The 57,671-nt window shown below is 49.2% G+C and carries 47 protein-coding genes (1 of these 47 running past the window's edge); 29 read left to right on the top strand and 18 right to left on the bottom strand.

The window, feature by feature from the left end; genetic code table 11:
- Window positions 1–101 precede the first annotated feature (101 nt).
- Entirely contained in the window at window positions 102–650 is a 549-nt protein-coding gene (locus NKT06_RS28960) for a GNAT family N-acetyltransferase (protein WP_253441402.1), read from the bottom strand.
- Between the two features lie 47 nt (window positions 651–697).
- A complete protein-coding gene (locus NKT06_RS28955; protein ID WP_133386130.1) occupies window positions 698–955 on the bottom strand; it encodes a DUF2164 domain-containing protein in 258 nt (85 codons plus the stop codon).
- A 371-nt stretch (window positions 956–1,326) separates the two neighbouring features.
- Here NKT06_RS28955 and NKT06_RS28950 point away from each other — a divergent pair, with 371 nt between their 5' ends.
- Window positions 1,327–3,060 carry a glutamine--tRNA ligase/YqeY domain fusion protein gene (locus NKT06_RS28950; protein WP_253442872.1) on the top strand — a complete coding sequence of 578 codons (1,734 nt, stop codon included), beginning with the start codon at window positions 1,327–1,329 and terminating at the stop codon, window positions 3,058–3,060.
- Window positions 3,061–3,589: 529 nt separating this feature from the next.
- Here NKT06_RS28950 and NKT06_RS28945 read toward each other — a convergent pair.
- The 3 genes from NKT06_RS28945 to NKT06_RS28935 all read right to left on the bottom strand — a co-directional run bounded on the left by NKT06_RS28945 (window position 3,590) and on the right by NKT06_RS28935 (window position 6,260).
- Window positions 3,590–4,453 (bottom strand): IS3 family transposase, encoded by an 864-nt coding sequence (locus NKT06_RS28945; RefSeq protein ID WP_253441400.1) that lies wholly within the window; start codon window positions 4,451–4,453, stop codon window positions 3,590–3,592.
- Between the two features lie 11 nt (window positions 4,454–4,464).
- On the bottom strand, window positions 4,465–4,782 hold the full coding sequence (locus tag NKT06_RS28940) for a transposase (protein ID WP_036673079.1): 318 nt from the start codon (window positions 4,780–4,782) through the stop codon (window positions 4,465–4,467).
- 284 nt (window positions 4,783–5,066) lie between these two features.
- Window positions 5,067–6,260, bottom strand: coding sequence for an MFS transporter (locus NKT06_RS28935; RefSeq protein ID WP_253441398.1), 1,194 nt, complete (start codon window positions 6,258–6,260; stop codon window positions 5,067–5,069).
- Between the two features lie 162 nt (window positions 6,261–6,422).
- On the opposite strand from NKT06_RS28935, the gene mobA reads away from it, so the two are divergent.
- Window positions 6,423–7,052 carry a molybdenum cofactor guanylyltransferase gene (mobA, locus tag NKT06_RS28930; RefSeq protein ID WP_253441396.1) on the top strand — a complete coding sequence of 210 codons (630 nt, stop codon included), beginning with the start codon at window positions 6,423–6,425 and terminating at the stop codon, window positions 7,050–7,052.
- On the opposite strand, the gene NKT06_RS28925 is transcribed toward mobA, so the two are convergent.
- Complete coding sequence (locus NKT06_RS28925) at window positions 7,022–7,993, bottom strand: helix-turn-helix domain-containing protein (protein ID WP_253441394.1); 972 nt, start codon at window positions 7,991–7,993, stop codon at window positions 7,022–7,024. The two genes, mobA and NKT06_RS28925, sit on opposite strands and share 31 nt — an antisense overlap.
- Before the next feature lie 249 nt (window positions 7,994–8,242).
- Here NKT06_RS28925 and NKT06_RS28920 point away from each other — a divergent pair, with 249 nt between their 5' ends.
- The 6 genes from NKT06_RS28920 (at window position 8,243) to NKT06_RS28895 (ending at window position 16,726) form a co-directional block, all read left to right on the top strand.
- On the top strand, window positions 8,243–10,246 hold the full coding sequence (locus NKT06_RS28920) for a beta-galactosidase (RefSeq protein WP_253441392.1): 2,004 nt from the start codon (window positions 8,243–8,245) through the stop codon (window positions 10,244–10,246).
- Between the two features lie 347 nt (window positions 10,247–10,593).
- Entirely contained in the window at window positions 10,594–12,384 is a 1,791-nt protein-coding gene (locus NKT06_RS28915) for a sensor histidine kinase (RefSeq protein ID WP_253441386.1), read from the top strand.
- Window positions 12,381–13,490, top strand: coding sequence for a response regulator (locus NKT06_RS28910; protein WP_253441384.1), 1,110 nt, complete (start codon window positions 12,381–12,383; stop codon window positions 13,488–13,490). The genes NKT06_RS28915 and NKT06_RS28910 overlap by 4 nt, the downstream gene beginning before the upstream one ends.
- A gap of 147 nt (window positions 13,491–13,637) precedes the next feature.
- Window positions 13,638–14,918 (top strand): ABC transporter substrate-binding protein, encoded by a 1,281-nt coding sequence (locus NKT06_RS28905; RefSeq protein WP_124116574.1) that lies wholly within the window; start codon window positions 13,638–13,640, stop codon window positions 14,916–14,918.
- A gap of 99 nt (window positions 14,919–15,017) precedes the next feature.
- Window positions 15,018–15,902 (top strand): carbohydrate ABC transporter permease, encoded by an 885-nt coding sequence (locus tag NKT06_RS28900; RefSeq protein ID WP_124116573.1) that lies wholly within the window; start codon window positions 15,018–15,020, stop codon window positions 15,900–15,902.
- Window positions 15,899–16,726 carry a carbohydrate ABC transporter permease gene (locus NKT06_RS28895; RefSeq protein WP_062836914.1) on the top strand — a complete coding sequence of 276 codons (828 nt, stop codon included), beginning with the start codon at window positions 15,899–15,901 and terminating at the stop codon, window positions 16,724–16,726. Before NKT06_RS28900 ends, NKT06_RS28895 begins: the two co-directional genes overlap by 4 nt.
- A 168-nt stretch (window positions 16,727–16,894) precedes the next feature.
- Here the strand turns inward: NKT06_RS28895 and NKT06_RS28890 are convergent, their stop codons facing one another.
- Window positions 16,895–18,388 carry an aminotransferase-like domain-containing protein gene (locus NKT06_RS28890; RefSeq protein WP_253441382.1) on the bottom strand — a complete coding sequence of 498 codons (1,494 nt, stop codon included), beginning with the start codon at window positions 18,386–18,388 and terminating at the stop codon, window positions 16,895–16,897.
- A 135-nt stretch (window positions 18,389–18,523) separates the two neighbouring features.
- Here NKT06_RS28890 and NKT06_RS28885 point away from each other — a divergent pair, with 135 nt between their 5' ends.
- Complete coding sequence (locus tag NKT06_RS28885; RefSeq protein WP_253441381.1) at window positions 18,524–19,132, top strand: LysE/ArgO family amino acid transporter; 609 nt, start codon at window positions 18,524–18,526, stop codon at window positions 19,130–19,132.
- A 209-nt stretch (window positions 19,133–19,341) separates the two neighbouring features.
- Here NKT06_RS28885 and NKT06_RS31795 read toward each other — a convergent pair whose 3' ends face one another.
- The 3 genes from NKT06_RS31795 to NKT06_RS28870 form a co-directional block, all read right to left on the bottom strand.
- On the bottom strand, window positions 19,342–20,178 hold the full coding sequence (locus NKT06_RS31795; protein ID WP_301290204.1) for a methyl-accepting chemotaxis protein: 837 nt from the start codon (window positions 20,176–20,178) through the stop codon (window positions 19,342–19,344).
- A gap of 212 nt (window positions 20,179–20,390) precedes the next feature.
- Window positions 20,391–21,392, bottom strand: a complete 1,002-nt coding sequence (gene moaA, locus NKT06_RS28875; RefSeq protein ID WP_192134940.1) for a GTP 3',8-cyclase MoaA — start codon at window positions 21,390–21,392, stop codon at window positions 20,391–20,393.
- 119 nt (window positions 21,393–21,511) lie between these two features.
- Complete coding sequence (locus NKT06_RS28870) at window positions 21,512–23,737, bottom strand: methyl-accepting chemotaxis protein (protein ID WP_367399881.1); 2,226 nt, start codon at window positions 23,735–23,737, stop codon at window positions 21,512–21,514.
- A gap of 522 nt (window positions 23,738–24,259) precedes the next feature.
- On the opposite strand from NKT06_RS28870, the gene NKT06_RS28865 reads away from it, so the two are divergent.
- The 11 genes from NKT06_RS28865 to NKT06_RS28815 all read left to right on the top strand — a co-directional run bounded on the left by NKT06_RS28865 (window position 24,260) and on the right by NKT06_RS28815 (window position 36,958).
- Entirely contained in the window at window positions 24,260–25,084 is an 825-nt protein-coding gene (locus NKT06_RS28865; RefSeq protein WP_253441380.1) for an ABC transporter ATP-binding protein, read from the top strand.
- On the top strand, window positions 25,065–25,877 hold the full coding sequence (locus NKT06_RS28860) for an ABC transporter permease (protein WP_253441379.1): 813 nt from the start codon (window positions 25,065–25,067) through the stop codon (window positions 25,875–25,877). The genes NKT06_RS28865 and NKT06_RS28860 overlap by 20 nt, the downstream gene beginning before the upstream one ends.
- Window positions 25,874–26,812 carry an ABC transporter permease gene (locus NKT06_RS28855; RefSeq protein ID WP_253441378.1) on the top strand — a complete coding sequence of 313 codons (939 nt, stop codon included), beginning with the start codon at window positions 25,874–25,876 and terminating at the stop codon, window positions 26,810–26,812. Before NKT06_RS28860 ends, NKT06_RS28855 begins: the two co-directional genes overlap by 4 nt.
- 100 nt (window positions 26,813–26,912) lie before the next feature.
- Entirely contained in the window at window positions 26,913–27,989 is a 1,077-nt protein-coding gene (locus tag NKT06_RS28850) for an ABC transporter substrate-binding protein (RefSeq protein ID WP_253441377.1), read from the top strand.
- Window positions 27,990–28,195: 206 nt separating this feature from the next.
- On the top strand, window positions 28,196–29,569 hold the full coding sequence (locus NKT06_RS28845) for an aspartate aminotransferase family protein (RefSeq protein WP_253441376.1): 1,374 nt from the start codon (window positions 28,196–28,198) through the stop codon (window positions 29,567–29,569).
- A 123-nt stretch (window positions 29,570–29,692) separates the two neighbouring features.
- Complete coding sequence (locus tag NKT06_RS28840) at window positions 29,693–30,982, top strand: M20 family metallo-hydrolase (protein WP_253441374.1); 1,290 nt, start codon at window positions 29,693–29,695, stop codon at window positions 30,980–30,982.
- A 4-nt stretch (window positions 30,983–30,986) separates the two neighbouring features.
- Entirely contained in the window at window positions 30,987–31,868 is an 882-nt protein-coding gene (locus tag NKT06_RS28835; protein WP_253441372.1) for a nitrilase-related carbon-nitrogen hydrolase, read from the top strand.
- A 117-nt stretch (window positions 31,869–31,985) separates the two neighbouring features.
- Window positions 31,986–33,353: an NAD(P)-dependent oxidoreductase gene (locus NKT06_RS28830; protein WP_253442867.1), complete on the top strand. Its 1,368-nt coding sequence runs from the start codon at window positions 31,986–31,988 to the stop codon at window positions 33,351–33,353.
- Between the two features lie 640 nt (window positions 33,354–33,993).
- The gene (gene preA / locus NKT06_RS28825) at window positions 33,994–35,289 is read left to right on the top strand and encodes an NAD-dependent dihydropyrimidine dehydrogenase subunit PreA (protein ID WP_253441370.1); all 1,296 of its coding nucleotides are present in this window, start codon (window positions 33,994–33,996) and stop codon (window positions 35,287–35,289) included.
- Complete coding sequence (gene hydA, locus NKT06_RS28820; protein ID WP_253441368.1) at window positions 35,286–36,731, top strand: dihydropyrimidinase; 1,446 nt, start codon at window positions 35,286–35,288, stop codon at window positions 36,729–36,731. The genes preA and hydA overlap by 4 nt, the downstream gene beginning before the upstream one ends.
- Entirely contained in the window at window positions 36,731–36,958 is a 228-nt protein-coding gene (locus NKT06_RS28815; RefSeq protein WP_253441366.1) for a hypothetical protein, read from the top strand. The genes hydA and NKT06_RS28815 overlap by 1 nt, the downstream gene beginning before the upstream one ends.
- Before the next feature lie 29 nt (window positions 36,959–36,987).
- Here NKT06_RS28815 and NKT06_RS28810 read toward each other — a convergent pair whose 3' ends face one another.
- The 8 genes from NKT06_RS28810 to NKT06_RS28780 form a co-directional block, all read right to left on the bottom strand.
- The gene (locus NKT06_RS28810; RefSeq protein WP_253441364.1) at window positions 36,988–38,664 is read right to left on the bottom strand and encodes a PucR family transcriptional regulator; all 1,677 of its coding nucleotides are present in this window, start codon (window positions 38,662–38,664) and stop codon (window positions 36,988–36,990) included.
- 442 nt (window positions 38,665–39,106) lie between these two features.
- Complete coding sequence (locus tag NKT06_RS28805; protein WP_253441362.1) at window positions 39,107–42,361, bottom strand: efflux RND transporter permease subunit; 3,255 nt, start codon at window positions 42,359–42,361, stop codon at window positions 39,107–39,109.
- Window positions 42,362–42,394: 33 nt separating this feature from the next.
- Window positions 42,395–43,342 carry a TetR/AcrR family transcriptional regulator gene (locus NKT06_RS28800; RefSeq protein WP_253441360.1) on the bottom strand — a complete coding sequence of 316 codons (948 nt, stop codon included), beginning with the start codon at window positions 43,340–43,342 and terminating at the stop codon, window positions 42,395–42,397.
- A gap of 212 nt (window positions 43,343–43,554) precedes the next feature.
- Window positions 43,555–43,689 (bottom strand): hypothetical protein, encoded by a 135-nt coding sequence (locus tag NKT06_RS31790; protein WP_301290201.1) that lies wholly within the window; start codon window positions 43,687–43,689, stop codon window positions 43,555–43,557.
- A 336-nt stretch (window positions 43,690–44,025) separates the two neighbouring features.
- Window positions 44,026–44,340: a DMT family transporter gene (locus tag NKT06_RS28795; RefSeq protein WP_062836933.1), complete on the bottom strand. Its 315-nt coding sequence runs from the start codon at window positions 44,338–44,340 to the stop codon at window positions 44,026–44,028.
- Window positions 44,340–44,681: a DMT family transporter gene (locus tag NKT06_RS28790; RefSeq protein ID WP_253441358.1), complete on the bottom strand. Its 342-nt coding sequence runs from the start codon at window positions 44,679–44,681 to the stop codon at window positions 44,340–44,342. The genes NKT06_RS28795 and NKT06_RS28790 overlap by 1 nt, the downstream gene beginning before the upstream one ends.
- Window positions 44,678–45,301 (bottom strand): TetR/AcrR family transcriptional regulator, encoded by a 624-nt coding sequence (locus NKT06_RS28785; RefSeq protein WP_253441356.1) that lies wholly within the window; start codon window positions 45,299–45,301, stop codon window positions 44,678–44,680. Before NKT06_RS28785 ends, NKT06_RS28790 begins: the two co-directional genes overlap by 4 nt.
- 126 nt (window positions 45,302–45,427) lie before the next feature.
- Window positions 45,428–46,903 (bottom strand): phospholipase D family protein, encoded by a 1,476-nt coding sequence (locus NKT06_RS28780; protein ID WP_483311601.1) that lies wholly within the window; start codon window positions 46,901–46,903, stop codon window positions 45,428–45,430.
- A 267-nt stretch (window positions 46,904–47,170) separates the two neighbouring features.
- Here NKT06_RS28780 and NKT06_RS28775 point away from each other — a divergent pair, with 267 nt between their 5' ends.
- The 9 genes from NKT06_RS28775 to fni all read left to right on the top strand — a co-directional run.
- Window positions 47,171–48,118 (top strand): MerR family transcriptional regulator, encoded by a 948-nt coding sequence (locus NKT06_RS28775; protein WP_253441350.1) that lies wholly within the window; start codon window positions 47,171–47,173, stop codon window positions 48,116–48,118.
- 266 nt (window positions 48,119–48,384) lie between these two features.
- Entirely contained in the window at window positions 48,385–49,935 is a 1,551-nt protein-coding gene (locus NKT06_RS28770; RefSeq protein ID WP_253441348.1) for a phytoene desaturase family protein, read from the top strand.
- Window positions 49,932–51,395: a phytoene desaturase family protein gene (locus NKT06_RS28765; protein ID WP_253441346.1), complete on the top strand. Its 1,464-nt coding sequence runs from the start codon at window positions 49,932–49,934 to the stop codon at window positions 51,393–51,395. The genes NKT06_RS28770 and NKT06_RS28765 overlap by 4 nt, the downstream gene beginning before the upstream one ends.
- Window positions 51,392–52,264 (top strand): phytoene/squalene synthase family protein, encoded by an 873-nt coding sequence (locus tag NKT06_RS28760; protein WP_253441344.1) that lies wholly within the window; start codon window positions 51,392–51,394, stop codon window positions 52,262–52,264. Before NKT06_RS28765 ends, NKT06_RS28760 begins: the two co-directional genes overlap by 4 nt.
- The gene (locus tag NKT06_RS28755; RefSeq protein ID WP_253441343.1) at window positions 52,264–53,031 is read left to right on the top strand and encodes a carotenoid biosynthesis protein; all 768 of its coding nucleotides are present in this window, start codon (window positions 52,264–52,266) and stop codon (window positions 53,029–53,031) included. The genes NKT06_RS28760 and NKT06_RS28755 overlap by 1 nt, the downstream gene beginning before the upstream one ends.
- Complete coding sequence (locus tag NKT06_RS28750) at window positions 53,000–53,761, top strand: lysophospholipid acyltransferase family protein (RefSeq protein WP_253441342.1); 762 nt, start codon at window positions 53,000–53,002, stop codon at window positions 53,759–53,761. The genes NKT06_RS28755 and NKT06_RS28750 overlap by 32 nt, the downstream gene beginning before the upstream one ends.
- Before the next feature lies 1 nt (window position 53,762).
- Window positions 53,763–54,911 (top strand): glycosyltransferase family 2 protein, encoded by a 1,149-nt coding sequence (locus NKT06_RS28745; protein WP_253441341.1) that lies wholly within the window; start codon window positions 53,763–53,765, stop codon window positions 54,909–54,911.
- Window positions 54,908–56,389, top strand: a complete 1,482-nt coding sequence (locus NKT06_RS28740) for a phytoene desaturase family protein (protein WP_253441340.1) — start codon at window positions 54,908–54,910, stop codon at window positions 56,387–56,389. The genes NKT06_RS28745 and NKT06_RS28740 overlap by 4 nt, the downstream gene beginning before the upstream one ends.
- Window positions 56,390–56,609: 220 nt before the next feature.
- A protein-coding gene (fni, locus tag NKT06_RS28735) for a type 2 isopentenyl-diphosphate Delta-isomerase (RefSeq protein WP_253441339.1) crosses the window boundary here: on the top strand, window positions 56,610–57,671 show its 5' portion. It continues 6 nt past the right edge of the window; 1,062 of the gene's 1,068 nt are visible here — the first part of the coding sequence; the start codon lies at window positions 56,610–56,612; its stop codon lies beyond the right edge, outside the window.

Genomic DNA, 57,671 nt, shown 5'->3' with positions numbered 1-57,671 from the left:
TAAATAAAAACCCTCTGTCACCACATTCCGTGGAGATAGAGGGTATTCCTGTTGATCCGATATGTTGGGAGAGATCACTCCCGAATCATTATGTAGGCGATTTAACGCAAAAGTTCCCATTCATGCTGAAGCATGCCGTACACCGCATGGTTCACGTAACCTTTAGGCAGTTTCTCTGCCTGACGAATGACACCCTCGAGAACAAATCCGAGTCTTTCAGGGATAGCGCGACTCCGTTTGTTGTTTGTTGCCGAGCGAATCTCCACGCGATTCAGATCCAGTGTGACCAGTGCATAATCAACCAGAACGCGACAAGCGCTTGTCATCAAGCCCTGACCCTCAAAACCTTTGCCAAGCCAATATCCGATGCTCACCGAGCGGTTGGTCCAGTTAATCTCGTGGAAACCAATGATGCCGGCAAGATCCCCTTTTAACCACACGCCAGCAGTAAATCCACCATTTTCGGCACCTTGTTTTAACGCGTTGGTAATGAAGTTCGAGGTGTGTTCCACTTCTGTCACATGATCTACCCACGGTAACCAATGTCTCAGTTGATCCCGTGAACGATCCGTGAGTTCGAACAGCGGTTTGGTGTGTTCCATGGCCAGTGGCCGAAGTTCGGTATATTCATCCAATGAATAGGTAAACATGAATGCAACCTTCTTTCTTTATATAGTATAGGTTTAGTTGTAGTGAATTAACGGGAAGTCTTGGGTAACTTTTGTTCCAGTGCAAACAGGTCTTCTTCCATCGATGCCATGCGTTGATTGACCGTTGTGCGGGCGTCACGGAGTGCCTGATTATATATGTAGGGAGCGAGCTGTGTCATGAACAGGTCGAGGACACCCCAAGCAGCCAGATCACCCAGTTCTTCGCCACGTTCCTCTTCGAAATACGACTGGATGGTACGAATGGCTTCATCCTGCTGTTCTTTGGTCAGTTTAAGCGTGTTCAATGGGAAACCCTCCCTTTAATTTGTTTTTAGAGGTTGTTCAAAAAGTCCGCTTTTGATTACGACTCATGCCTAGCGGCATCATCAGCATCGAAGTTGAAATTCAGCCGAAATGTCCGTTGCTCACGTAGTTTTCCTACGCTCCGCTACTCCATTTCTAGCTTCATTCCACCTTCTCGGTACTGAAAACCAGACTTTTTGAACACGAACTTTTACTAACATGCTACATGATTCGAGCGAACCCGTCAAAATGGTTTTGGGCCTATTTATGCACGGCTGTACCTGACTTTGGTTCCTTCTTTATTGAACTCCTCCCCCGTTAAAGGTATATTTAAATGAAACGCGTTGCAATTACTGAAAGTTCCAATCAATTCATGAAAGGTTTGATACCTGTGGACAATCGTACAACCCCACCTAACTTTATCAAAAATATTATTACCGAAGATCTCCGGTCAGGGAAAGTCCAGGAAGTTATTACCCGTTTTCCTCCGGAACCGAACGGTTATCTGCATATCGGCCATGCCAAGGCGATCTGGATTAACTTTACGCTGGGCGGCGAATTTGGCGGCAAAACGAATCTGCGCTTTGATGACACGAATCCGGTCAAGGAAGATGTAGAGTACGTTCAATCGATTCAGGAAGATGTGAAATGGCTCGGATACGAGTGGAACGAGAAACGTTTTGCCTCGGATTATTTTGATGAGATGTACAACCGTGCGGTCTTGTTGATTAAAAAAGGTAAAGCCTATATCGACGACCAAAGCGCCGACGAAATTCGTCAAATGCGCGGAACGCTGACGGAGCCGGGCAAGAACAGCCCGTACCGTGATCGTTCGGTGGAAGAGAGTCTCGACCTGTTCACACGTATGCGTGCAGGCGAATTCAAGAACGGAGAGAAAGTGCTGCGTGCCAAGATCGATATGTCTGCACCGAATATCAACCTGCGTGATCCGGTGATTTACCGGATTTCACATGCACACCATCATAACACGGGCGACAAATGGTGCATCTATCCGATGTACGCCTTCGCTCACCCGCTCGAAGATGCCATTGAAGGTGTAACGCATTCCCTCTGTTCCCTGGAGTTCGAGGATCAACGCCCGTTCTACGATTGGGTTATTGCGGAATGTGAGATGGAGAGTAAGCCGCATCAATACGAATTTGGCCGCCTGAACCTGTCCCAGATGGTGACCAGCAAGCGGAAGCTGAAACTGCTAGTGGACGAAGGCCATGTTGATGGATGGGATGATCCGCGCATGCCAACGATTTCAGGTCTGCGTCGCCGGGGATATACACCGGAAGCCATTCGTGATTTCGTATTTGAGACAGGCATTTCGAAGAGCCAAGGGGTTATTGATCTGCAAACGCTGGAGCACTTTGTACGTGAGGACTTGAAACTGAAAGCTCCACGCACAATGGCTGTCCTGCACCCGCTCAAAGTGGTTATTACCAACTACCCGGAAGGGCAAGTGGAATGGCTTGAAGCAGAGAACAATGTGGAGAACCCGGAGATGGGTAATCGCCAAATTCCGTTCTCTCGTGAGATTTATATTGAACAAGACGATTTCATGGAAAATCCACCGAACAAATACTTCCGTTTGTTCCCTGGCAACGAAGTTCGTCTGAAACATGCATACTTCATCAAATGCAACGATGTGATCAAGGATGCAGAAGGTAATGTGACCGAGATTCATTGTACCTATGATGTGGAGACGAAGAGCGGCAGTGGCTTCACTGGCCGTAAAGTTAAAGGTACGATCCACTGGGTAGAAGCGACTCAAGCGGTACCTGCTGAATTCCGTCTGTATGAGCCTTTGATTCTGGATGAAGCACCGGAAGCAGAGGTGGAAGCGGCCGTAGCTGGGGCTGAAGCTGAGGTTGTGGAAGAGCAACCGGAGAAAACGTTCCTGGATCAACTGAACCCGAACTCCCTTGAGGTTGTTCACGGGTATGTGGAGCAAGAGATGAAGGAAGCGAACGCTCAGGATAAATTCCAATTCTTCCGTCATGGTTACTTCAGTGTAGATCCGAAACATTCCGAGCCAGGTCGTCCGGTATTTAACCGGGTTGTATCTCTGAAAAGCTCATTCCAACTGCCGAAGGCATAAGACTGATGGATAAACTTAAGGTCTGTTTAACAGAGTGCTGGCAAGCAGCTAATTAATAAGTAAAAGTAAGGGCATCCTTCGTCAGATCATGGCGAAGAGTGTCCTTTATTGTTTTTCTGGATCTAGCCAGGTCCAGTTTTAGACGTAGTAATACAATTTCGCATGAACATGAACATGAGCTGAGGCCCATAGATGTGCGTATGAGGCAAAAATCTAAATGAACATGTACATGTACAGAAGCATGAATGTGCGTATGGGATAAGAGTTCTAACGAATCCAGGACACGCTATTTAAGCATATTTGGGCATTTCAGTAACGTAACGAATCGTATACACCTTATTTACTCATTTGGCCTTTCTTTTTTGTGTTTTTAGCGTATTTATGCGAAATAACGTGCCTGAGATTCTTTAGCTTTGTAATTTTGTGAAATTGCTGCAAATAAGGCGTCTAAGGTTCGTTAGGTGCAACAAACCTCAGACTCCTTTCTCTTTACTACTACTATCCTGGACCTATGTCAAAAAAGTAGACACTACGCTGCGGATTTGTCCGTAAATTTCATCGCAAAACGAGCAGGGGAAAGATACCCTAGCGCGCCATGCATTCGCTTGCGGTTGTAATAGAACTCAATGTACTGGTAGATGGCAGTATAAGCCTCTTCTGGCGTCTTAAAACGAGGGTTGCAGTAAATGAGTTCCTTCTTTAAAATACTGTGCCATGACTCAATGCAGGCGTTATCATAACAGTTTCCTCGGCGGCTCATGCTTGATTCCATTCCGTATGATTTTAGTTGCTCCACGTATTCTTTTGACGTGTATTGAGAGCCGCGATCCGAGTGATGGAGTAATCCCGGAGCGGGGCGTTTGGCCTTGTGAGCTTCCTCCAGTGCACCCATCACCAAACTGGTTTCCATATGGTTATATAGACGCCAGCCTACAATTTCGCGTGTGCACAAATCCAGAACGCTGGCGAGATATAGACGACCTCCTCGGCAAGGAATGTAGGTGATGTCGGTAACCCACACCTTATTCGGTTTGGACGTTTTAAATTGCTGATTCAGCGTATTTGGCGCAAGGGGATTGTCGTGTCTGGAATTCGTAGTCTGAACGCGATATTTGGGCACGACCACAGAACGTAGATTCATTTGACGCATGTATATACTGACGGTACGGGAAGAGATTCGCAACCCTTCTAAATGGAGCAGATACGTAATTTTAGGGCTTCCACACCGCATCTGGTGGTCGTAAAAATGATAGCGAATACGCTTCATAACCTCGTCTTTACGGTTCTGTCGCATGCTGGTTCGGTCCATTCGCCATTTGTAATATCCGCTCCGTGATACTTGAAAGGTACTGCACATCTTCTCCAAAGAAAACTCGGAGCGATGGTCTTCCACAAACTGAAATCTTAGCTCTTTGGTTTGCTGAAGATGTGCACTGCTTTTTTTACAATCGCCAGTTCTTCTTGGGTATCCGCAAGCGTGTGCTCTTTCTCTTGAAGCAACCGGCGCATCTCTTGAAGCTCTGCTTCCAGTTCCTTCACTCGATCTACGCTGGCAACAGGCTCATGTTTTAGTTCGCGGTACTTACTCATCCATTGGTGCAACGTGCTTTTTGGAATGTTGAGTTCTTCTGCCAAATCTCCAAGTGTCTTCGTTTGCTCTTGAATGAATTTGACCGTTTGTTTCTTGAATTCTTCGTTGTATCGTTGCCGCTGTTCTCCCATGTGGACACCTCCGTTAGTCTTATTATCCTTCCGTCCGTTAACGGGTGTCCAGTTTTTATTCTAGCTCCAATCCATAATCTTTTGTTTGAATGTTTGAACATTAATTTACACGATAACGGAGAGGACAGAAATAACCTGAAGAAGCGGAGCGGTCGCATTTATCACCGGATTTTACCCTTGAAAAAAGGGAATCAAAAAAATCCGGGGATAACGGCGATCGGAAGGGTATTCTGTCATCGTAGTGCTCTTGTGTAAATCAATCTTTCAATTTTTCTAACAAAAGATTATCTGTCCTCATCCATATTGCCCATCTCCGTCAACACAACCGGCTGATAGCCGTTACGGCGGTTAGACAACCACATGATGCCGAATCCGACAGCGCCAATGAGCGAGAAGAATACGCCAATACTATACATGACTTCCGCACCAAAGCTCTGGAACAGCCAGCCGCCGAACAGACCGGCAATAACCCCTGAGAGACCGCCCCAGGCCATCGTATACACCGCTTGACCGGAGGAACGATAGGGTCTTGGAATGAACAGCATGGTCAATTGTGTGCCTACATAGAAGTATCCACCGAACGTAATGGAATGCATCAGCTGAATGAATACAATCTCCAGCGGGTTGTTAGCCAGTGCCATGAGCTGCCAGCGCAGTGCAAACAGCAGACTGATCAGGATGAGAGAGGCCAGAAGCATGCTCATTTTGCGTTTGAGCAAACGGTCGAGCAGCAGGAATACGCCGACTTCGAGAATGGATGAGGTGAAGATGGCCCAGCCGACCATTTGTTTGTCGCCACCCATTTCTACAATATATAGTGACATAAATGTACTGTTCATTGCATTAGGCACCGATACGAGTACACCCAGGCCGATAAATGCCATGAAATACGGATTGAACATGACTTTGCCAAACCGCCGAAAAGTAACCACGGGTGTATCCGAAGCAATAGGCTGTCTGGGTAGAAATACGGATAATACAAAGGCGGTGGCAATCATGCACGCAAAGATAATGGATACACTGCCGATACCAAAACGGTCAATGAGCGGTCCGGCTGCGACGGCAGTCAGTGCCCAACCGAGTGAACCCCAGAGCCGGAATGACCCAAATTTTTGGGTTGTACCATCGATATATCCGAGAATCAGGCTGTTCGTTTGGGCGAATAATGGACTTTGAAAAAAATAAAAGAAAATCATGGCTACATAGATCCATGTATAAGTGGGCGCATAGAATACACCCTGGGCGAGTACAAATGTGCCTCCCATCATAATCATCAGGATGATGCGAATATTGCGGGATTTATCGCTCCAGAAACCCCAGAACGGGTTGGCGAACAAGGACACAAAGGGTCCAATCGCCATCAGACTACCAATCTCCAGTTTGGTCATGCCAATCTCTTGCAGATATAGCTGCAGGAACCCGGCAAAGATGGAGATGGCGCCATATATGAAAAAGTTATATAGTTTCAGAGAAACCAATGAGGGATTGCCTCTTGAAGGTACAGGTCTGTCCAATTAAGCCATTCCTTTCAAATGCATATTGTTCAATGTATCATTTGTTGAAAGGGGATTCAATCTATAGAAAAAGTTGATCCGTTGATATAACAAGCTCACATCATTACCAGGAGGGAGCAAGCCATCATGAGCACAAGGGAATGGACAGGCATCATATTGGCAGGAGGTTTATCCAGCCGCATGGGGACCAACAAGGCCATGCTGGAACTGAACGGTTCTGCTGTACTGCAACATGTCACAAAGGCCATGAGACCCGCAGTATCCCGTATCCTCGTGGCTGCCGGACCCCATGTGATGACCTACAGTGCAATGGGCTACGACTGCGTTCAGGATCACTATCCGGGGAAGGGGCCACTCGCCGGTCTTCACGCGGCGCTGGAAGCTTCCGATACAGACTCGAATCTGGTATGCGCCTGCGATATGCCGCTCCTGCAAACGTCTTTCTTTGATGGAATAAAAAAACTGGTCGAATCGCATAACTCATATTCTGCTATCGTTCCACGCGTGGATGGACATGTCCACCCTCTTGCAGGGGCTTACCACAAGCGAGTGCTCCCTGATCTGGAGCAGTGTCTGATGCAGGATCATCTTCGAGTCATGCGATGGCTTGAAGAGATCGGTTGCCGCTATGTCGAAGTGGAAGAGCTTGAGAGAGCAGGTGTCCATCAAGTAGCGATGCAAATGAGTAATATGAACACTCCGGAAGAGTATGAGCATATACGCAATCAAGATTCTTCACTTGATTCAGATCTGTAGGATACAAGATCACCTGATTCATCTGCATGATGGTTGCGGTATTGAAGCGGGCTCTGGCCTGTCCAACGTTTGAATTGTCTGCTGAAATGAGACAGATGGGTGTAGCCGAGCTTCCACGCAATTTCCCCGAGCGACAGCTCGGGTTGTTCGATCAGTACCTTGGCCTCCTGCAACTTCAAGCTGGACAGGTAAGCTCTTGGTGATCGCCCGTACACCTTGCGAAAGACCTGTAGACCATATCCCGGGCTGATGCCAAACGAGGATATAATCTGCTCTACTTTGACCGTGGATACACTGCTTTCCTTGGTTCGAAGCTGGGCATGGAATGCCTGCTTGATTGCCTCCGCTATAGCTCCCGCATAATGCATGGCTGTTGGAGCTGGTGCATGTGAAGCAGCAACGGAAGTTGTGGACTCCTGTTCATTGTCAGCGGCTTGGGACAACAGGGCGAACAGTTCAAACATGCGGGCCTGCATGATCATTTTGTCCGTGGACGTGTATGCTTCGGATACATTAATCATGCCCATCCAACTCTCCAGCACAACACGCATCTTCCGATTAACGGCCGTACCTGCTGCGTAGATTTGGCTATGCTGTGACATCAGCTTCAGGGTGAAGACCGGATCATCCACATTAAAGTGAGCGCTAAAATAAGTCATGCCTTCCGTGGATACACATTGATTCGTATGTTTGAACCCGGGAGGAATGAGAAGAATGGAACCTTCCTCCACGGTATAGGTATAACCATGAATCACACTCTCCTGCGTACCTTGGATGATCAACATAATCTCAAAACCCGGATGTGATTCCTCCGGCATCGCCCAACCATAGGGTACTTGTTGGCTGTGCGCACCATAGAATTTGATGTTGGAGTCGATAATAGGCAGCCAGTGGGCCAGCGTATGGTGAGGCATTTCTCGGAGCTGTGATCGAATATCCATAACATTCACCTCGGAAAAGGGTAAAAACAACTCGCCTTATACAATCGGCACCCTTAGTATACTTCATTATAATCAGTTTAACGCGAGCATGGATAATCCATGGAACATTTCAGCGTTTGAAGAGGTTACTGAACAATCCAAGTTCTTCAACCGATAATAATGTAAACGCTACCATTATAGCTTGGAATATGTCAACTCTTGCACACGCCAAGATCATTATATTTTTCCACCTAAAAAGGAGATTAAATCATGGACAAATTATTATATGGTGTGGCCTACTATGATGAATATATGCCTTACGAAAGATTGGACAAGGACATTCAGATGATGAAGGATGCAGGGATCAATGTGGTCCGCATTGCAGAATCCACCTGGAGCACCCATGAACCGCAGAATGGCGTATTTGACTTCTCTTCCGTAGACCGTGTGCTGGATGCCATGCATGAAGCGGGAATTCAGGTCATCGTTGGAACACCAACGTATGCTGTTCCAACGTGGATGGTCAAGGAACATCCGGACGTGCTGGCTACTACCTCACAGGGACCTGGCAAATATGGTGCAAGACAGATCATGGATATTACACATCCAACCTATCTATTCTATGCCGAGCGGATCATCCGCAAGTTGATATCAAGGGTAAGCACACACCCAGCGGTCATCGGTTATCAGACGGATAACGAGACGAAACATTACAATACTGCCGGAGATAATGTACAATTGCAATTCGTCAAATATATTCGGAACAAGTTCAGCTCCCTGGATGAGTTGAACAAGGAATTTGGCCTCGATTACTGGAGCAATCGGATCAATAGCTGGGAGGACTTCCCGTCCGTGGTAGGAACGATCAATGGCAGTCTGGGCGCTGAATTTGCCAAGTTCCAGCGACAGCTGGTAACCAACTTTTTGGCTTGGCAAGTGGGGATCGTGAATGAATACAAACAGGAAGGACAGTTTGTTACCCAGAATTTTGACTTCGATTGGCGTGGATATTCCTACGGCATTCAAGGGGATGTGGACCATTTTGCCGCATCGAAACCTTTTGACATCACCAGTGTGGACATCTACCATCCTTCCCAGGATGATCTGACCGGCATTGAAATTTCATTCGGCGGGGATGTGGCGCGTTCCACCAAACAATCGAACTATCTTGTACTGGAGACCGAAGCGCAGGCGTTCTGGCATTGGGTTCCCTATCCGGGACAGCTGCGTTTGCAGGCATTTAGTCATCTGGCATCAGGAGCGAATATGGTCGCTTACTGGCACTGGCATTCGTTGCACAATTCGTTTGAGACGTACTGGAAAGGATTGCTCAGTCATGACTTTGAACCGAATCCGGTGTACAACGAAGCGAAGACGATTGGCAGGGATTTTGCCCGCCTCAGTCCGAAGCTTGTGAATCTGAAGAAAACGAATCGGGTGGCGGTGCTGTTCAGCAATGAGGCGCTGACATCGATCAAATGGTTTGGGTTTAACTTCACCAGTGACAAGAACTACAATGACGTGGTGCGCTGGATGTACGATGAATTGTACAAGATGAATATTGGCTGTGACCTCATCGACCCATCGGTTGAGAGTTATGCGGAATATGATGTGCTCGTTGTACCTGCTCTGTATGCTGCTTCGGATGCATTGCTGGAAAAATTAAATCAATTTGTACAGGATGGCGGACATATCGTCTACTCGTTCAAAAGCGGATTTGCGAATGAACATATCAAGGTACGCTCTACTCGCCAGCCCGGCCTGATCAGTGAGGCATGCGGGATCAGCTATAACCTTTTTGTAGAGCCAAAACATGTCTCGCTGCGCGATGATCCATTCGAGGTTGGTGAGGAGCAAAACCAGGTTCACACCTGGATGGAACTAATTACACCGACAACGGCTGAGGTACTCGCTTGGTATGATCATGCACATTGGGGTGAATATGCGGCAATTACCCAGAATGCCTATGGAAAAGGCAAAGCAACCTATGTCGGATGTTATACCAGTTCTGCGGTGATCCGTAAGGTATTGGAACGTGTTATGAAGGAAGCGGGTGTATGGGGAGCTGATCAAGAGTTGGCTTTTCCTATCATTGTGAAGACCGGTGTGAACGATCAAGGGAACACGATTCGCTACTATTTCAATTATGCAGATGAGGCCACATCCTTCGTGAATGCTTATGGGGAAGGGACGGAACTTCTGGCTGGAACCCCGATTGCTGCGGGAGAGAAGATCGAACTGGAGCCATGGAGCATACGGATTATTGAACAATAATAGGAAATAATAAATATAGGTATATAAGTTGAATTTAACATGTACACGTTAACGGAGAGGGCAGAAGAAACCTGAGGAAGCGGAGCTAAAAGCTTTCTGAAAGAAAGCTGCATCGGAAGCATAGACCTCGCCTTTATCAACGGATTTTCCCCTTAGAAAAGGGAATCAAAAAAATCCGGTGATAACAGCGATCAGAGGGTTGTTCTGACCACGTAGTGATCTCGTGTAACCATTCATTCTATTGTATAACGTGATATTTTAACATTTCCAAACGAATATAAAGACCAAAGCGCCCTCGGCTTCCATGCTGGGGCGTTTGTCTATTTTAGCTCAGGAGTGGATGCGCTGTGTTTACCGAATGTTATCGGAAGCTGACAGATCCTTTCAAACGCAGCATTCGTAATAAATTGATTCTTACCATGACGCTGCTGGCCGTTCTGCCCGTCATTGCCATGACCGCTATGGCAGCCGAGAATACCCGCTCTTCCATGGAAGAGGAGATTATGGAGACCAACCGCGCCAATATGAACTGGGCCTCCATCTATCTGGGTGAACAGTTCGCTCGCATGAACAATATTATCTATTCCATTCAGATCAGTGACGAACTGCATCAATATCTGGCGCTGAACCAGGAAGCACCGGCAGCCAGCCGATTCGACGAACAGAAGGCCATGTTTAATATGCTGAACAGTGTATACTATTCTGCCGGCAATTATGTATTTGGCGTTGAGCTGTATCTGAAGGAATTGGACACCTTGTTCACCTTCAACTCCATGGATTCTCGTATCAAAGCGGTATCGGAAATCCCGGAAGGATATCATGAGCTTTTTGCACAACATAAAGATTTTACGATTATCAATGATCCGGACGATCCGCAAAAGTTTCACATGACCCGCAGCATGAATCGCTTCGAAGATCAGGCACAGATCGGCGCCATCAGTCTGGAGGTCAAGTGGGCTGAGTTCAACCAGACCCTGGAGCTGCTGGATAGCAGGGGGGATTATGCAGTATACATCGCCGACAGTGCGGGCAGCCCGGTCTATCAGCCGAATCAAGACATCCAGCCGTCCGTTGAAGCATTGGAGAGATTGGCAGGCGCCAAAGAAAGTTCCGGTTTCATCCGTACAGCCAAGGAATACGTATTCTATCATTCCATCGAACCGTCAGGACTGCGTGTGATCAAGATTGTACCTGCCCATGTCATTAACGAGAGTGCCTTGGAAACGATGAAATACGGACTGGTGGTAGGTGGCCTGGCAACCGTCATTTCTGTGGGAATAGCTGCGCTCGTGGCCTGGCGCACCTCAAAGCCTATCGTCCGACTGGCCAATTCCATGAAGGGTATTCAGTTGATTAAGGACAGAGAAGTAGTACGAAGCGGCCGAGTGGATGAGATTGGTCTGTTGGAGAAAAATCTGCATGGCATGTCAAGCCGTATCCGGGAACACATTCGGGACAACTACCTGATGAATTTGGAGAAGCAGACGGCGGAGCTCAAAGCACTGCAATCCCAGATCCATCCGCATTTCCTGCAAAATACGTTGCAGATGATTGGTGGCATGGTCTATTCGCAAAAACCTGCTGACAGTTACAAGGTCATTCGAGCCTTGAGCGAGATGTTTCGTTATATTGTGCGAGCGCCGGATGGACTTGTGCCTCTGCAGTCTGAACTCGATCAGTTGGAACATTATATGCTCATTCAGAAGCAGCGTTTTGGCGGCAAACTTGAATATACACTGGAGATTACCGGAGAACTTCGGGCGTGTTATATTCCCAAGTTGTCTTTGCAACCGATTGTGGAGAATGCATTTTTGCATGGTCTGGAGAAGAAACAGGGCGAGTGGAAGTTGGGCATTGAGGTCGTCTGTCAACCTAAAGAGGTAACCATTCAAATTCGTGATAACGGTGTGGGTATGGATGCTGAGAAATTAACGGAGATGCAGTCCAGACTGGAGCGTCTGACCTGGCAGGCTGATCGGGTGTGGAGTTCAGGTACAAGTATTGGACTGGTCAATGCAGCCTCAAGAATCGTAATGCATTTTGGACCTGAATACGGGATGAGCATGGAAAGTGAATACGGACAGGGGACGAGTGTTACGGTACGAATCCCTTGCAATACGGGAGGCGAAGCCTTGTGAACAAGGAACTGTACAGAGTATTGCTGGTGGATGATGAACCGTGGAACCGGGATATTTTGCGCAACCTGGGGAATTGGAGTGAACTTGGCATGACCGTTGCAGGAGAAGCAGAGGATGGTGAGCAGGCCATACAACTGGTCAAGCAGCATCAGCCTCACATTATCATTACGGACATGCGTATGCCCGGCACAGATGGTGTGGAGCTGCTACAGACACTAAGCGGGCAATTCCCACAGATCAAGGTGATCGTGGTGAGCGGATATGACGACTTCAATTATGCCAAACACGCCATCCGTCATCGGGCTGCAGATTATCTGCTCAAACCGGTGAATCCGGATGAACTGAATGGTGTACTGGCCAAATGTGCCAAAGAATTGGAAAAGGTTGAATCTGCGCCGGAATCATGGGAAGCGTATCCGCCTTCCTTTGCTGGTGATTTCTCTTTGTTTCAACAGCAGGCTCGTTTGCGGTTTAACGACCTGAACATTCAAAGTCTGCGGGAATGGTTCCAGCAACTGCAGCAGAAGCTGGAACACAGCGAGATTAACAGACCCCGGCAGCTTGGTCGAGTGGCCTATGAACTACAGGCTTTGCTGGATGAACTGTGTGTCTCCAATGGATTGTACGAGGGGCGCGAAGCAACGGCATTACCTCCTTCAACAGCGCTGGCTTCCATAGAATCCACAATTGCATGGATAGCGACTCCGTACTACCAGGCTCTGGAGCAACTCATTGCGCAGCGCAAATTCAAGAACAAGCTGAACCTGGATGAAGTGAAGCAATATATGGAGCAGCACTGTATGGAGATGATTACGCTGGAGCAGCTCGCCCAGATCTTTTTTGTCAGCAAGGAATATCTCAGCAAGGTATTCAAGAAAGAGTATGAGGTGAATGTGACCGACTATGTCGTCCAGTTACGTATGACACGAGCGAAGGAATGGGTGATGGATGAACAGATTCCGTTCAAGCATATTGCCGAGATGGCGGGTTATGAGGATGTGTCCTACTTCTATCGGGTATTCAAGAAACATTTCGGAGTTTCACCGGGGGAGATGCGCAAGGGACAAGCTCGTATATTAGGCAATTCAGGCAGTAGCACGGAATGAGTCGTTTGAGAGAGTGTTTGCTGTTGGATTAAGGTTTAAAATAATCCAATACACAAGTCTAATTTTGTCCAATGAAGCGCTTTCATTCTCTGATATATAATGAGCCTATGAAAGACAAACCAGTCACACACCGGGAGGTCATAAGAGATGAAAGTATGGAAAAGCGTAGCAAGTGCGGTACTGGTCAGTGTTCTGCTCGCAGGTTGCGGTTCCAATGCAGGAACCGACAATGGGCAGGAAGAATCGGCATCAGGCAGCACGGTGTCCCTCAAAGTATTCGTTGCACAACCTCGGCTGAAAGAACACTACGATAAATATATAGAACAGTTCAAAGCCAAGGAAAAAGCAGAGAAAAATATTGAAGTGAACGTGCAACTGGAGATGCCACCAGCGGACAATGCACCTCAGATTCTGAAGACACGTCTCGCCTCCAATGATGCACCGGATGTGTTCGCCCTGCATGCAGTTAATGAGATTCCACCTTTCAGCAAAGCCGGTTATCTGGAAGATCTGTCGGATCAACCTTTTGTCGACAAATTACTGGATTCGGTGAAACCTTCCGTAACGAATGCGGAGGGCAAAGTCGTAGCTGTTCCATTGGAAACGTTATCATGGGGCTATCTGTACAATAAAGATATATTCAAAGAGCAAGGGCTGGAAGTACCAACAACGTTAACGGAAATGAAAGCGGTCGTGGAGAAACTGAAAGCAGCCAACATTACACCGTTTGAACTGTCCTACAAAGAATCCTGGATTCCGCAATTATTCCTGCCACTCACCGTGGGAGCTTTGACCCAATCGGAACACAAAGACTTCTTGGATAAGATGAATCAGGATCAAGGCTCCTTCTCGGATATGAAAGCCTTGTTCGATATCTTCGATCTGGTCAATGCGAATGGTACAGATAAAGCGCTGGAAGTCGGCGGAGATGATGGTTCAGCAGCCTTCGCTTCAGGAAGCGCAGCGATGTGGATTCAGGGACCATGGTTTGCCGAGACGATTCTGAAATCCAACCCGGACTTGAATTTCGGTGTGGCACCGATGCCGATCAATGATAACCCGGATGATACCAAAATCAATCTGAGCACGTCCACTTCACTGGCAGTATCGTCATCCAGTAAGAATAAGGAAGTTGCACTCGACTTCGTGAACTACATTCTCGATGACAAGGATTCAAGTGCATTCTATGAAGCACTCAAATTCAATCCGGTTGCCAAGATTCATGACTTCAAGAGCTTCCCTTGGGTAGACGATGCCCTGAAATATGTGAACGAAGGCAAAGCCTATCAGGACCCTTCCATCCCTCAAGCAGTTAAAGATGAATCAGGCAAAGCGTTACAAGGCTACTACTCCGGGCAATTAAATCAACAGCAGGTTATCGATGCGCTCGACAAAGCGTGGAAATCCTACAACAAAGTCAACAAGTAAGGAGCTGCGAGGCCCAAGCAGATGAAACGGCTGGCAGAACGTTCTTCGTTCCCCCGTTTACAATCGATTATCCGCTTCGAGTGAAAAGGGGGAGAACCTATGGCTACGAATGTGTTCAAGAAGTATCTGTCACTGCTCGCGTTCACTGCGCCTGCCTTTGTCATCTATGCGATTTTCCTGCTGTATCCCACGTTTAGTGGCATGTTCTATAGTCTGACCGATTGGAACGGACTTAATCGGGATTACAGCTTTATCGGTCTGGGCAACTTTGTTGAATTGTTCAAAGAAGATCCCGACTTCCTGAACTCCCTGTGGTTCACGATGAAATATGTAATATTTATGCTCATTCTGCAAAATGGAATTGCCTTGCTGCTCGCCGTGTTGATTGAATCACGGACGCGCAGCAAAGGGCTATTCCGGACCCTGTTCTTCATGCCTAACATGATCAGTACGATCATTAGTGCCTTCATGTGGACATTCATCTTCTCTCAGGTGCTGCCACAGCTCGCACAGAAACTGGCCATTTCGTTCCTGGACCAGCAATGGCTGGGAGATCCGAAGTTTTCATTTTATTCCATTCTGATCGTTTCGCTCTGGAACGGTGTGGGGTATATGATGATCATCTATCTGGCCGCTCTCCAGGGTGTGCCAAAAAGTCTCAAGGAAGCGGCGGTTATTGATGGCGCCAACGCTTTCCAGGTTCTGCGCAATGTGGTGTTGCCGATGATTACTCATGCCGTTACGATCTGTTTCTTCCTGACGCTGAACGGAGCCTTCAAGGTGTTCGAAGTGGTCTATGGACTGACGGGTGGTGGACCGGGCCGGGCCACACAGGTTATCACAATGAACATTTATGAAGAAGCGTTCTCCAACAACTTCAGGTACGGCTATGCGAGTGCCAAATCGGTTGTGCTGTTCATCATCGTACTCATCTTTACACTCATCCAGATCACCGTCATGAAGAAGAAAGAGGTGGAAGCATGAGGATGCAACGACTGAACAGCTATCTGATTCGCCTGCTGCTGATCTTGGGCTCTCTCGTTGCCATGCTGCCGATCTACATGGCAGTGGTGAACTCTTTCAAAACACAAGGAGAGATGTTCCAGTCCTTTATCGCGCTGCCGACGACGCTGCACTGGGAGAACTATTCGGACGCATTTAACAAAATCAATCTGTTGGGCAGTTCGATGAACTCGGCCATTGTATCCTTTCTGGGGATTGGTGGTATCGTCTTCTGTGCCTCATTGGCTGGATACAAGCTGTCACGTACCTCCGGTCGACTGAGCAATCTGATCTTCTTCCTGTTTGTGGCATCCATGCTGGTGCCGTTTCATTCAATCATGATTCCGCTGACACGGGTAGCCAAAGGCATGGGCGTTCAAGGAAGTACGTACGGATTGGCTCTGATCTATATCGGGCTTGGTGTGAACATGGCCATCTTCCTCTATCACGGGTTTGTGAAGTCTATTCCACGTGAATTGGAGGAATCGGCTCAGATTGATGGGTGCAATGAGTTTCAGACTTTTTTCCAGATTATCTTCCCGCTCTTGCTTCCAATCACAGTCACCATCGCGATTCTGGACTTTCTGTGGATCTGGAATGACTTCTTATTGCCACTGCTCATGCTGACCGATGTGAATCGGTATACACTGATTCTGTCCACAAACATGTTGTTTGGCGAATATAACAAGGAATGGCCGTTGATTCTGTCATCCTTGGTACTGACTGCGATTCCGGTTATTCTGATCTATGCGTTCTTCCAGAAGTTCATTATGGAGGGCATTGCGGAGGGTGCGGTCAAAGGGTAAGCGAATAGCAGGATGATACGATGGAATCCCTGAGCGCTGCTGGTATCGACACGCTTTTGGTATTCGGCCAAACATACAAAACTAACGCAAAAAGCCTTGATCTGAAGGACATTGTCCTTTTCGGTCAAGGCTTTTTTTGGCTGTGAAATCAGGACCCAGCATTTGAAATCATGAGCCAGAATCCATGAGCCTGTGTATAGCTTCTGCCAGGCATTGTAACCCGCGTTCCATCTCATCAGGGGAAGCATAGGCGTAAGACAGCCGAATGTGACTCGCATCCAGCCGGTCATATAGGTAGCCCGGGTGGATAAGTACATCCTGCTCCAGACAGGTATGGAACAATTGGCGGATAGAGAGCGGGGACAGAGTGAATTGCAACCAGATGTAAAAGCCGCCAGCGGGTATTTTCCATTTCGCCATGCCATGAAAGTGACGTTGCAACAGATCCAGCATGAAGTCTCTGCGTCTGCGTAGCTCAGGGCGAAGGCGTTCCATATGTTCTGCATGATGTCCTTCTGCGAACCACAAGGCAGCGGCTTCTTGCGCGAGTGAGCTGGTACCATAATCGGTCTGCATCTTGATATCCGCGAGCCGGCGTATGACCGGCTCTGGCCCTACCAGCCATCCGAGGCGTAAGCCGGGACTGACTGCCTTTGACAAAGTGCCCATATGCAGCACCCGTCCTTCCTGGTCACGTGCCTTCAGTGATGGCGGAGGTGGGTTGTCCAGCCACAGATCACTGTAGGCCGAATCCTCCAGAATGGAGATGCCTAATGTTCGAGCGGTGGCCATCAGTTCATTCCGGCGAGGATCACTCATCACAGAGCCCGTGGGATTGTGAAAGCTCGGTATCGTATAGAGAAGCGAGATGTGGTCTTGATCTTTGACATGCTGCGAGGCATCCTCCAGGCGTGCAATGTGCAGTCCTTCATCGTCCATCGGGATCCCGCTCATTTTCAACCCTGCCGATTGAAAGGCGTGAATCGAATACAGGTACGATGGTTTTTCCAGCAGAACTGCTGATCCGCGAGGAAGCAGTCCGACTGATATCAAGTGCAGTGCCTGAAGAGAGCCGGATACAATCAGTATGGAATCCGGGGAGGCCTGAATGCCTGCTGTCTGCAAATGGACGGATAAAGCCTCACGAAGCGCCAGGCTCCCCTGAGGTTCCAGATAGTTCAGTGTACGAGAACATTGGGACAGGGCATACAGAATATCGTTAAAAGCATCCTGAGGCATCAGCTCCGGGGCAAGCTCCCCTGTACCAAGACGTATGATGTTGGGCCTGAATTCAGCCTGATTAATCTGCTGGATCTCTGGAAGGTTGGGATAGTACCAACCCTCCTCAATAGCTTCATTCCAGTTGGGCATCGCTCCATGAGCTATACCATGCCAACCGGAACCGGAAATATAGGTTCCCCCGCCATGTCTGCCTTCAAGCAGACCCGCGGCGGCCAGATTATCAAGGGCAGTGATCAATGTACTGCGGTTTACTCCCATGGACTCAGCCCATATTCGCTGTGAGGGGAGACGGTATCCTGCGGACCATTCACCTGTTGTGATTTTCTGGCGGATATAGGTTTCAATCTGGCGATATAAGGGCAAGTCGAGAGAAGGATTCGGCTTCCAACTCATGTTTAGTCGAGAATCAGAACGTTCCATGACAGGCAGAATCACCTCTGTTTGTCTTTTTAACCAACACTATAACATTTGGTTGGGTCTGATGCCATCCAAGTGGTTGGTTACGTCAGCCATCAACTGCCCTACGATGGAATACAAAGATAAGGGGGAAGAACGATGGAGGTAGTTATTCATGCAGTCATTCTGGCGTTTGGTTTGATCTTGCCACTGGGTGTGCAGAATGTATTTATTTTTAACCAGGGCATGAGCCAGAGACGTTATATACAGGCTATGCCTGCTGTAATAACGGCAGGTGTCAGTGATACGTTGTTGATCGGGGCAGCCGTTGGAGGGGTGTCGCTTATTTTGCTGCAATGGCCAGTGCTGGCGAATGTGTTGTATGCAGCAGGAAGTTTGTTTTTGCTGTATATGGCATGGAGTATCTGGAGGTCATCCGAATCAGTCGAAGGTTCACAGGCGGTAATGTCCGTGGGGAGGCAGATTGCGTTTGCCGCATCGGTATCTCTGCTTAATCCCCATGCTCTGCTGGATACGGTTGCCGTGATTGGCACCAGTTCACTTCAGTATGAAGGCGTAGAGCGCATCTATTTTGCCCTGACAGCCGCGGTTGTATCTTGGATATGGTTCTTGGGACTTGCAGGCGCAGGCAGGGTGATTGGGAGAACGGATCGAACTGGACGCATCAGCCTGGTGTTCAATCGGTTGTCCGCTGTGGTCATGGTCGGGCTGGCGGTTATGATGCTGTGGAAGCTCATCTATGCATAGAAGGACCACATTTTGTTTGGAATTAGAAAACTCCCCGTGACGATAATCACATGGGGAGTTTTATGTAGGTGCTGAATTGGGTTATCAACATGCCCGCTGATCTAATTATTTAGTTTGAGCATGTAATGGAAAATGTAGTGCTCGATACCGCTTCGGTGTAGCGTCTTTATATATGGTTAATCATTGGAGTGAAGGTCATCGTATCGAATTTATTCTGCCTTCAGCAGCATGGATTCAATAAACACTTTCAGATCACGGCTTACACTGTTCAACTGATCAATGACCTCGCTGAACTCGGTTACCATCACAGCCTGTTGGTTGCTAGACTGTGAGATGGAGGTAATCTCCTGCTCCATCTGCTGAATGGAATGCTGAACGTCTTTCAAGGAACGTTCGATATTCACCGTAGCTTCTTTAGTACCCGTAGAAAGTTTGCGCACTTCAGATGCAACGACGCTGAATCCGGCGCCGGCTTCGCCTGCTCGGGCTGCTTCGATAGCCGCGTTCAAGCCGAGTAGATTGGTCTGTTCTGAGATTTCACGGATGAATGCGGCGACTTTGTTAACCTCGCCTGAGTTCTGCACAGCCATGCGAGTATTATCCAAAATCTGTGTAGATGAGGCTGTCAATTGTTCGGATTGAGCGGCTACCGTCTGTACCATATCCGTCAATCTGCCGCTGATCCCGCCGATTAATTCAGTGAAATACTCCAGTTTCTCCTCATTCTGAAGAGAGAAACCAATGGCAAGTGTGCCCACAATATTTCCTTGCTCATCCCGAAGTGGGGTGGCCGCCGAATTGATTGATGTGCCATAGAATTTTGCATCAATTCGGTTCGCTGAAGTTTCCCCATGTATAAGTGCCCGACGGAGTGTAGGGTCATCGAGGGAAACGGGGTCTCCAGCCTTGATGCCCAGATCGAGCTCGTTGCTGGGGACATAATACCAGAACTTCTCCGTATCGGTTACTGCAATCATGATATCGTGTTCCTTGAGCATAATTTTAAAATACGGACTCGCTGCAACGAGTGCTTCAACAATGTTCAATAAGGTTCAGCTCCTATGTGTATGTGTGCATATCATCTAGATGTATTGTATATACATCGTCAGAATTATGGGAATCTTGAAGACCCAACAAGGGCAATAAGATATATTAATTAAATTTTTAACAAATGAAACAGAAGAATGGATGATTTTCAGAAATTTATGAAAACATGACAAAAAAGCAGGCGAGAACAATCAAGTTCTCGTCTGCTTTGTTATCCGCCAATCTGGGACATGCGTCGTACAGTCGGCGTATGAGATTGCATTTTTTGTTCCAAAGCCAGAGCCATTTCATGATTCTTCGGTTTCGTACCCAGCGCTTTGAGGAAGAGTGCCGCCATGGCATCCGGATCATCCACAAAGCGGCGAACATTATACTCATCCGACCAGTACAGGCAGGCTTTGATATGTCCGTCAGCGGTCAACCGAAGTCGGTTGCAATTATCACAGAAATGATCGCTCACGGGATGAATCAATCCGAATGTGCCTTCGGAGCCCACAATTTTCATATTGCGTGATGGGCCATTGCCCGCAGGGCCTGTTGTATTTTCTACCGTCCAGCCTGCTTCAGCACATACATCTGTCACGGCTTCCAGCGGCAAATAAGATTTGCGCCATGAATCCGAAGCGTGTCCAATCGGCATATATTCAATAAAACGCACATGAAGAGGTTGATCCATCGTCATTGCAATAAAATCCTTGATCTCATCATCGTTAATACCCTTCATCAGCACGACATTTAGCTTGATCGGAGCAAGGCCAGCAGCTGTTGCAGCTTCAATGCCTTTCAGTACCTTGTTCACATCTCCGCCGCGGGTAATCATGGAGAAGCGATCAGCGCGCAGGGAATCCAGACTGATGTTAATCCGGTTCAATCCAGCGTCTTTCAATGCCTGAGCTTGCTTATCCAGTAGAAGAGCGTTGGTCGTCAGTGCAATATCGTCAATACCGTCAATCGCCGAGATCATGCCGACGAGCTTATGCAGATCCTTACGCACCAGCGGTTCGCCCCCGGTGAGCCGAACTTTACGCATGCCCATCGGAGCAAGCACCTTCAGCACCTGTGCGATCTCTTCGTAGCTCATAATCTCATCATGTGGAGCAAACTCCATGCCCTCTGCAGGCATGCAATATACACAGCGTAAATTACAGCGGTCCGTAACAGAAATACGGATGTAGTCATGTATCCGGCCAAATGAATCCTGAAGCAATTCCATGCAGACCACCCTTTCATCGGTTCAGATTGGAAATCTTCTATTATAAATGATACGACAATTTCAAAAGGAACAGTTGCATCAAATTTTAGCTATTTCTCCAATCCGCGTCAACGATAACGTCAGATGACAGCATTTTTGGCGGGGTGGTTCAGGTGGAATTGTCCCACGAGTTGTTGCAGAAAGACTGTAATGGCTTCCACATTATGCGAAGAATGCTGAACCTGTAACATATCACGGATCAGCTCCATCATCTCTGCTTCTACCTCAGCGGAAGTCGCCCGATTTTGATGGCTGATTGCAGCGATATTTTCCATCAGCATGACCACTTGATCCACGACTTGTGTGCGCTCAGGTTCTTCAGCGGTAGCATTTTTCAGAAGTTGCGAAGCGGCCTGAACCAGTGTTGTTCCTTCAGCCAGTACCTGATCACCCTCTGTGATTAATTGAGATGCAGCTCCTGCTGCCGTTGAGATTCGGTCCAGAATCTGATGAATATTTTCAGTAGAAGAGCGGGATAACTCGGCCAGCTTGCGGATTTCCCCTGCCACGACCGAGAAGCCTTGACCATGTTCGCCCACGCGTGCAGCCTCAATGGTAGCATTGAGAGCCAGCAGGTTGGTCTGAGCTGAAATTTCATCAATGACAGCCAGTGCACGGTAAATCTCTTTCATCGTATCCATGAAGGACAGGATGGTACGGTTGGTATCGGATACCGCTCCTGAGATTTGGGTCATTTTGTCGCCGATTCGTTCCACTTCCTGCTGGGCCACGCCGATCTGTTCGGTTGCAGAGGTCTCCAGTTGTTGCAGCGTTATGCGCATGTGATCGGCAGCGATTCTGGCCTGATCGAGATCTTCCAGTTGGGTGCGAATGGCCTGAATCATCGAACCAAGCTTGTGGTTCACACGCTCAGTCGTACCCTGGGTTGTCTCTGTTGAAGTTCGCATCTGATACTGGTTGTCCATAACGTCTACCGTGGCAAGTTGTACCTTCAGCATAATGCCTTCCAGAGAGTCAATCATGTTGTTGATCCACTTCGCCAGTTCACCCGATTCGTCTTGGGCAAAAGCAGACGTGTCTAGACGTTGGGTCAGATCCCCCCTGCCTTCGGCGTTAATTCGAATAAATCGGCTGATGCGGCGTAAGTCTTCATGAACCCGTCGATATTGGCTACGATGCAGCTGTAATGCAGTGAAGAATCCGAATAACACATTAAAAGCGGCCATTGCTGCCGCACTCCAACCACTACCAGTGAGGGCATAGACAAGTGCGGCTCCTGCAACGCCTGACAAAAGCGTGAAGAGACTGTGCTGCTTGAACTGGCGCCAGCCGATGCTTCGTATCCGATACACTTCCTCCAGATCCCCTTCACACATCATGCCCCAGCGATCAGGACAGTGTGGCAGCTGGAAGGTGATGCCTTTGCCGATCACAGAAATATGGCGATAATCCGAGTAGCCGGGAAAGGCTACGAACAGATTGGAACCATTCTGAATGGTGTTTGCTACTCCGGAGTGTAGTTCTCCAGTCGATGGATCAGTGAACATGAGTTCCAGTTCGGTATGCTCCTTGACTGAAACGATACCCCATTCGGTGGTGACACCATCTTTGAGATTTTCCCCATGCGTAAAGGTGCGGTCTTCGAAGCGGCTTCGAGATAAGGCGGTGCCGGGTTGCAGATGGGGCCTTAATATCGACTCAGCCATAAAGAGATAATTGTCACCAGAATCGGGATAGATATGACCTGATTCTCGTTGGATCAGGTCACCGAGTACATCCCCGGGTACTCGGCTGCATAATGAACCGACATATCGACCTTCCTGCAGGATTGGGGAGATAAACAGCAAGGTGACATCATCGTGAAAATTGGACGAGCGTGGACCAATATCCAACGTCAGTGGATCAGAATATGGACCATACAAGCATTTTTTGCCATGACGATCTGCTCTGGAGTATTTCAATCCTGGTCCAATTAAAGCTTCGTAATCTTCATAAATCTGTCCAATATGTTTCTTATATGTAGAGAATACCACCTGATTCTGTTCGTTCAGCATGAATAGCTCCGTACTATCAACGGCTCGAATATAACTGGATTGAAACCATGCATCTAGTTTGCTTCGTTGCTGTGAATCTTGTAATACATCCTGTAATTGGACCGACTGTATCTGTTGAAGCAAACGGTCCAGGTGATTCCACTGTTCATCTGCCCAGTCCATCATAATCTGCCGTCTTGTTTCGGCAATCCCCTCAAAAATCTGTTCCACATCTTCCTTCATATGTGCGTTCAACCGATACGATCGCCACAGCGGCAATCCTTTTCTCCATCCCAGCCAATCAAACATCATGACCACCCCGATTTCTGGATTTGAAAGCTTCGTTCTACTGATCTTTGGATAGACCTATATATGTGGTTTTCAAAGTGATATGTAACAAAGGAAGCCAGCCTGCGTGGTGATTGATCCGGAATAGTGATACCGCCTTCATCATTCAGGAGCCTTGACTCACGTAGAGGTGGAAGTCCTTGTACGTCTATTCAATCTTTATACAAGAAAATGGACAAGAATACGAGGGCATATGTCATATTTTCCGAATATTTATTCAATAAATACAAATGATCGTGCGTTTGTTGTTAAGTGAAATGTATGTTAGCTAAATACAAGGAAAACTCACATGGATGTATCTGAGAATACATCTCATTTTACATTGTGTAACATGAACAGGCCCATACTCAAAACACACTGTATAATGTAATCCCCGCCCAAAGCGATATAGTATTATCTAACAAGCAAACCTGTTACGTTCGTGTATATAAACCTCCCATTCAGCCTTGTGCGCAATGAAAATAACTTCCACAAAGGAGAATGCCCATGTCCTCCGCACCCTCAGCTACAGTCCCCGAAGCCTGCCATATTGATGTAGATCATGTGTCCGTTGTCTTTGGCACAGGTACACAACAAGTCACTGCTTTGTCGGATGTTACATTCCAGATCCAGTCCAATGAGTTTGTCTCTCTGCTGGGCCCTTCCGGCTGTGGCAAGTCGACCTTGCTCCGGTTAGTGGGTGATCTACTTCAGCCCACCTCAGGCAATGTTCGCATTGCAGGTCAGGAGCCTGAGCGGGCTCGACTACAGCGACAGTTCGGTATTGTCTTCCAGACACCCGCCTTGTTCGATTGGCGCACCGTTCGTCACAATGTGGAATTGCCCTTGGAACTGCTGGGTACCCGCCGGAAAGAGTGCCGCCGCATTAGCAGTGAACTGCTTGAAATGGTAGGACTAACCCGCTTCGCCGACCATTATCCATGGCAGCTCAGTGGAGGGATGCAGCAACGTGTGTCCATTGCCCGTGCCCTTGCGCTTGATCCGCCATTGCTGCTCATGGATGAACCCTTCTCCGCCTTGGACGAATTCACCAAAGAAAAACTTCAATTGGAGCTGCTTGAGATCAAGCGCTCAACAGGCAAGACCTTCCTCTTTGTCACACACAGTATCCCTGAAGCCGTATTTCTGTCCGACCGGATTATCGTACTCTCGGCGCATCCAGGGCAAGTGCATTCCATTCATTCTGTTAATCTGCCTTCTGAACGCCATAGTGAACTGAGAGAAACGGATGCTTTCTACCACATGATTACAACCATTCGCAATTGCTTCTACGAGGAGCGTGATGAATCTCATGTCCCTGCGGTTCTTTAAACCAGGATATCGATCCTGGGTCGTCATCTGGATTATGGCCGTATTGGTGCTGTGGGAAGGAATTGCCTGGATGCTCCAACTGTTCCTGTCACCCCAGCAGGCAGCGTCTCGCCTTCCTTATCTGCACGATGTCCTTGCAGCCTTGTTTCGTTACTCGGGTACGCTCGCAGAGCAGGGGGCTGTCACGTTTGGCAATGCGGCCATTGGTTTTGCAGGGGGAACGCTGCTGGGTCTGGGTTTGGCGCTGCTCATGAGCGCAGCTGTCTGGCTGGAGCGCACGTTATCGCCATATGTAGTCTCCTCACAGATGGTTCCGGTTATTGGTCTCGCCCCAATTGTGTACGGCATCATCCACAACGCGGAGTGGGCCCGAATTGTAATGGCGGCGTACGTAACTTTCTTCCCAATCATCATCCATACGTTGAAAGGATTAAAAAGTGCAGCGCCAGAGCACCTGGAGCTTATGCGTTCCTGCGGGGCTTCACTGACTGCACGATATATCAAATGTCTGTTGCCTTCAGCACTGCCGGGATTATTTTCCGGGTTAAAAATAGCCGCTCCGCTCGCGGTGACCTCCTCTATCGTTGTGGAGTTGATGGGCGCTCCCGACGGACTCGGCGTCCTGATGGTCAGTTCGTTATATTACGGCCATGCCCAAGCTGGCATGTTCTGGGCCACCATCATGCTTAGCATTGGCATTGGTCTGATCTCGTATCTGGTCATCAGTCTGGCTGAACGTTGGCTGACCCCCTGGCAACCTGAATTCAGGGCCAAAGGAGGCGATGCCACATGAGTGAAGGTAGGGTTTTGCAACGGAAACGTGATGAAGGTGTGGCAATTGCTGCTGTAACTGGAGCTGCTACGCCCCTCACTGGTTCACAGATGACATCTGCTCCCGGATCGGAAATCCATGGACAACAGGGACAAGCCGAAAAGGCCAGATTGGGCACCGCCGTTCGCAGGCGATCGATTGCACTGAGCATGCTTCCTTGGGGTGCGGGTGTGTTATTTCTCTCCCTTTGGCAGCTCGGGTTGTTTCATTGGATATTCTCGCTGGAAAGCTACCAACTGCCTGTGCCTTCCGCGATTGCGGCATCGATACAGGAAAATGCCAATATGCTCTTTCGATATGCGATGTACAGTGGAGCCGAAATGCTGGGGGGATTCCTGCTCGGTTCCCTGTTGGGCGCTCTGGCGGCTGCGGGTGCATCATTCTTTCCCACAAGCGGCAGGGCGGCGGTTACGGTTCTGTCAGCACTGAACGCTGTTCCGATCGTGGCTCTTGCCCCGATTATGAACAATTGGTTTGGTGACGGAATCTGGTCGCGTATTGCAGTCGTTACGGTGATTACGATGGCCGCCATGGCTGTCAGCCTGTTCAAAGGGCTGACTTCTATTCAGCCGCAGTACAGTGATCTGCTGAATGGCCTCGCCGCGAGCAGGATGCAGTTTTTTTGGAAGCTCAGACTGCCTCATGCGCTGCCTTCCCTCTTTGCGGGTCTGAAGATCAACATGTCGACCAGTATTATCGGGGCCATTGTGGGTGAATTTTTCATCGCTTCCCAGGGGCTGGGGTACTTGCTCTCGGATCAGATTCGACTGGCAAACATGCCTTTGGCCTGGTCCTGCATTGTTATCGCCGCCGCGCTTGGCATTGTGCTGTATGAAGCTGTTGTTTTGGCAGAAAAGCGACTCATTCCTTGGAATCGTGCACGCACAGATCCATAACGTACATCAGGATAGCAACCATAGATTGATAGAGCTGGTGAAGTAGAGCCTCACACTACCTGATTGAAAAATCGTATATACACAGGGGGTTGTTCTGTACATGTACAAAACGTTGAAGCCGGGTTTGCTGGTATTGGTCCTGTTGGTTGTTACGATGCTGAGCGCATGTTCTACGAAGTCCGAGCCGGCGGCTGAGCCTGTTGCTGCGAGTTCAGGAGGGGCGGGTGAAGCAGATCAACCCTTAACCAAAGTGAAAATTCAATTGAAGTGGGTGCCGCAGGCGCAATTTGCCGGGATCTATGCAGCGAAGGAAAAAGGTTTTTTTGCAGATGAAGGCATTGATGCCGAGATTATTCCGGGTGGGCCGGATATCGTGATTGAGCAGCAGGTGGTCAATGGCGCGGCCGATGTAGGGATCACCGGAGTGGACAGTCTGCTGGTCAGCCGGGATAACGGTCTGCCGCTCGTCTCGCTCGCCCAGATCTCACAGAAGAGCAGTTATCGCTTGATCGCCAAGAAGTCGCTAGGTATTACCGATCCCGCTCAGATGAAAGGCAAGAAGGTCAGTACCTGGTTCGGCAGTCAGCAGTTTCAGGTGCTCGCGTTCATGGAGAAGAACGGCCTGGATCCGAAGAAAGACATTGAACTGGTGAAGCAGGGGTTCACGATGGATCAGTTTTTCAATGATCAGGTAGATGTGGCGACGGCAACGATCTATAACGAATACCACGTTGTGCTGGAAAGTGGAACAAAAGAATCCGATCTGGATGTGTTCAACATTGAAGATGCCGGTGTTGGCATGCTGGAGGATACGCTAATTGCCAAGAAGGATTGGGTAGACAGCAACCGTGAGCTTGCGGTCAAAGTGACCCGTGCCATTCTGAAAGGCTGGAATTACGCCATCGACAATCAGAATGAGACGGTGGATATCGTGATGAGTAATGTGACGGAGGGCAGCACCACTCGTGAACATCAGGTCACGATGCTTGAAGAGATTGCAAAGCTGATTCGGCCGGAAGGATTTACGGAGCAGCAAGTTGGCAGTTTTGTAGATGAATCATTTACCCGAACTGCGGATATTGCGCTGAACTATGGCCTGATCAAAAAAGCTGCAAATCTGGATGAAGCGCTGGAGAAAAGCATCTATGAAGAAGCGGTGATTGATATGACGAAGTAATTAGGCTGGGAATAAGCATTTACACGAAAACGAAGAGTGCAGAACCAATCTGAAGAAGCGAAGCGTGCGCCTTTATCCCCGGATTTTTTCCTTAAGGAAAAATAAATCTAGAAAATCTGGGGATAACAGCGATCGGAAGATGGTACTGCAATCGGAGTGGCGAGTGTAAAGTCTGTAGGTCCAGCTTAAAGAGAGGAGGATGACGAATGAGTTCTGTGAATCAGCAGCCTCAGCCGCTTGGCGGTACGAAGGAAGAATGGCTGGAAAAGGATCGCAAATACGTGTGGCATCACATCTCGCCTCATAACGATCATCCAATGATTGCGGTAAGCGGGGAGGGCAGCTGGATCACCGATCAGGATGGTACACGTTATCTGGATGCGATGTCTGGACTGTGGTGTGTGAATGTGGGGCATGGCCGTGAGGAGATTGCGCGAAGTGCCTACGAACAGATGAAAGCACTCGCCTATGTACCAATGACGCAGAGTCACGAACCGGCGATTTTGCTGGCAGAGAAGCTGAATGACTGGCTGGAGGGGGAATATCGAATATTCTTCTCCAACTCGGGTTCAGATGCGAATGAGGTGGCTTTCAAAATAGCCCGTCAGTATCACCATCAGAATGGTGAGCCTACTCGGCACAAATTCATCTCCCGTCACCGTGCCTATCATGGTAACTCTATGGGGGCACTGGGCGCCACCGGGCAAGCCGCCCGCAAGATCAAATACGAGCCGCTCGGTGTAGGTTTCTCTCATGTTCCTCCACCCTATTGTTACCGCTGTCCGTTTGGACGAAACAAGGATGGATGCGGACTCGAATGTGCAACCATCTATGAAGAGGTGATTCGTTGGGAAGGTCCTGAGACGGTTGCCGCAGTGATTATGGAGCCGGTGATCACAGGGGGTGGCATGATTGTTCCTCCGCCGGATTATATGCGCACCGTTCAAGAGATCTGTCAGCGCTATGGCGTGCTGCTCATTGTCGATGAGGTCATCTGTGGTTTTGGCCGCTCGGGGCAGAAGTTTGGTCATCAGAACTATGGTGTACAGCCAGATATGGTGACGATGGCAAAAGGCATGACCAGCGCGTATTCACCGCTATCCGCAACGGCGGTGCGAGCCGATCTGTATGACACGTTCCGGGAACCCGGACCGGACGCCCATTTTCGTCATGTGAATACATTTGGTGGAAATCCGGTGTCCTGTCGGGTAGCGCTGGCGAATCTGGAAATTCTGGAACGAGAGAATCTGGTCAGCCGTGCGGAGGAGCTGGGATACCTGCTTCGTGAGAAGCTGGAACCATTGCTGGAGCTGTCCATTGTGGGAGATATCCGTTCATTCGGATTCGCCTGTGGGGTGGAGTTGATTGAAGCGGATGGTTCTCCTGCGGAAGCGGATAAAGTGATGAAGGTGCTCGCCAGTTGTAAGCGGGATGGCATTCTGATCGGCAAGAACGGAGATACCGTGCCAGGGTTTGCGAATATTTTGACGATCTCCCCGCCGTTTGTCACCACCGAGGAAGAACTGGACCTGATCGCAGGAAGTTTGCTTGCTGCGTTGCAAAGTCTGGATGCGAGTTAGTAACCGGATATGGATGAGAACGCACTGTACGACAAGTACGACAGAAGTGTTGGCAAGCAAAATAAAACAAAATAAAGTGTTTCAACACATGACGAAAAACTATTCGCAAGGAGGTGAGGGACGATGCAGACCACGACAGGCAAACTCATCAACCAGCTTCGGCTAAATGAGCGAATTGAGCAGTTGTCACGTATTGGCCGAATAGCGGACACGGGTGTCTGCCGACTTGCCCTGACCCCGGAAGATATGGACGGCATCATACAGGTTCGTCTGTGGATGGAAAAGGCCGGTCTGACGACGCGACTTGACCCCTTCGGCAATCTGATTGGTCGTCTGGAAGGTGTGGATGAGGCACTGCCGATTCTCATGATTGGTTCCCACATCGACTCACAGCCATATGGCGGTCGATATGATGGAGCGATTGGTGTGCTCGGTGCACTCGAAGCGGTGCAATGCCTGATCGAAAATGGCATTCAGCCCCGTATGCCGATTGAGGTGATTGCCTTTTGCGATGAAGAAGGTTCCCGTTTTAACAAAGGCCTGTTCGGCTCACGTGGCATAACCGGTCAGTTGGAAGAGGGTGAACTGGAGCGGCAGGATAAAAACGGAGTGACTCGCCGGGAGGCGCTGGAAGCCTTCGGCTGTTCTCCTTCGGATTTTGAAGAAGCGATCTATCCGCCGGGTTCGATTGGCAGTTATCTAGAGCTGCACATCGAGCAGGGGCCAGTGCTTGAGGCTCTGGATGCTCCAGTGGGTCTGGTGACAGGCATCTCGGGCCCACTGTGGCTTACGGTGACGATGAAAGGCATGGCGGGTCATGCTGGCTCCGTTCCAATGGGGATGCGGCATGATGCTTTGGTAGGTAGCGCCAAAGTCATTTCCGCTTTTGACGATATGGTGAGAGAAGATCCGGAAGCTCCAACCGTAGGTACGGTGGGTAGTCTGAGGGTGTTTCCAGACTCGCGTAACATCATCCCGGAGGAAGTCAGCTTCACGGTGGATTTACGAGACATGGAGATGGAACGCAGGAACCGGCTTGAAGCCCGATTGATGAACATGTTGGATGATGTGAGTTCCCGATATGGTCTAACGTGTTCGCTGACTGAGGATACGAACAGTGAACCAAGGTATTGTGCAGAGTCAATCCAATCCGTGATTCGTTCATCTGCGGAAGAGATCGGGATTACTTTACCAGAGCTGATGAGTGGTCCGTTCCATGATGCGTTGGCCCTTTCGCGTGTGTGTGATTATGGCATGATTTTTGTCCGCAGCAAGGACGGCATCAGTCATCATCCCAGCGAATATTCCTCTCCGGAGGATATTGGACTCGGCACGGAAGTTTTGTATCGAACCATTCGAAGGATGTGCGGTGGAGTGAACCAACCAACCATTTTACCTGAGGAGGCGTTGTGACGATATGGGCAAAATCAGCATCGGATTAATCCAGGCTTCACATGAGATTGAAGGTTCGGCTCCCGTTGAATTTCACAAAGAGGCTGCAGTTCAGAAGCACATCACGCTGGTCCGTGAAGCTGCTGCAAGAGGGGCCAAGATCATCGGATTGCAGGAAGTATTTTATGGGCCGTACTTTTGTACAGAGCAAAATCCCAAATGGTATGCATCCGCTGAACCAGTGCCGGAAGGGCCTACGACCAAGCTTTTTCAGGAGCTGGCGAAGGAGCTTGCGGTGGTGATTATTTTACCCGTGTACGAGGTGGAGGGCATTGCTTCGTATTACAATACGGCAGCCGTCATTGATGCAGATGGTACGTATCTGGGCAAATACCGCAAACATCATATTCCGCATGTGGAAGCAGGTGAGGGTACGAATGGGTTCTGGGAAAAGTATTATTTCAAACCAGGCAACCTCGGGTTTCCGGTTTTTGATACGGCCTACGCCAGAGTCGGCGTGTACATCTGTTATGACCGTCATTTTCCGGAAGGAGCACGATTGCTCGGGCTGGCGGGGGCAGAGATTGTGTTCAATCCGTCCGCTACGGTTGCGGGTACGTCGGAATATCTGTGGAAACTGGAACAACCTGCTCACGCAGTAGCTAATGGTTATTATGTGGCAGCCATCAACCGGGTCGGCGTGGAAGCGCCGTGGAATATGGGTGAATTTTATGGGCAGTCGTACTTGGTTGATCCACGAGGCAGAATGGTTGCTATCGGCAGCAGGGATCAGGATGAGGTCGTCATTGGCGAGATGGATACGGAGATGATTCGTGAGGTACGTAATGTATGGCAGTTCTACCGTGATCGCAGACCGGAAACGTACGAACATCTGGTTAGTCTGTAGGAAGCGGCAACAAGTGATCGGTAAGTGATTCTGTCAGCGGGGTGGCACGTGTAATGCACGCAAGTTTGTTTGAGTTTGAGATAGCGTAGATCATTCTCCAGGAGGTGCATGACATTGATGAACAGCTCAGGAACAACGTTATCCGATTATGGGTGGGAGAGTCGTTTTGCCGAGATGAAACCCGCCATGACAGGTAAGGAAGCGATGGAGGAGTCGAACCGCTGTCTGTACTGTTACGATGCACCTTGTATCAAGGCTTGTCCAACCGACATTAATATCCCTTCTTTTATTAGCAAAATATCAACAGGGCACCTGAAAGGATCGGCCCGCACCATCATGGATGCGAATCCGGTTGGAGCCAGCTGCGCACGTGTCTGTCCCACAGAGGAACTGTGTGAAGGCGCATGTGTGCTGAACGAATCGTCGAAGCCGATTCGTATTGGTGACTTGCAGCGTTACGCCACCGACTGGGCGCGGACGAAGAATGAGCCGTTATTCCAGGCGGCACCTGCCAATGGGAGAACCGTCGCTGTTGTAGGAGCCGGGCCAGCGGGACTGTCGGCGGCACGTGAACTGGGGCGTGCAGGGTATGAGGTGACGATCTATGAGGCCAGACCCAAAGGCGGTGGGCTAAACACGTACGGCATCGTATCCTTCCGTCTGCCCGAATCGGTAGCGCTATGGGAAGTGGAGCAGGTAGAAGCGCTTGGTGTACAGATCCGTTATGGGGTGCGCATTGGAGTGGATATTCCTGCTTCGCAGTTGCTGGAGCAGCATGAAGCGGTCATTCTGGCCTGTGGCATGGGTTCAGTACCTATGCTTGGTATTGAAGGGGAGACACTGGAAGGTGTCTATGATGCCATTGAACTGGTGGAGTCTACCAAGCAGGGTGTTCCGCCCGCGCTGAATGGTCTGAAGGTCGCCGTTATTGGGGCGGGCAATACGGCGGTAGATGCAGCGACCTGTTCGGTACGTCTGGGTGCCGAGCGGGTGCAGATGTTATATCGCCGCGGGGAAAGCCAGATGACGGCGTATGCGTTTGAATATACGTTTGCCAAGCAGGAGGGTGTGGAGTTCCGCTGGTTTACCATGCCGCAGCGTATTATTGGAGACGAGAATGGTCGGGTTCAGGCTGTAGAATGTGTGAAAATGGAACTGATTACTCCGCCTGGGGGTGGGCGTGCATTGCCTGTACCTGTGGAAGGGTCGGAGTTCATGATTGAATGTGACACGGTCATCCGGGCGATTGGACAGCATCGTTTATTACCATTAATCGAAGCATTTGGGCTGCGTCACCAGTGGGGTGTCGTCGAGATTGAGCCGCATACGTACCGTACCTCGAATCCTCAGATCTATGCGGCAGGAGATGTTATTTTTGGTCAGGGCCAGGGTGAGGCGATGGTTGTCTCGGCTGCACAGCAAGGTAAGCTGGCTGCTGCCGCAGTCCTGAAGGCGTTACCTGGACAGGTGGAAGAGACGGCGTGAGCAGTGAGGAAGGCAAGGGGAAGTGGAGAGTACAAGGAAAGCGTGGAATGGAAGCATGCAAGGAGAGAGTACGGGTGGGAGGGCGCAAGGGACTGCTAGAGTGATAGAGGTGTAGTTCATATCTGAGCAAGAAGTGAGGGGATACATCAAATCCACCTGTCCCTGAAGCGCTAACGAACCCTACACACCTTATAGTGGAAATTATGGTTGATTGAAAAATCTAACGAATCTCACACGTCTTATTTTGATAAAAAACCGTCGAAATAAAGCCGAAATGAGCTATTACAGCCCAATAAGATTTCTACGATTCGTTAGATTTTCAAATTGCTGCATATGAGTCGAATAAGAGCTGTATAGTTCGTTAGAATTTAGTTGCGTGCTATCTAGAATCTATTACTACGCAGAGATCCTGAGCACGACCAAATATCCAATACAACGATATACATTGAACTAAACATTTACACGAAACGGAGAGGACAGAAAGAACCTGAAGAAACGAAGTGCTCGCCTTTATTCCCGGATTTTCCCTTTAGAAAAGGAATCAAAAAAATCTGGGAATAACAGCGATCGGAAGGTTGTTCTGTCATCGGAGTGTTCAGTGTAACTAAGTAAGTTCAAACAACACCAAGGAGGGATCGTTATGGCTGACTTATCCATTAATCTGGCAGGTATTCGATCACCCAATCCATTCTGGTTGGCTTCTGCACCACCGACCAATACGGGGTATCAGGTTCAGCGTGCGTTCGAAGCGGGCTGGGGCGGCGCGGTGTGGAAGACACTGGGTGAGCCGATTATCAATACATCCTCGCGTTTTGCGGCGGTTCATTTCGGCGGACAGCGGGTGGCGGGGTTTAACAATATAGAATTGATATCCGATCGTCCGCTGGAAGTGAATCTGCGGGAGATTGCCGAGACCAAGAAACGCTTCCCGGATCGTGCGGTTGTCGCTTCACTGATGGTGGAACCTACGCGGGAGAAGTGGCATGAGATTGTGAAAAAGGTGGAAGCCGTCGGCGTCGACGGTCTGGAACTGAACTTTGGCTGCCCGCATGGCATGGCTGAACGTGGTATGGGAGCCGCCTCTGGTCAGCAACCTGACTTGGTCGAACTACAGACGATGTGGGTGAAGGAAGTGGCGACCACACCGGTGATTGTGAAGCTCACGCCGAATATCACGGATATTACGGCAACCGCCCGGGCAGCTGTTCGCGGCGGCGCAGATGCGATCTCCCTGATCAATACGATTAACTCCCTGGCAGGTGTGGATCTGGATTCGTGGAATACCGTGCCACATGTAGGCGGCAAAGGAGCGCATGGCGGGTATTGTGGCCCAGCCGTGAAGCCAATTGCACTGAACATGGTTGCCGAGTGCGCACGTAATCCGGAGGTGGGTGTGCCAATCTCGGGTATTGGTGGCATATCCGACTGGCGGGATACGGCAGAGTTTCTGCTCATGGGTGCTACAGGGGTGCAGGTATGTACCGCAGCGATGCATCATGGATTCCGCATTGTGGAAGACATGATTGATGGGCTGAATGACTATCTGGATGAGAAGGGTCTGAGCAGCGTAGCAGAGTTGGTAGGCCAGACGGTTCCGCGATATTCGGATTGGGGCAATCTTGATCTGAACTACAAAGTGGTCGCTCGCATTAACCGCGATGTCTGCATCAATTGCAACAAATGCCATATTGCGTGTGAGGACACCTCGCACCAGTGTATTGACATGTTGACCGACCCGTCCGGTTCCTATCTGGAAGTGGTGGAGGAGGATTGTGTTGGCTGCAATCTGTGTTCGATCGTGTGCCCGGTGGATGGGGCGATTGAGATGGTGGAGCTTGTGCCTGAGCAGGAGCCTGTAACCTGGAATGAACGTCAGTCTGCGATTGCCATGCTGCAATCGGTCGGAGATCAATCAACCAAGGAGGCGATATCATGAGTACCCGCAAATTGATTCGTAATGGTGTGTTGGTCACAGCGTCAGATACCTTTGAAGCAGATATTTTGATCGAAAAGGGTAAAATTACACAGATTGGCATCGGACTGGTGCCTGACGAACGAACGGAAATGGTGGATGCAGCCGGCTGTTACGTTATTCCGGGCGGTATCGACCCGCATACACATCTGGATATGCCATTCGGTGGAACAGTAACAGCGGACGATTTTGCAACGGGAACGACAGCGGCAGCATTTGGCGGTACAACGACGATTATTGATTTCTGCCTGACACAAAAAGGCCGTCCATTAATCGAATCCCTCCAGGAGTGGCATGCCAAAGCCGAGGGTAAAGCCGTTATCGACTATGGTTTCCATCTGATGATTGGGGAGATGAATGATCAGGTGTTTGGGGAGTTACCGCAGATCATTGAAGAAGAGGGTGTGTCATCCTTTAAGGTGTTCATGGCGTATAAAAACCAGTTTCAAGCCGATGACGGGATTCTCTTCCAGACGTTGCAAAAGGCAAAAGAGTATGGCGCACTCGTCATGGTGCATGCCGAGAACGGGGATGTTATTGACCTGCTGGTTCGACAAGCACTCGCCGAAGGGCGCACGGAGCCAATTCATCATGCGCTGACTCGTCCATCCATGCTGGAGGGAGAAGCGACAGGCCGAGCGGCACGACTGGCTGCACTTGCGGATTCACAGTTGTATGTGGTGCATGTGACCTGTGCGGAGGCTGTGGAGCAGATCGCGCGTATGCGTGAAATGGGTTACCGAATCTGGGGGGAGACCTGTCCTCAGTATTTGACGTTGGATCAGTCGATCATGGATCAGCCGGACTTTGAGGGTGCAAAGTATGTCTGGTCACCGCCGCTGCGGGAAGCAGCGCATCAGGAAGTACTATGGAACGCATTGAAAAGTGGTCAGCTACAGACGATTGGCTCTGATCATTGCTCGTTTAATTTCAAAGGACAGAAGGATCTGGGCAAGGATGATTTCAGCAAAATTCCGAACGGGGGGCCTGTCATTGAAGATCGCCTCAGTATTCTGTATTCGGAAGGTGTAGTCAAAGGGCGGATTACGCTCAATCAATGGGTTGATCTATGTTCGACAAGAGCAAGTAAGTTATTTGGATTGTTTCCGCAGAAAGGGACTCTGGCTGTAGGGACAGATGCGGATATCGTTATTTTTGACCCCTCTGTAAACAGGGTGATCTCGGCAGATACGCATCATATGAATGTTGATTACAGTGCATTTGAAGGCATGCAGGTACAGGGTTGTCCGGTGACGGTGTTGTGCCGTGGGGAGTATGTCATTCGAGATCGGAAGTATGCCGGGACAGCGGGAGCAGGGCAATATGTGAAGCGCAACAAATATGATGCAGGTGTACCCATGCCATTGAAACAGCCTGTGGCGGCAGTGAATGGAGGGATAAGCTGATGTCGGATCATGATGTGTTTGAGGCCGAGAGGATCGCCATCGAGCGAATGGTTGCGCAGGGGTATCGAATCTATGCGGTACGGGAACATCTGGAGGGTGCTCATGTCATATGGGAGCACCCGGATCTTCCCGAGGAGAAACAAGAGCAATACGTGGGTACAGCATCTGGACGGAAGTGGTTCAGTCATATCCTGATTCGCCAGCTTCAGGAGCAGCGGGGAGCTTAGACCATAGACCATAGGACTGTGCTAATCCTTCATGCGATCGGGCCGTGTACGTACTCATACGCATAGATCGCGAGCTCAATCGCAACTCGCTTTTCGGGGAGGATATAATCTTCTCCCAGAAGCGCTTCGATTTTGTCCAAACGGTGATAGAGTGTCTGTCTGACAATATAAAGAGCGGTAGCCGTCTCTTGCTTGGAGCAGCATAATACGAAATATTGCTTGAGTGTGCGCAGTAATTGGCCTCCTTTCTCCATATCATAACGGATAAGAGGACCCAGATATTCTTCAATGAAATCTTCCAGATTACCGCTCTGCTTCATGTTGGCAATGATACGATAACAATGAAGATTACTGTAAAAGGGCTGCTTCATCTCGCCGATGTCCTTCTGAATCCGCAGTGTCTCTTTTGCGGATTCCAGACTATCCTTTAGCCGGGAGAGATTCGCGCAGCTATGACCGATAGCGAACAGACCTGAGAAGAGACGGTGGGTCTGTTCCTGCTCGTGCTGCTGTAATTGTTCAATGCAGCGCCAGAGACTGCTTTTGCGTTGAGATCCAGGTAGTGGGTCGAGAATGATCAGAATGATCTGGTGGTTCAGAACGGTGCTGTAGAGGGTGAAGTTCTCCCGAGCGAACACGGAACGGGCGACGATGTTGCGTTGGATTAATATCTTCTGAAGTCTGAGACTGTCTGTGTATGCGGGGTTGCTGTCGAATAGGATAATGCTCGCTTTGCTCGTTGCAAGAAGGGGATTGGCCGTGGAGACATATTCATGGATTTCCTTCGTGGAGTGATGTCCGTTAAGCCAGTCGATGACCCACATATCTTCCTTATAGCGGCGTTTCTCTTCCATGTATTTGGTTCGCATCCAGTCCTGGGCAATCGCGGCCGCGCACCGTTCCAGTGCCTGAATGACGAATTCATCCGAAGGATTGAGGGGGATATTTGAATCATCCTCCGGCAGTTTTTGGTGCATCAGCACAAGGTCGGCAAAGGTGTAGTCCAACGCCTGAACAGGTATATAGAATGGATGGCAAGTGTTACCGGTTAGTGGGACTTCCTTCGAAATATCTTCATGATCCGATCGTCCTCGCTGCAAAAACCAATCCTGCCTACGAATCTCCAGCTGCTCTGGTGAGCAATAGGGAACGCTACTCGCTTCCCCTTCAAGTGGGTATAACGCCACGGCACATCCGGTTGTTCGTGATAGTAATCGAAGTAAGGGTTGTACGCCATCTCCATTCAGAAGAAGTTGGTTAAACGAGGTGGTGAGATTATCGAGTTCGGCGATCATCCGCTGATGACTGCGAATCAGGGTGAAATGCAGGTCTTGCGTAATATCAATATAACGGACTTGTTCGTGGAACCAGATCAGTGGGAAATCCGCTGCCACTGCAATTTCTTTCATGGCACCGAGCTGCGACTTGGTGTGATCCCCCAGTTCCATGCAGAGTCCCGCAGCCCCACGTGCAATTAACTGACGCAGAAAAGACAGACCTTGCTGCTCACCTTCCTGCCAGCCAATGCCTGTCGTCAGCACCAATTCCCCGCCATTGAGCAAATCTCCTACCTCTGGAACCTCCATGATATGAACCCAGCGAACGTACCGCTCCAGCGCACGATCACTCGCCAGGACTTCTGCCTTGCGAAACACGGGACGTTTTAACATGTCTCTGACTTGAATATGTAGCGTTGTCTCCCCCACACAACCACCGTCCTTCCCCAATACATGTGATCTATCTGGAGCTGGAACCCGTTAACTTGCATAATTAATCCATATTATAAGTCGATTTACAGCAGATGGGCTGAAATCTCACGTTCATTTGTTTTAAATGACAAATGGGTCTCTTCTTTTTGTAATTTTGATTAAAGAGATGTGTTTCTATGTCAGTCTATGTGACGGATTCTCTACTCCGATGAGAGCGAAGCATATGCTCCTGAATTAGTTTTCTCTTATATAAAGCTATTAGCTTCGCTTCTTAGACTATTTCTGTCGTCGATATCTCGTTTGAATTTACATAAAAAAGCCCCTTAGCATTACATCGGAATTCAATCATTCCAATATGTGCTAAGGGGCGAGAGATTAGAGCGTACAGTCTGTATTTAAGTTGTACTCGAACTGTTACATGAGCACTACTCTCTACTTCTTAATCTTCAATTCTTTTCTTTTTGAATTTCATCAGGAACTCATACACAATCGGTACGATAACCAGCGTGAGCAGCGTGGAGCTGATCAGACCGCCGATTACGGTAATTCCCAATCCTTTGGAGATGATCCCCGCACTTTCTTCGAGGCCCGTAACCAATGGCAACAGGGCACCGATGGTTGCGAGAGCAGTCATCAGAATTGGACGCAGACGTGTTGCACCGGCTTCCAGCAAGGCTTCACGGGTAGGCATACCCTCTTTTTCCTTGTGAATAACACGGTCGATCAACACGATGGCGTTGGTGACCACGATCCCGATAAGCATCAATCCACCCATCATGGCGGAGACGTCAAGTGTACCACCAGCGATGAACAGACCTACCATAATACCAATAACCGTAAATGGCAGGGAGAACAGGATGGCGAATGGTGCCAAACCGCCGCCGAATGTAACTACGAGCACGAAGTATACAATAGCGATGGCCGCCAGCATGGCGAGACCAAGCTGAGTAAAGGTATCATTGATCTGTTCGGTTGTACCGCCGAACTTCACTTCAACGCCATCAGGCAGATCCAACTTGTCGATCTCAGCCTGTAAGTTATTTGAAGCCTTCGTTACATCCGAAGCCAGAATGTTGGCTGTCACTTGTACAACAACCTTACCATCAATTTGCATGATGGAGTTCGGGGATGTACCTTCTTCCACTTTGGCAACATCTTTGATCGGTACTTCAATGCCAAGCGGTGAAGTGACGGTTTCATCCTCAATCTCATTAATGCTGCTGAATGTTTTATCGTCGGTCTCTACATATACTTTATACGTTTTGTTATCAATATCGACTTCTGTGAGCACAGGACGTTCGCGTGCCGGGCTCAGTGCCATAGCCAGTTGGCCTGCAGTCAAGCCCAGGGAACTTAATTTCTCCTGATCTGCCACGAGCGTATACTGCCCGTAGGTGTCAGCGAGTGTCGTGTCTGCTTTTTCAAAATTATCCGTATCCGCTTCAACCAGTTTCAGAATTTCGTCCGATACAGGTTTGAGCTGCTCTACATTATCGCCATAGATGGATAGGCTCAGGCCACTGCCACCCAGACCGCCGGACATGTCGAGCTCACTCCAGGTTCCTACGGTAACTTCTTTCTTCAAGCCTTCGACTAGTTGTTCCTTCACTTTGGTGAAGTCTTTTGTATCTTCGTTATATTCAATATAGAAGAGAGCCGAGTTGGAGCTGCCGCCACCCATACTGCTCAGTGGATTGCTTCCGCCGATGGAATATTGCATTTTCTCCAGACCCGGTTGTTTCAACAACCACTTCTCGGCAACAAGTGCTTCTTTTTCTACATCTTCACGCAAAGCTCCGGTTTGCGGGCTGTACGTAATCGTCACATATTTATCCTGTTGTTCCGGCAAGAAGCTTGCACCGATGAATGGGTACAGGAACAAACTGCCGACCAGCAGGATTACTGCAATACTGACCGTAATGAATTTGTGTGACAGGGTCCAGTTCAGCAGGCGTTTATAACCTTCCGCCATCTTGCCTGGTTTCTCTTCGTGATTCTGCTTGTTCTTGATTCCTTTACGGAACAGGGAATGCGCAAGCATCGGCACGATGGTAATGGCAACGATCAGGGATGCCAGCAAGGCGAATACCATGGTCAATGCAAATGGCAGGAACAGCTCGCCCACCATACCGCTTACCAATGCCAGTGGCAGGAATACCGCAATCGTTACGATCGTGGAAGAAAGAATGGGAATGAACATCTCGCGCGTTGCTTCGCGAACCAGTTCACGGCCTTTCAGTTTCTCACCTTTGAGTGTTAATCTGCGGTAGATGTTCTCAATAACAACGATGGAGTCATCGACAACCCGTCCGATGGCAACCGTCATGGCACCCAGTGTCATCATGTTCAAGGTAATATCCATCATATTGAGCGCAGTCAATGCCATGAGCAAGGAGAGCGGGATCGAGATAATGGAGATAATGGTTGAACGAATATTACGCAGGAACAGCAAGATGATCAGGATAGCAAACAAAGCACCAAAAACGGCTTTGCCCAGCATCGTATTCACCGAGTCCTGGATCGGTTTACCTTGGTCAAGCAGTACAGTCAGGTCTGCGTTTTTGAACTGCTTCTGCAATTCTTCCGCTTTGTCTTTGACTGCATTCACGACATCAACCGTGTTGGCGTCATTGGATTTTACAACGGAAATACCGATGGATTCCTTGCCGTCTGTCCGGGAAATGGATTCCGCTTGACCGATGACTTCGATCTTGGCAATTTCACTTAGTTTTACAGTTGGAATGCCAGGCGCATTGGCAGCACCAGAAGGACTACCTACACTGGCATTACCGCCAGCTGCTTGGCCTGCGGCCTGGTCTGTTCCTTGTGCAGAGCCAGGAGCTGTACCTTGAGCTGCTTCACCAGCCGCCGAGCCTTCACCTGTTGGTGCTCCAGAGCCTTGTGGAGCTGCGCTTGAGCCATTGCCTGCAGAAGCGCCGGCACCGCCGGGTACGACTGGAATGGCGAGGTTTTTCAGATCATCGATATCGACGATGTTACCATCTACGACAACGGCTTTCTGAGATTTATCCAGTTCGAACAGTCCCAGGGGCACACGAATGGATGAACCTTGAACGATGCCGTTTACCGTATCTTCCGTTAGGCCCAGCTCGGCCATTTTGGCCTGATCAAACTTCAATTGAACTTCTTTTACATATTGACCTGACACCTGAACCTGAGCTACACCGTCAATGTCTTCGAGTGCAGGCTGGATATCCGATTCAACCAGTCGTGTCAATTGTTCCAGGTCACCGCCGTCCTTGTCGGACAGGCTTAGAGATACAACCGGGAAAGAGTTAATGCTGAACTTGGAAATGGTCGGCTTCTGTACGCTGTCAGGCAGTTGTACTTCATTCAGTGCCTCACGAACGGTTGCCGTTGCGTTGGTCAGATCTGTTCCATAATCAAATTCGAGTGTGATGGATGCTGCATTCTCCATGGACGTGGAGGTAACCGTCTTAACGCCATCAACATTCCGCAGTTTGACTTCCAGTGGCTTCGTGACATCTTCAACAATTCCCTCCGGTGCAGCCCCCGGATCAATGGCAGTGACATTCAGAAACGGTACGTTGATGTTCGGAATAGTCTCTTGCTTCATCGTCAATCCGCTGTACAAACCTGCAAATGAGATGATGATTGTCAGAATCCAGATCGCAAACTTGTTGTTCAGTGAAAAATTAATAATACCTTTCATACGATGGTTTCTTCTCCTCTCTGTTTCTCCTGTTTATGTGTGTGACGAGTCAGCAGGGATGAACCGGCTATACATGGCATCCAAAATATGCTGAAGCTCGGAATGCAAGGGTTGAATGGCAGTTACGTTCTCCAGATTGTGCATCATGCCCAGAATAATGGCACGCCGCGGCGTGAATTCCATCATCTCCTGTCTGAGAATGGCAATGGTTTCAAGAGCATCATTCTTCGGTTGCCCTGCGGGTAAATCGGAGGCGGCAATATCCTGCATTTGTTTGATGATATGGATAGGATGTCGCATCACCGTGGAATCTGGTTGGGCCTCGGTAATCCAGGCAGGCCATTCCTCCAGAGGAATCAAAGGCTCAGGTCGCTGGTTAAGAAATCCATGTGCGGCATAGTCCATCATTTGCAGCAAGTTTGTTGCCATTTTGTTAACAGTGAGAGATGGCATCTCTGTAAACCAGATTTTGACATAGGAGAGGAACAGTCCGTGTGTCAACAAAATAAGATCAATCGTATATGGTTCAATCTCAGGTCCATACTGCTCTTCAAGCTTATCCTTGAACCAATGTAAGGTACGGATCTCCAGATCTCTTTGCTGTGGGTGGCACTGTTCCTTGCGTTGCTGTTCATCATCCAGCATCATGCTTCGCAATTGTACCCGCAAAAATTCCTTGAATTCGGCTACATGAATGAGTAGTGTTTCAATCTGCTTGTGCAGGCGCTCTCTTGAGGAGAGGCTGGTTTCATGCTCAATCTGCGTCATCTCGTCCATCAGCGTGTACATGCAGTACTCCAGCGTACTGGCTTCCAATTCCTCTTTGGATTTGAACATGATATACAGGCTGCCTTTGGACATCCCGCATAGTTCGGCAATCTCTTGCATGGATGTTGCAGCACTGCCTTTGGATGAGAATAGCTTGAGTGCTGTAGTAATGATGAGTTTTTTCTTCTCATTCATTTCATGTATAGGGTTCATTAACGATACATTCACCTCATCAGGGAACTTGTGAGTTCTTGAATTGACCTTAAGGTCAAACCAAGTATAAACGATCTGGTTGAAGGAATTCAAATGGGAGTAAATTGGAAAATCAATATTGAGAAAAGAGGATGATCAAAGGGAAGAAGAACAACATGTAACTAGGTGAGCCTGTATGTACGATATGGGTATTGCTATCAAGAACGTTTAAGTTAGACTCCTCCAGTGAAGGCGTACAAGGCGAGTATAATAATGGCGACTAGAGCGATGAGATAGAAGATGGCCATGCCGATCAGCAGGGCATACCCAGTATAAGAACAGATGCGTACGAATAACCTTCTCAACATTACACCATCCTTTCTTACGTTGCAGAGTATAGGGAGGTTCCCTATTTCTATCATATCCGAAAAAAGACGACTTCCTGATTGAAGTCGTCTTTTTTATATTACAGAATTTAATAGATATCCTAATGGAAGCTAAGAAGTACACGATAACGGAGATTGCAGAACCAACATGAAGAAACGGAGTGTTCGCCTTAAAGCTTTCTGTAAGAAAGCTTCTTCGGAAGCATATGTTATCACCGGATTTATCCCTCTTCAAAGGAAATCAAAGAAATCTGGGGATAACAGCAAACGGAAAGTGGTACTGCAATCGGAGTTATAAAGTGTAATTCAGTTGTTCCGTTACGTGATCAGTTTCAAGCCAACCGCTGCAACCAAAATCATCGCGATAAACAGGATACGCTTCGCTTCTTTCCGTTCACCGAACAGGAACATGCCTGTTAACGTGCTGCCTACCGTCCCGATTCCGGTCCACACCGCATACGCTGTGCCCATGGGAATGGACGTCATGGCGTAAGATAACAGCGAGAAACTGAATACAAACGATACAAGCATCAGTACGATATAAGGCCAGCCTTTGCGAGTAGAAGCACCATTAATACCGATCACACCGAAAATTTCACATATCCCTGCACCCACAATTGCCATCCAAGCCATTATACTGCACCTCCTTTGGCTTCTTGCTGATCCGTAACCAGTTTCAGTCCGATTACGCCGCAGAGCAACAATCCAATGAGCAATACTTTGGCCAGGCGGAACGGTTCGCCGAACAGTACCATTTCCGTAAGGACGGTACCCGCCGTACCAATTCCCGTAAAGACGGCATACACCGTACCGACAGGCAGTCTTTTGGAAGCAGCAATGATCAGTCCAAAGCTGATCACGATGGCAATCCCCGTCAAAGTCCACTCCCAGGCATTCGAGGCATGTTTCAGCCCGCTTACCCAGACAATCTCAATAAGGCCACCGATAAATACATATAACCAGTTGCGGTTCATGATGTTGAATCTCCTTCCGGCACAACACTTCGTGCCTCTTCGTTCAGATGATGAATGCCATGCCAGAAGACAGGCCAAGATGCTTCCAACCGTCTCTTGTACCGACGGGAACTTCCATAGATGATCTCCACGGTAATCCCGTCGAGAAACGTCATGAATGCAATGGCAGCCTGTTCCGCAGGAATGGGCGGAATATCTCCATGACGCATTGCACGTTGCAGCAAACGAGTCAACGCACGTTCCATACCATCGATAAACGGATACACCAGATCCATCACTTCGCTATACAGGGAAAGTGGTGGATAGAAACAATTGCGCAGCATCAAGCGGGCTGACGCATGGGCATTGTATTCTTGTTCGAACCAAATCAGCAAGCCCTTCAGCCTCTGCTCCAATGGCAGATCCTCATGATCACGGAAATATTCGAGTGTGTGCCGTGTTACTTCGTGAAAAGCAAACGCCAGGGTGTGTAAAAATAAGTCATCCTTGCAGCTGAAATGTGCATATATGGACGGTTTTTTAATCCCGACTTCATCAGCTATAGCTCGTAGTGAAGCCCCCTCATAGCCATCTCTAGCAAAATGGAACAGGGCTGCATCCCGAATGGATTGTGCAGTCATCAGATCACCTTCCTAACGGTCGTTAGGTAATTATATTTTCACACTTCACATCACCTGTCAAGATGAAAATATCCGCCTGCACACGAGAGTACAGGCGGATATAACAGGTATAAATTTGCTTTCTGATCAAAAGGTCGTAAGACCCAGTATCAGCTGCAGCTTATATAGGATACCTTTCAAGAACGTTGTCTTCTCCTGAAACTCATCCAGGTTTAGCGTAAACTCGGCATCATCATTATTCCAAATACGCTCAAAATAATTCGCGATATCGCGCGTGAACTTATTGTCTGGAGGTGCAGCAACCCATAGATCATTCTCCAGATTGTAGTCATTCATGTTTCGAGGTGTGAAGTTGGTTGAACCGCCGAGGACAATATGATCTCCGGTTGCTTTGGCAAGATAGATCATCTTGGTATGGTATTGCTCCTTGGTGGTGTTATACCAGCGGATCTGTATTTTACCGTCGGATTTATCATGCAGTTCGGCGGCGACAGGACGATTCGGAATGCCGATCTTTTCCTGACCAAAGGCATTTTCATTTGGATCCAGTACAAGCCGGATCTCGGTTCCTCGTTTGGCGGCTTCCAGCAGGGCTTCCAATACTTGGGGAGAGGCCACATAGAACATGCCCATCCATAAGGTATCTCCTTTGCCAGCCTGATTGATCTCATGGAGTACAGCTTCATTCACTTTTCCTTCAGTTAAATAGCGTATTCGTAAATCTCCCTTGTTCGAATCCGAAGAAGGAGCGGTGTAGGCAGGAACCTGGCCTCCGCCTGAGATATCAAGCACAGCTTGCTCTGACTGTAGAATATCCCCAATGACTGGACCTGTTACTTCAAATGCAATGTTCGAGTGGTAAGCACTCGCATCATGGATATTGCCGGAAGAGACAATCGCCGTCTTCTCACTAACCACAACTTTGCGATGATTCGCCTTCACATTGAGCAGCTTGAGATAGGAACGCACAGTTACATCCGGACCATCTGTGGCCATCAGGTTCTTGATCCAGCCATCCCCCGATTGACCAAACCATTGGAAGAAGGTTCGCCAGACCGCAGAGTATACCGGAGTTGAATCACGCAAAGGGTCCACATCCGTGATGACTACATGAATGCCTGCTTGTTTCATCTGTTCCAGCAACGGATTGGGTGCTGAGTTATAGTTGGTATTTACTTCATCTGTAATAAACCAGATGTCCATATCAGGATGCTGATTTTTTTTGGCGACCAGAGCTTCGGTGAATTCAGTACTCACGGGAGGAAAGTTCTGCCCCTTGTGCTGATAATTATTGAACAGGAACATATCCACCAGGACAAACTGCTCTGCTTCCTCCACAATCTGCATCATGCGCTGGAAGATCTGCTGTTCGTGCTGCATCTGTCCGTCAGAGGAAGGATAGGTGAGGTCATGCAGGAAATCGACTTGATCCACACGATACTCGGGACTTTCATAGGAAATACCCGGTGGTAATGGTTTGTAGGTCTGATAGAGCATGACGGCGATGAGCCATAGGACCAATAGGGCGATCCCTGTTCTTATGTATGGAAATTTGCCGCGTGAAGACTTGCGGTCTGATTTTTTGCGGCGCAATGAGACCAACGGTGGACTCCCCCTTCTGTACGTGCTGACTTCTATTACCACACGGATGATAACGTTGACGCAGGATAACCCGGTAGAATCACGAATGTAGCCGTTAAATGCATATAGCAAAATTGGCAGGATGCAATCGACAGGTGTCTGAGCGTTGTGTATAATGAGTGTATTATTTTTGTAGAATGTTAGGGTTTTCATATGCCTGACAAGGACGGGGAACCAATGATATAACCTGTGAAATCTGGACATTTAGGAAAGAAAGTGGGTAATAAGGTGTATTCCATCAAACAAGTCGCAGCCATGCTCGATATCAGGGCGGTAACAATCCGGGCTTGGGAGAATCGGTATGATGCGGTCACCCCTGAGCGGACGGAATCGGGTTATCGAATGTATACCGAAGAGAATGTTGAGGATCTGCGCTGGTTGAAAGAACAGGTAGAGTTGCATCAGACCAGTATCTCGGAAGCGGTACGGATGTTGAAAGTAAACAAATTAAACCCACCCGAGGCAGCTGCGCCTATTCCGATCATGGCTCCGGTGCCTACAATGGAAGAAGCATACGCACGCATGGCAGATCAAATCTATGACTCGCTCTACAACTTTCAGGGTGAACGTGCCAATGGTTTGATTGATTTTGGTTTCACCATGTACGGGTACGACTCGATGTTCTATCATGTGCTGGTACCCATACTGGTTCGGGTTGGAGATGCATGGGAGCAAGGTAGGGCTTCGGTGGCTCAGGAACACTTCATGACTCAGCTGATTTCACAGCGGTTTTATCAGTTTTTCCATCTGTTCCCGATCTATCCGCATCTGCCCAAAGTTCTGGCGTTGTGTCCGGAAGGGGAGCATCACCAGGTCGGGTTATTGCTGTTCTCTCTCTTTATGCGGAAAAATGGAGCGGAAGTACTGTATCTCGGTGCGAACACGCCAGAAGAAGGCATCTTCCCGATTATCCGGGAGCAAAAGATCAAGTTGGTCTGTCTTTCGATCACAAGTCCGGGGCTGCTTGAACGGTGCGATCAGCTTATAGAGCGGATTAAAAATGAGTTTCCACATATTCGCTTCGTACTTGGTGGGAAGGGCTATGAGCGTGCAGAACATGCTCGTTACCCGCAATGGATCATGCCAGAGGATTCAGCGGATTGGCAGTCATGGATAGAACGTGAGTATCTTAAAGAGCAACCACCTGGTGCGAGGTTTGGACAGGCAAATAACTAAACATAATCTCAAATGATATGAATAGGTTACTGTATACAGGACATCCTTTGACGAAAGTGATCAAGGGATGTTTTTTTGTGTTTATAAATGGATTATCCTCGTAATTTGACCGATGGGTCATTTTTTTGGTTTACAAGGTCGTATAATATTTGTATTATATTTGTATAATGTTTTTGCTGGTTACCGCTTAAAGTGTTCTTGGGCGGTTTAATAATAGGCTAGGGGCTAGAGAACTATAGGAATTCCCTACATAGAGAGGTGAGTGCATGATACCGAATCAACAACGCAAACGTGCAGCTGTGATTGGCGCGGGTCCGGGTGGACTTGCAGCAGCGATGTTATTGTCCGGTCAGGGGTACGAAGTAGATGTGTATGAGAAACAGCCAGTCATCGGGGGGCGTTCTGCCAGATTAGAACTGGGCGAGTATCGATTCGACCGGGGGGCAACATTTTTGATGATGCCTCAGTTGATTGAAGAGATGTTCGACGTGGTGGGACGCAAGTTATCCGATTATGTGCATATGAAAGAACTAACCCCGCTGTACGCACTGAACTTTGGTGATACGGTGTTCACGCCTTCTCGTAATCGGGAAGATACAGCTGCACAGATTAAAGAATTGTTTCCGGGCAATGAAGACAATTACCTTCGGTTCATGCAAGAAGAAGAAGTGAAATTTGGCAAAGTCATGCCTTTGCTCCGCCGTCCGTTTGGCAAGCTGACTGACTATCTACGCAAAGACGCGGTAACAGCTCTACCTAAGCTTGATGTCCACAACACCGTCTATGGGATCTTGTCCCGCTATTTTACAGATGAGCGTCTACGCTGGGCATTTACATTCCAATCCAAATACCTTGGCATGTCCGCCTGGGATTGTCCGGGTACCTTTACCATACTATCGTTCATCGAGCATCATTACGGATTGTTCCACCCCATTGGCGGTGTGAATCGGATCTTCCAAGCCATGGCTGATGTCGTGGAAGAATACGGAGGACGCATACATACTTCCACCCCGGTGAAACAGGTCATCGTTCGCGATGGTCGTGCAGAAGGTGTGTGGCTGGAGAGCGGTGAACGCATCGACGCGGACCATGTGGTGGTGAACGCCGACTTCGCACATGCGGTGAACCATCTGTTCGAACCGGGCGTACTTAAGAAATATACCCCGGAGAAAATGAAACGCAAAAAGTACTCCTGCTCGACAGCGATGCTGTATCTGGGTGTGGATGGTGAAGTGGATCTGCCGCATCACTCGATCTATTTTCCCGAGGACTACCGGTTGAACGTTGATGAGATTACGAAGCACAAAATGTTGTCAGCCGATCCATCTCTATATATTCATAACCCTTCCAGACTCGATTCGACGCTGGCACCGGAAGGGAAATCCGCTTTATATGTTCTCATGCCTACGCCTAATCTTACCGCAGACATCGATTGGGAAGCAGAACGTGAGAATGTGCAGGAGGCCATGATGAAACGCTTGGAAGGCGTTCCTGAGCTGGCAGACATTCGCAGCCGCATTGAAGAGTGTAAGCTGTTCACTCCACTCGATTGGGAGAATGAACTGGATGTGTACCGCGGAGCAACGTTTAATATGGCGCATAATCTGGGTCAGATGATGTACTTGCGTCCCCATAACCAGTTTGAAGAGTTGAAAAGTGTATGGCTTGTAGGCGGCGGAACACATCCCGGCAGCGGATTGCCAACGATCTTTGAATCGGCTCGAATCAGCGTGAGGCTGATCCAGGAAGAGGACGCGCGCACACGCTCCAAGCCATCCTCTTATGTGAAGACGGCAGAAGCAGGAGGGCATTCATGAAGCGGGCCGCCATTGTAGGGGCAGGGATTGGCGGACTTACTTCGGCGCTGTTGTTGAACCGTCAGGGATGGGATGTCACCGTGTATGAACGGGGTTCCCGCGTTGGCGGACGCATTGGATATGAACAGGAAGGGGAGTATCGGATCGATCAGGGGCCAACCATTGTGCTTCTGCCGGAGATGTTACTTGGCATACTGGAGGAAGCAGGCGTAGATCGTTCGAAGATTGAGTTACTTCGCTGTGATCCGCTATACAGAGTGCATTACCACAGTGGTCGGGTCATGACCAAGATGACCTCACGTGAAGAGCAGACGGCGGAGATTGAACGTTTGTTTCCGGGAGAGAGCCGGGGATTCACACGATTCATGAGAGATATGGACACGTTGTTTCCTGCAGGCCGGGCAGCGTTTCTGGAACGGGCTTTTCCACGCAAAAGGGATTTTTTCACACCATCTCTCATGTCACTCATGGGCAGATTGCGTGCACACAAAAGTGTCCGGAAAGCGGTAGGCGATTATTTTCAGCATGAGGAATTGCTAGACGCTTACTCGCTACAAAGTCTATACATCGGTGGATCTCCGTTCGGGACGCCAGGAATCTATTCCCTGCTTCCCTATGCAGAGCATGAATATGGGATCTGGATGGTGAAGGGCGGGTATGCAGCATTACCGGCCATTCTGGAACAGGAACTGATCTCACGTGGTGGACGTGTTGTGCTGAATGCGGAAGTTACAGGGCTCACGATTAAAAATGGTGTATGTGAAGGTATAGAAACGGCAGCAGGCGCAGAAAATGTGGATGCAGTTATCTACAATGGTGATTTCCCCCATCTTTCGGGTTTGCTTGGTCAAGTACCAGAGGTAGCGCGTAAAAGAAAGCCATATCGTCCCTCTTCCGGATGTGTATTGCTCTATGTGGGCGTGGACAAAACCTGGGAAGATGCAACGACGCACCAGTTCTTCCTGCCACCGAGTCTGGAAGGTAGTTTACAGGAAGTCTTCAATCAGCGACGCATTCCGGCAAAGTCCTCATTTTACGTATTTAATCCGGTCGCATTGGATGAGACAGCAGCGCCTTCAGGACAGAGTGTATTGTATTTCCTCATTCCTGTGCCCGATGCCGAAGGTGTCGACTGGGATCAGGAGAGCGAAGCATTGGCAGAACGGGTACTGGAAGAAGCGGAGCAACGGGGATTCCCGGGACTTCGTGCAGCGATCAAGTGGAAAAAGGTACGTACACCCGCTGACGCAGAGCGAGACGGGCTCTATGGGGGCGGAAGCTTCGGTATTGCGCCAGTGTTGTTCCAGTCTGGTGTATATCGACCACAACCCAAACCATTCCCTAATATCAAGGGGTTATATGCCGCAGGAGCATCTGTACATCCTGGAGGGGGAGTGCCGATTGTGATGCAGAGTGCACGTATGGCCGTCAATCAACTCACGAAGGAGATGGGAACATGAATGAAGCGATTTTGAGCAGGTGTGAAGAGTTGATGCAGAAGGGTTCTTCCTCTTTTTATCAGGCCTTTAGAGGGCTGCCAAGTCCACGTCGGGAAGCGGTATATGTCATTTATGCCTTCTGCCGCATGATTGATGACAGTGTAGACGAGCCGGAGCATTCGCCCTATACGATTCACGAAATCCATGATTTGTTTGATCAGTTGGATGACGCGGAAGGACATTTTATCTGGCCAGCACTGAGATGGTTGTTCAGCAGTTTCCCTCATCTGGATAAGGGGCCATTCTTCCGTCAGATGGAAGGGCAACTCACCGATCTTAAAGTAACGCATTATGCAACGATGCAGGAACTGGAGCATTATTGTTATCTGGTAGCCGGCACTGTAGGCGAGATGTTGTTGCCTGTATTGCGGGATGATAATGGCGCGGAAGTAGCCATGAACGGGATTGCCTTGGGTAAAGGGATGCAGATCGTTAATATTATTCGGGATGTTGGTGAAGATCGGGCCAGAGTACGCCGGTATGTTCCGCTGGAGATCATGGAGAAGCATGGTTACACCGAGCAGGATTTCGAAGACGGGGTCGTGGACGAACGTTTTATTGCCATTGTTCATGAATTAAAAGCGGCAGCATTGAACTGGTTCCGTATTGGCATGGATCGACTGGATACATATCCGACGGAAAGTGCGTTTTCGATTGAGCTGGCAGCAGCCTTTTACTCCACCATTCTACACGCGGTCGAACGCAATGACTATGACGTATATACCAAACGGGCATATGTTAGTGATGAATTGAAACTGGAGATGTTGGGTGCGATTGTGAAACGTTACCCGATGCTGGCCTATCAAGCCTCCCGAACGGCGGTATCCTGATGATCCAGTGGCTTTACTGGGCGTGGTATGTTATTGGAGCAACCTTGATGCTGACGATCGGCGTGCCGGACGTGTTGTCCTTTTCCAATGGTCTATTCTTAATCTTCTATGCGTTGTATGTGCTGGATCTGATCTACCAGGGGCGCAATCGGACAGGTCTGTCCGACCAGTCAGTCATCTGGTTGAAACCTGGGCTGTGGATCGCTTCCGTGATCATCTGGTTGGGTGGTATGGGCGTGGAGTGGGTAGGGGTGCATACGCATTGGCCCTTTGGTGAGTATGCTTACTCGGACTTCTTCGGGATTCATCTGTTCAGTGTGCCTGTTACGCTGGGTTTTGCCTGGATCGCAGTGGTGGGTAACTCGGCGCTGTTAAGTGGCGGTGGCTCAACTTGGACGGGCAAGCTGCTTCGAGCCGTGAAGACCGGGTTCTGGGCGGTTGTACTCGATCTGGTACTCGACCCTGTTGCGCATGCAAGAGGATTCTGGGTATGGCAGGCCCCAGGTGGATTTTACGGGGTTCCGTGGACCAATTACATAAGCTGGTTTATCATGGGCGCATTCCTTTCCCTCTTCCTTCCGGCCATGCCTGGTGACCGTAGCTCTTTGTTGCGTGCAAAATGGCTGTATCAGCTCTTTATTCTTCTGTTTGGCCTACTTGCCTTAAAGGAAGGGATTACAGGTAGCTTTATCATCGCCATTGCTGGTCTGCTTCTTGCCGAAGGGAGCTGGCTATATGATTCGCGCCGTAAAATCAAAACCGTTTAATCGGATTTTTGCCTTATATAATCACTATTATCTGCTGCGTAGGCGCTTCCGCTCATTCACGCTATCGGGGTCTCTGGACCCGCAGGTGGATATCAGGGACAACTCCCCGATTGATCCCAATCGCCCGGTGATCTACTTCATGAACCACAGCTCCTGGTGGGATGGTCTGCTGCTCTATCATGCGGCCAGGAAGACATCACGGGGAGATCATTATGTGATGATGGAGGAACAGCAACTTCAGCAATATGCCTTTTTTCGTAAACTGGGTGCGTATTCAATTAATAAAGAGAGTGCGTCCGGTATTCGGACCTCTCTACAGTACACCAGTGAACTGCTGGATTCGGGCAAAAGGGTCTGGATCTTCCCACAAGGAGAAATTCTCCATCAGGAGGCTAGACCGATTCAGTTCCGTCCAGGCATCGGATTGCTGCTTCGTCGCTCTCCGAATGCCATTGCCGTACCGGTAACCTTGTGCCATGGGATGGTTCAGCATGATCTACCGGAAGTATCGATGCAGGTAGGCCCTCCTGTGATGGAAGACTGGAAGACGCTCAAGAGTGAAGAGATTGCCTCCAGACTCGGTCTTGTGATGGAACAACAGTTAGACGATCACCGATCAGAGCTTATACGGATGGGACAGGGGAGCTTGCCAGATGCGCTTCCGCTGATTCGTCATGTACGTTCGACAAGTGAAAAATACGATGCCACGCGAAAGCGGGTGAACCGTTAGGATGAATACATCTGAAATCTTCTGGATTGTACTTACAAGCATATTGGGAATACAGTTGCTGTTCGCTCTATGGAACCTCTCCTGTCTGCCCAAAGTACGTTCATTCCGGTCAGACAAGATACAACCACCGGACCTGCTGGTCTCGGTGCTGATTCCGGCCAGAAATGAAAGACTACATATCGAAGGATGTCTGGAAAGTGTGCTAGCGAGCGATACATCGGGATTCCGGATGGAAGTATTAGTGCTGGATGATCGCTCTGAAGACGAGACAGCGGCCATGGTACAAGCGATTGCGGATCGTGATGCACGTGTGCGTCTACTGCATGGTGTCGATCTTCCCGAGGGCTGGATGGGGAAATCCCATGCGTGTCACAGGCTGGTACAGGAGGCCAAGGGAGAATGGTATATGTTCGTGGATGCGGATGTGCGACTGGAGCCAAGTGCCATTCGTCAGACTCTTGCGGCAGGGTGTGAGCAGGGCGGCGGTCTGGTAACTGGTTTTCCATATCAGGTAACGAAGACGTGGATGGAAAAGCTTGTTGTTCCCATGATGGTCTTCACCATCATCAGTCATCTGCCCATTTTCATGATACGCAGATCATCCAGTCCGATGTTTGTGGCCGCTACGGGGGCTTTTTTGCTGATTCATCGCTCCAGTTACGAGGCATCCGGCGGTCATGCTGCCATTCAGGCGCATCTGGTGGATGACATGAGTCTAGCCAAAGCGGTTAAGCGTGCAGGCCATCCGGTGATGCTGACAGACGTGCATGACGTAACGAATACCCGCATGTATCAGAACGGTGCAGAAGTATGGAACGGATACAAGAAAAATATGTACGAAGGTATGGGACGCAAAGACATACTGCTGCTTGGCACAATGTTGATGTATACGCTGATGTATATGGTGCCTCCGCTGGGATTGATTTTTGGACTCATGACAGGTAATTCGATGTCGATTCTGTATGGATTGATAGGAACATTATTGGGTATGGCTGTGAAAAGAGTAGCGGATCATGCTGGCGGACAACCCTGGTGGCTTGCCCTTCTGCAACCGGTCAGCATGGCCTGTGTTATTGCCATTGGACTCGCTTCCTGGCAGGCAGGCCGCTCCGGCAAGGGGTATGTATGGAAAGGTAGGCGGTACAGTTGAGAGGTAACGTCATCATTATCGGTGCAGGATTCGGAGGTCTATCGTGTGCGATAAGACTGGCTTCACAAGGTGTGCAGGTGACCATTCTGGAAAGGCAGCAACACGTAGGTGGCAAGCTGCAGCAGATTGAGCGGGACGGATATCATTTTGACCGGGGACCGAGCACGATCACGATGCCATCCACCTTTCGTTCAGTCTTCGACCATGCGGGTGTAGCAATGGAAGATTACGTACAGTTATATGAGTTGGAGCCGCGCACGCGTAATATATTTGCAGATGGCACAGTGGTGGATTTGTCAGGTAATCGCGGGTGGATGAAAGAGCAGATCGCAGCGTACAGTCCGGAGGATGCGGCTCGTTATGATGCGTTTATGGATGAGTCTGCTGCACTGTATGCGGAAGCCAATCGTCATTTTCTCGGTAAGTTACTGCTGTCTCCTTCTGACAAATACAATCTCCAGATGCTGCGCAGCCTGCTCCGCGTGCGGCCAACGGTGAAGTTGGATAAGTTACTACGCTCGTATTTCCAACATCCGCATACGCTGGCTATGTTCGGACGGTACGCAACCTATGTGGGATCATCGCCATATCAGTCGCCTTCCATCTTTGCCATGATGGGTCATGTGGAAGCGGAAGTCGGCATCTTCGGTGTCAAAGGCGGAACCTATCAACTGATCGAAGGAATGACTCGGCTAGCACGGGAAAAAGGTGTACAGATCATTACCGGCACAGAGGTCCGGCAGATTGTTGTTCGGAATGGCAAAGTGGCAGGTGTGGATACGGATCAAGGCTTCCGAGAAGCCGATCAGGTGGTTGCCAATGGCGATGTGCTTAGCGTGAATCGACTGCTGCTCGCACCGGAACATCGGAAAGAAATGAGCGATGCTCGTATACAGAAGTATGAGCCATCAATCTCGGGATTTGTGACGTTGGCGGGAGTGCGAAGACAATATGATGCATTGCTGCACCATACGGTGTTCTTCCCGGAACGTTATGAACCGGAGTTCGACCATATTTTCCGTGAACGTAAAATGCCTGCTGATCCGACGATTTACATCTGTTATTCCGGTTATTCGGAAGCAGGCATGGCCCCGGCGGGAGCCAGTAACCTATTCATTCTAGTCAATGCCCCCTACTTGTCGGATTCGTGGAATTGGGAGCAGCAGACGGAACGTTACGGTGCGTTTGTACTGGAACAATTGGCAGCACGAGGAATTACCGGGTTGAACCAATCTGATGTGCTGATCCGGTACACGCCGCGAGATATCGAACGGGAAACGTTGGCGCATCAAGGGTCGATCTATGGCATTTCGTCCAACTCGGTGAAGCAGACCTTTATGCGACCGGGCAACCGAAGCAAAGATGTACAAGGACTCTGGTACGTCGGCGGTACAACGCATCCTGGCGGCGGAACCCCGATTGTGACGTTGTCCGGACAGCTTGTTGGTGAGCGGTTGGCATCGGAAATATTGAGATAAGTAGGTATATAAGATAGTGGTGCTCCGAGATTTAACTGAGACATTTGGTGTCGGGGCATCCTTTCCATAGCTGGATTGGAACGTTATACTGGATAGAGGTATGCTGCAATGCTTATTAGATGAATGTTTTTGTCTTTTGCATAAGACATATATACATAGAAGCAAGGAACGGGCAGGTTATCCTGTCGATCCGCACGATTCTCACATAGGAGGTCTCATCATGAATGAACAAGAGCGAGCCGGCGAACGGCTGCTTCCCGAAGTGGCTACAGGAGAACGGAAGCTGGAACACGTGCGCCTCTGTCTTGAGGAGAATGTGGCAGGAGAAGGGGTAACCAGCGGTATGGAGCGGTTTGCGTTTCGCCATCACCCACTGCCGGAACTGGATTTTGAAGAGGTGCATCTGGAGACTTCGTTTATTGGCAAAAAAGTACGCACACCCTTGCTCATCAGTTCGATGACGGGTGGAAGCAAAACAACGGGCGCCATCAATGAGCGCCTCGCTCGAGTAGCAAACGCCAGAGGCTGGGCGCTTGGCGTAGGTTCGATCCGGGCTGCCGTGGAACAGCCGGAACTGGCTAGTACCTTCGATGTGCGGCGCTGGGCACCGGACATCCCGGTCATTGCCAACCTGGGCGCGGTCCAGTTGAACTATGGTTTCACAACAGCTGATTTCCAGCGTGCTGTAGATATTGCGGGTGCGGACATGCTCGTGCTTCATCTGAACACGTTGCAGGAAGTTTTCCAGCCGGAAGGTAACACCAACTTCAGCGGATTATTTCAGCGGATTGAAAACTTGTGTCGTGAGCTAGACGTGCCTGTTGGCGTAAAAGAAGTAGGTTTTGGCATCGATGGTGTGACGGCTCAACGCTTATATGAAGCGGGTGTCGCGTTTATCGATGTAGCCGGGGCTGGAGGTACAAGCTGGGTACAGGTAGAGAAGTACCGCAACAATAACCCGGTACGCCGGGCAGCTGCTGAAGCTTTTGCCGACTGGGGCATTCCCACAGCAGAGTGTATTCAGGAAGTACGAGCGCTGAATCCTACTGGTGCCCTGATTGGCAGCGGTGGACTGTACACGGGCGTAGACGCGGCCAAAGCCCTCGCTCTCGGTGCGGATCTCGCTGGTTTTGGCCGATCTCTGCTCGATTCTGCAGTCGCTTCCGATGATGCGCTGAATGAGCGTCTGGAACAGGTCGAATTCGAGCTGCGTACCGTGATGTTTGGCATTGGCGCAGGGCGGATTGAGGATTTGAAACAGACGGAGCGGCTGGTGGAACGG

This window comes from Paenibacillus sp. 1781tsa1, from assembly GCF_024159265.1.
Taxonomy (GTDB): Bacteria; Bacillota; Bacilli; order Paenibacillales; family Paenibacillaceae; genus Paenibacillus.
Note: the sequence above shows the minus strand (reverse complement) of the source record. Positions and strands in the feature narration are given on the sequence as shown.

Bases quoted from the DNA above. Each gene is read 5' to 3' on its own strand.
- NKT06_RS31790 (WP_301290201.1), bottom strand. From the start codon at position 43,689: ATGTTGAGAAGGTTATTCGTACGCATCTGTTCTTATACTGGGTATGCC.
- NKT06_RS28760 (WP_253441344.1), top strand. From the start codon at position 51,392: ATGAATGAAGCGATTTTGAGCAGGTGTGAAGAGTTGATGCAGAAGGGT.
- hydA (WP_253441368.1), top strand. From the start codon at position 35,286: ATGAGTACCCGCAAATTGATTCGTAATGGTGTGTTGGTCACAGCGTCA.
- NKT06_RS28885 (WP_253441381.1), top strand. From the start codon at position 18,524: ATGGAGGTAGTTATTCATGCAGTCATTCTGGCGTTTGGTTTGATCTTG.
- NKT06_RS28745 (WP_253441341.1), top strand. From the start codon at position 53,763: ATGAATACATCTGAAATCTTCTGGATTGTACTTACAAGCATATTGGGA.
- NKT06_RS28790 (WP_253441358.1), bottom strand. From the start codon at position 44,681: ATGAACCGCAACTGGTTATATGTATTTATCGGTGGCCTTATTGAGATT.
- NKT06_RS28835 (WP_253441372.1), top strand. From the start codon at position 30,987: ATGGGCAAAATCAGCATCGGATTAATCCAGGCTTCACATGAGATTGAA.
- NKT06_RS28890 (WP_253441382.1), bottom strand. From the start codon at position 18,388: ATGGAACGTTCTGATTCTCGACTAAACATGAGTTGGAAGCCGAATCCT.
- NKT06_RS28770 (WP_253441348.1), top strand. From the start codon at position 48,385: ATGATACCGAATCAACAACGCAAACGTGCAGCTGTGATTGGCGCGGGT.
- NKT06_RS28765 (WP_253441346.1), top strand. From the start codon at position 49,932: ATGAAGCGGGCCGCCATTGTAGGGGCAGGGATTGGCGGACTTACTTCG.
- NKT06_RS28865 (WP_253441380.1), top strand. From the start codon at position 24,260: ATGTCCTCCGCACCCTCAGCTACAGTCCCCGAAGCCTGCCATATTGAT.
- NKT06_RS28950 (WP_253442872.1), top strand. From the start codon at position 1,327: ATGAAAGGTTTGATACCTGTGGACAATCGTACAACCCCACCTAACTTT.
- NKT06_RS28900 (WP_124116573.1), top strand. From the start codon at position 15,018: ATGGCTACGAATGTGTTCAAGAAGTATCTGTCACTGCTCGCGTTCACT.
- NKT06_RS28750 (WP_253441342.1), top strand. From the start codon at position 53,000: ATGATTCGCGCCGTAAAATCAAAACCGTTTAATCGGATTTTTGCCTTA.
- NKT06_RS28940 (WP_036673079.1), bottom strand. From the start codon at position 4,782: ATGGGAGAACAGCGGCAACGATACAACGAAGAATTCAAGAAACAAACG.
- NKT06_RS28815 (WP_253441366.1), top strand. From the start codon at position 36,731: ATGTCGGATCATGATGTGTTTGAGGCCGAGAGGATCGCCATCGAGCGA.
- NKT06_RS28925 (WP_253441394.1), bottom strand. From the start codon at position 7,993: ATGGATATTCGATCACAGCTCCGAGAAATGCCTCACCATACGCTGGCC.
- NKT06_RS28860 (WP_253441379.1), top strand. From the start codon at position 25,065: ATGTCCCTGCGGTTCTTTAAACCAGGATATCGATCCTGGGTCGTCATC.
- NKT06_RS28795 (WP_062836933.1), bottom strand. From the start codon at position 44,340: ATGGCTTGGATGGCAATTGTGGGTGCAGGGATATGTGAAATTTTCGGT.
- NKT06_RS28895 (WP_062836914.1), top strand. From the start codon at position 15,899: ATGAGGATGCAACGACTGAACAGCTATCTGATTCGCCTGCTGCTGATC.
- NKT06_RS28845 (WP_253441376.1), top strand. From the start codon at position 28,196: ATGAGTTCTGTGAATCAGCAGCCTCAGCCGCTTGGCGGTACGAAGGAA.
- NKT06_RS28830 (WP_253442867.1), top strand. From the start codon at position 31,986: ATGAACAGCTCAGGAACAACGTTATCCGATTATGGGTGGGAGAGTCGT.
- NKT06_RS28805 (WP_253441362.1), bottom strand. From the start codon at position 42,361: ATGAAAGGTATTATTAATTTTTCACTGAACAACAAGTTTGCGATCTGG.
- NKT06_RS28785 (WP_253441356.1), bottom strand. From the start codon at position 45,301: ATGACTGCACAATCCATTCGGGATGCAGCCCTGTTCCATTTTGCTAGA.
- NKT06_RS28840 (WP_253441374.1), top strand. From the start codon at position 29,693: ATGCAGACCACGACAGGCAAACTCATCAACCAGCTTCGGCTAAATGAG.
- NKT06_RS28850 (WP_253441377.1), top strand. From the start codon at position 26,913: ATGTACAAAACGTTGAAGCCGGGTTTGCTGGTATTGGTCCTGTTGGTT.
- NKT06_RS28960 (WP_253441402.1), bottom strand. From the start codon at position 650: ATGTTTACCTATTCATTGGATGAATATACCGAACTTCGGCCACTGGCC.
- NKT06_RS28920 (WP_253441392.1), top strand. From the start codon at position 8,243: ATGGACAAATTATTATATGGTGTGGCCTACTATGATGAATATATGCCT.
- mobA (WP_253441396.1), top strand. From the start codon at position 6,423: ATGAGCACAAGGGAATGGACAGGCATCATATTGGCAGGAGGTTTATCC.
- NKT06_RS28855 (WP_253441378.1), top strand. From the start codon at position 25,874: ATGAGTGAAGGTAGGGTTTTGCAACGGAAACGTGATGAAGGTGTGGCA.
- NKT06_RS28870 (WP_367399881.1), bottom strand. From the start codon at position 23,737: ATGATGTTTGATTGGCTGGGATGGAGAAAAGGATTGCCGCTGTGGCGA.
- NKT06_RS28905 (WP_124116574.1), top strand. From the start codon at position 13,638: ATGAAAGTATGGAAAAGCGTAGCAAGTGCGGTACTGGTCAGTGTTCTG.
- NKT06_RS28800 (WP_253441360.1), bottom strand. From the start codon at position 43,342: ATGAACCCTATACATGAAATGAATGAGAAGAAAAAACTCATCATTACT.
- moaA (WP_192134940.1), bottom strand. From the start codon at position 21,392: ATGGAATTGCTTCAGGATTCATTTGGCCGGATACATGACTACATCCGT.
- preA (WP_253441370.1), top strand. From the start codon at position 33,994: ATGGCTGACTTATCCATTAATCTGGCAGGTATTCGATCACCCAATCCA.
- NKT06_RS28755 (WP_253441343.1), top strand. From the start codon at position 52,264: ATGATCCAGTGGCTTTACTGGGCGTGGTATGTTATTGGAGCAACCTTG.